Here is a 56,176-nt window from a genome sequence, read left to right on the forward strand (position 1 = left end):
GGTCGCCGCCGGCAGGTCTGCCGCTGGCGCCCCCGGATTTCGTCCTCTGTTCGTGCGAAGCTGTGCTCATCGATCACCCCTTCGCGGCGGTGCTGGCCGCTCCGACCGGCTTGGCGCGCGGCAGCACCAGCGTCAGCAGGCGCAACAACTTGATCGCCTGCACCTCGTGCGGATGCACGTCTTCGTCCGCCGCCGCGACACGCTCCGACAGCTCGATGAGATGGGACGACAGCGGCAGATCCGAGACCGGACGCAGTGTGTCGATGACGACATTGGCGAAGTCAGGCTCCTCGAGCCGTGCGGCGAGCTCGTCGAACATGGACGACAAGCGATCATCACTGATGAGCGGCGCCAGACCGCGCTCCCTGATGAAGCGGATCACCTCGTCGCGCTCGACCGGTGACACGCGGCGATCGGCGACGGCAACGAGCGCGCCTGATATCACCAGCGCCACTGCAGCCTGCTCGTTGAAGCGCGACGGCTCGGTGATCTCGGCTTCGATGGAATTGGTGTCGTTGGCGTCAGACATCGTCGCTCCCAGTGCTTGCGAAATGGCCGCGCGGAGCTTGCGATGGGGACGATGAGGTCGGAGAGAGCTCAAGAAGGCCCGACAATCGGCCGATCCATCGCATTCGCGCGGGGACAGGTCATCCGACATCGCGAGGTTTTGCTGAGAGGGTCAGCGTCCTCGCCAGAGGGGCCCGGATTCTTGTTCGCTCGAGAGATAAAGACGAGGTGGAGGGAATCAAGCCGGCCGACGTGCGGCGAGCCGCCGCAGCGAGGTTCCATGTTGCCATATTCCTCGCCGTCCTCGCCCGCGTAGGCGGGCGATTCAGTATTCTGTGACAGCAGTGATCAGCCGATAAGCCGCGGCGTACTGGATCCCCCGCCTGCGCGGGGAATGACAGCCGAGTGTTCGCGCGTCACCCCACATGCTCCACGAGATGCGCGCGCGATGGTGACGGATCGAACCGGTCGCCGAAATATTGCGTTTCGTGCGCCACCAATCCGTCACGGAGTTCCATGATGCTGACGACGTAGGATGGCACGCCGTCATAGGTCAGGACGAACTCGCTCACCCAGAAATCGCCGCCGCCGACGATCCGCCGCACCGTAAAGCGCTTCTTGTTCGGCTGCATGAAACGGCTCTGCTGAATGTTCCGGCGTCCGCGGATGCGTTCGCCGGACTGCGGATAGTCGAGCACGGCATCGTCGCGATAGATGTCATGCTCGGCCTCGAAATCGTTTGCGTCCGAAGCGTCCCAATGACGCTGCAGCGCCGCGCGTGTGGCCAGGTCATCCATCGCGATCTCCCGCCTTGTCGCTTCCCGCTTTAAATCAGCGTGCAGGCGGGCGGCGGCAAGACCCTCTAGCAAAGTCTAACAACGCCTAACGCGCCAAAGCCACGATCTGGGTGCAGATTGATATTGCCTCGATCCGGAATCCGCCGGGTCGACGCGCGGCGCCGGAGACAGAAATGGCACGATTGCTGTCCGTCAATGTCGGCCTGCCGCGCGACGTCGCCTGGCAAGGCAGGACGGTCCATACCGGCATCTGGAAGGCTCCCATCGAAGGCCGGCGCACGGTGCGGCAGCTCAACATCGATGGCGATGGCCAGGGAGATACCGCGGGTCACGGCGGCGAACAGCGCGCGGTGTACGTCTATCAGGACGCATCCTATCGCTACTGGCAAAGTCACCTGGGGCGCTCGAACCTCGTCCCTGGTCAATTCGGCGAGAACTTCACGGTCGAAGGCCTCGCCGATACCGACGTCTGCATCGGAGATCGCTACAGGATCGGCTCTGCCCTGTTCGAAGTGACCCAGCCGCGCGTCACGTGCTACCGGCTCGGCATTCGCATGCAGGAGCCCGACATGGCCGCACTGCTGGTCAAGCACGGCCGGCCCGGTTTCTATTTTCGCGTGATCGAGGAAGGTGACGTCGGGGCCGGCGACGAGATCATTCAGGTCGCGCGCGGGCCTGAAAGCATGAGCGTGGCAGAGATCAATGCGCTGCTTTACCTGCCCCCTCACCCGCGCGACCGGCTCGAACGCGCGCTGAGGATTCCGGCGCTGAGCCGCGGCTGGCGTCATTCCTTCGAGGCCCTGCTTGGCCAGAATGCGCCAGCCGGCAATGCCGGGCTCGGCCCGGCGGCGGGCCCGCCTCCGGCATGGCGCGGATTCCGGCCGTTCCGCGTCGAGCGCAAGATCGTCGAAACCAACGACGTGACGTCGTTGGTCCTCGAACCTGCGGATGGACACGCCGGGGCCGCCGCCCTGCCCGGTCAGTTCGTCATCATCAGGTTCGGGCCTCCCGACACGGCGGCAATGACCCGCAGCTATTCGCTATCGAGCCAGGCTGATGCGGCGTCCTACCGACTCAGCATCAAACGGGAGCCGCACGGCATCGCCAGCACCTACGTCGCCGACCAGCTCCGGCCCGGCGACGTCGTGCAACTCGGTGCGCCCCGCGGCAGCTTTACGCTACGACAAGACACGCAACCCGTCGTCCTGCTGAGTGCCGGCATTGGCGTGACGCCGGTGCTAGCGATGCTTCACGCGCTCGCAGCAGAACCATCGCAACGAGATGTCTGGTGGCTGCATGGTGCCCGCAACGGCCGCGAGCATGCCTTCGCGGTCGAGGTGCGCGAACTCCTGACCAGACTTCCCCACCATCATAGGCATATCTGCTACAGCAGGCCCGATCCCGGCGATCGGCTGGAAATCGATTTCGACAGAGTCGGACATCTGGATGCTGCCCTGCTCCGGCAACTTGATTTGCCAGGAGACGCCGACTTCTATCTGTGCGGACCGCGCCCCTTCATGAGCGACCTCACCTCGGGGCTCCGCGCGTCGGGCGTGGCGCCCGATCGTATCCACACCGAGTTGTTTGGCGCCGGGCCGTCGCTGACGCCGGGCATCGTGACGTCGACGAAGAAGACGCCCCCGCATGTGCCGGAGGGAGCGGCGGGTCCCGGGCCCATGGTGACCTTTGCCCGTAGCGGCCTCAATGTCCGCTGGGCGCCGTCCTATGCCAGCCTGCTCGAGCTGGCCGAGGCCTGCGACATCCCCGTGCGCTGGTCATGCCGGACGGGAGTGTGCCACAACTGCGAGAGCGGCCTCAGTGCCGGTGACGTCAGCTATCAGCCCGATCCGCTCGACGCGCCGGCGGACGGAAACGTGCTGATCTGCTGCGCCCGGCCACACAGCGACATCGTGATCGATCTCTAAGACACAGGAGAGCCTCATGCGACCCGACATGATGCCAGGAGCGACCTTCCCCGACTACGAGCTCAGCGACCACACCGGCAAGCACCGCAAGCTCTCGGAACTGCAGGGCACCGATCCCATGATCGTCGTGCTTGGCCGCGGCGGCTTCTGTCCGAAGGACCGTCGCCAGACCGAAGGTCTGCTGCAGCTCCATCGCGAGATGGAGGTCGGCTATTGCCGGCTCGTCACCATCACCACCGATACCATCATCCAGACCAACGAATACCGAACCGGCGCCGGAGCCCACTGGCCTTTCCTGTCCGATCCCAGGCGGATCGTGCAGAAGGACCTCGACATCGCCGAATACACCGATCCCGTCCACAATCCGATGATTCCCCATGTCATCGTGCTGGCGCCCGGCTTGCGTATTCACAAGATTTATAACGGCTACTGGTTCTTCGGTCGCCCGACCGTCGAAGAGCTTCGCGGGGATCTCAGAGCCGTCAGCATGAGCTGCCGACCGGATTGGGACATCACCGCGCCCGGGTTCAGGGCGCAGTGGGACCAGGGCCGCAAGGAGCACTTTTATCCCTACGGCAAGACTTACGCCGAAACGCTCGGCGAATAGGGGGAAAACGCAGGCGATTGCCGATCCGGCCCGATGAAATCATTGAGAACCGGCGGTTTATGACTCGCCGGATTCCGGCTATCTCCGTGTCAGGAACGGAGACCCGCCATGTACATCCCCCCGGCGTTCAGGGACGACGACATCGAGAGCATCCGCGCAACCATTCGCGCCGCGCGCCTTGCAAGCCTCGTCACGGCGACCACGATGGTCCGGTCGCGACCCCGTTGCCGCTCCTCCTGGACGAGGCCGAAGGTGAGCGCGGCGTGCTGTACGGGCATGTCGCAAAGGCCAATCCGCAATGGAAGCTGCCGCCGATCGGCGATGCGCTCGCGATCTTCTCAGGTCCCGACGCCTATGTGACGCCGTCCTGGTACGCGACCAAGCAGGAGACCGGGAAGGTCGTACCGACCTGGAACTACGTGGCCGTGCATGCCTACGGCCCGGTGGAATTCTTCCAGGAGCCGGAGCGCCTGCTCGAGGTCGTGACACGGCTGACGCGCAAGCAAGAAGGCGCGCGTGCAAAGCCGTGGGCGGTCAGTGACGCGCCTGCCGATTTCATCGCCGCGCAGCTGCGCGGGATCGTCGGCGTGCGCATCCCCGTGGCGCGGTTCGAAGGCAAGCGCAAGATGAGCCAGAACCGGCCGGAGGCCGATCGCATCGGCGTCGCGCAAGGTCTTGCGGCGAGCGACAACCATGTTGATCGCGAAGTCGCGCCTCTGATCCCGCTTCCGACCTAAGCGGCGCCTTACGTCACGAGCCCGAGCATCCATTGATCGCGCCGCAGCCGAAGCTGCGAAAATGGTTCCGCTCGGCCTTGCAATTTCCAGCGGCTCCAATGCGGAACCGGCTCCCCATCCGGCGGATTATCGCCCGCAGGTAGTACCATCGCCGGTGGCACGGATGACAATTGCTTCGGATGTTTTGAAATTGCTGCGCCTCGATTCCTCCGACGACAAGCAGCATCTCGTCATTCGCTCCGCCGGCGCGCGTGGCAAGGCGGCCGACTATTCCTTCGGCATCGAGGAGGAGTATTTCCTCGCCGATCGTCGCACCCTCGAGGTCGCGATCCGGACTCCGAACGAGCTGTTCGAATCGGCGAACTGGTCGACCGGCGGCCAGGCCATGCGCGAGATGCTGCAATCCCAGCTCGAGGTCGCCACCAATGTTCACGTCGACGTCAATGACGCCCGGGAAGAGCTGAGATTCCTGCGCCGCGAGGTCGCCAACGTTGCCGCACAATATGGCTTTGCCATCATGGCCTGCGGCACGCACCCCACGGCAGTGTGGCGCATGTCGCAGCCGAGCCCGAAGCCGCGCTATGCGGACATGATCGAGGATCTGCGCAGCATCGGCCATCGCAACCTGATGTGCGGCATGCATGTCCATGTTCAACTGCCGGATCCCGAGAAGCGGATGGCGGTGATGCAGGCCATGCTGCCACATCTGCCGCTGTTCATCGCGCTCGCGGCGTCCTCGCCGTTCTGGAATTCGCATAAGACGGGACTGAAGGGCTACCGGCTCGCGGCCTATTCCGAGCTGCCGCGCACCGGCCTGCCCGAGTTGTTCGAGAGCAAGCGCGACTACGACGACTATGTCGGCGCATTGCAGCGCTCGGGCGTGATCCCCGACGAGAGCCACATCTGGTGGGCGATGCGGCCATCGATGAAGCATCCGACACTGGAGCTTCGCGCGCCCGACACCTGCACCTTCGTCGACGACGCCGTCGCCATCGCTTCGCTGTATCGCTGCCTGACGCGGCATCTCTATCTGCGGCCGCATCTGTCGAAGCAGGTCACCGCGGTCGAACGCGCCATTGCGGTCGAGAACAAATGGCGCGCCCAGCGCTACGGCACGGATTGCATCTTTGCATCAAGGGACGGTCCGGTGACGATCTCGGAGATGCTGTCGCGAATCATCGACGACACCACTGAGGATGCGGACGCCCTGGGATGCTCCGCCGAAATCGCGCACTGCCGCACCATTGTTGACCGTGGCAGCTCGGCTGAATTCCAGCTTCGCGCCTATCGCGACGCCGGCGACGACATCGCAGCCGTGTCACGATGGATCGCGACTTCGACGATATCAGGGACAAATGCACCGATCGGGCGTCGTGCTCAAGCGCCCTCATAGCGCCCTTCGCCTCAAGCCCGCGCCACGAGGCGTGGACGGAAGACCGACTGGATGGTCGGCGCCTGTGCAGCAGCCAGCTTTCGCGCAGACCTGCGCCGCGGAATGAAGAAGCTGCTCACGACGATCGGCTCGAAATCGCCCAGCGCGGTCCGCTCCTTCACCAGCAGGCTCATGACCGAGCGCATCTTGATGACTTCCTGCGCCACGAAGCTGCAGTTCTCATCGCGGTTGATCTGCTCGTGCATGATCGCCTCAGCCTCGCGCATGCTGACGCGAAGCGCTCTGATGGTCTTGCGGATGTCGTTGATGCGGTTGTCCATGGCTGCCTCCCTCTCGGTCAAAGCATAAGAACAAAACATGAACAAGATGTCAATCACCGCCGCGACCAGTTGCGGTGTCACGCGCGATCCGCCGACGGCGCCACTGCACGTGCACTGAGATGCTTGCCGACAAATTAGACAAGTCACCCGCTATCCGGAAATCGCAGGGCTCGTGAGGAGCGCCCTGCGTTCGACCTCAGCTGCCGATCTAACCTCCCGTGCAGCCACCGGATTTCTTGCTGAACGGGCTCGCCGCACGGTGGCGCCGGGCGCGCTTGCTGCTGCGCAAATCAACTGGCCCAAAATTCGCAATGACGTTGCAAGGCTTGGCAATGGCGCAGAGCGGAGAACGTCATGAACGTGCATGCTGCGGGCGATCTCAAGACATCAGGCCTCACCCATCCGAACGGCGCGCCGCTCCGCCTCAACACGCAAGACTTCGTTGCGATCGATCGCGACAAGAATGCCAAGTTCGAAGCGACCTATCGGCCGCAAGCGCTCTACAACAGAGCCAACGAGGGCTTTCACGCCAACAACGAGACCTTCCTGCTCCACGAGGTCGCGACCAATTTGCCGATCTATCGTCCCGACACCGGCCCCACCGACTTCCATCTGCATCTGCCGCCCGGCGGCTTTCAGCTCGTGCTGGTGACCTCCGGTGCGTTCACCTTCGACTATGACGGGCGCTGGTACAATGTCGGCCCCGGCGCGGTGATGCTGCAAAGCGCCATCGTGCATCGCCAGCTGTTCTATACCTGGTCGGGCCTTTCGACCGAAGAGAATCTGAAGACGCCGCAGACGGTGGTGCCCGATCCGATCTCGATGGGCTATTCCGGCAAATTCCTCGAGGCCTTCATCACCGATCCAACGACCTTCCCGAACCCGACCATCGTCGGACCGGACCAGATCAACGAAGACGAAACGCCGCGCGTGGCCTGGAGCCACCCGCTGCATGACCGTCCCGCCGATGCCGGCTTCTGGCTGCAGGATCCCCTCGCGCTGGATGCGCTCTACAAGCCGCTCACCGACGGTTCGGTCAAATCGGCCCTGCAGGTTTACGTGCGCGACATCGGCATCGAGATTCCGAGCGGCCATCTGGTCACCGGCCACGTCATCGCAACCGACCCGCGTGGGCACGCGCTGTTGCCGAAGAGCACGTCGGCCGCCGCGGACGCGACGTGCTTTGCCAAGGGCGAGGTCGCGATCTATCGCGTCATTCGCGGCACCGCCGAATTCAAGAGGAAGTCCGGCGAGAGCTTTGAACTCTCTGCTGGCGATGTTGTGACGGCGGGCAAGGACTCGATCAGCCTCGTCGGCCTTGGCGAAAACACCCAGGTGCTGCGGCTCGGCCTGCTCAAGGGCATCAACGATCTTCGCAGCTGGACACCGACGCAGCGCGACGAGATCGACGGTCTCGCCGGCCAGATCATCACGCACAAGGACATTCGACCGCTGCGCACCGAAGGCAAGCCGGTCGGATATTTATACGGCTGAGCGCATGCCGTATTTGGCAAGTCCGGTGGGTGGTCGGGTTCTTCACCTCTCCCGCAAGGAGAGGTGAACCAGACGCCCCTACTCCGCCGCCTGGCGCACGTGGCGCGCGATCGGCGTACGCATGGTCACGAGCTCCTCTGCCGCGGTCGGATGCAGCGCGATGGTCGCGTCGAAATCGGCTTTCGTCGCCTTCATCTTCACCGCGATCGCGACGGCTTGCGTCACCTCGGCGGCGCCATCGCCGACGATGTGACAGCCGAGCACGCGATCGGTCGAACCGTCGACCACGAGCTTCATCAGCACGCGGGTGTCGCGGCCCGACATCGTCGCCTTGATCGGGCGGAACGTCGTCTTGTAGATGTCGACGTGGCTGAACTGCGCGCGCGCCTCGGTTTCGGTCAGGCCGACCGTGCCGACCTCCGGCTGCGAGAACACCGCCGTCGGGATGTTGGAATGATCGACCTGCACCTCGCGCTTGCCGAACACGGTGTCGGCGAAGGCATGGCCTTCGCGGATCGCGACCGGCGTCAGGTTGAAGCGATGGGTGACGTCGCCGATCGCATAGATGCTGTCGACCGAGCTCTTGGAGAAATGATCGACCGCGATGCCGCCGTTCCTCGGATTGATGGCGACGCCGGCGTTCTCGAGGCCAAGATTGGCGACGTTGGGATGGCGGCCGATCGCGAACATGACCTGGTCGGAAGCGATGCTCGAGCCGTTCGACAGATGCGTGGTGAATTCCTCGCCGTGCCGATCGACCTTCGTCACCGTGCAGCCGGTGAGAATGGTGATGCCCTGCTTTTCCATTTCGCTGCGGACATGGGCACGCACGTCTTCGTCGAAGCCACGCAGAATGTTGTCGCCGCGATAGATCACGGTGACGTCGGAGCCGAAGCCGGCAAAGATGCCGGCGAATTCCAGCGCGATGTAGCCGCCGCCCTGGATCACGATCCGCTTCGGCAGCTTCTTCAGATGAAACGCCTCGTTGGACGAGATCACATGCTCGATGCCGGGGATCGCGACGCCATGATTGGGCGCACCGCCGGTGGCGATCAGAATGTATTTCGCAGTGATCTTCTTGTCGTCCGCGAGCAGGCGGACGGTGTGCTTGTCCTCGATGACAGCACGGCTTTTGACCACTTGCGCGCCCGACTTCTCGACATTGGCCGTGTAGGCCGCCTCCAGCCGCGCGATCTCCTTGTCCTTGTTGGCGATCAAGGTCGGCCAGTCGAAGCTCGCGGGCGGAACGGTCCAGCCGAAACCGGCGGCATCCTCGAGTTCGTGACGAAAGTGCGAGCCGATCACGAACAGCTTCTTCGGCACGCAGCCGCGGATCACGCAGGTGCCGCCCATACGGTACTCTTCCGCGATCATCACGCGAGCGCCGTACCCGGCCGCGATGCGGGCGGCACGCACGCCGCCCGAACCGCCACCGATGACAAAGAGGTCGACGTCGAATTCAGCCATTGTCCACTCCGACCCCTTTCAGAGCATGATCCGGAAAAGTGTGAAGCGGTTTTCCGAAAGGATCATGCTCAAACAACAACCTAAAGCGCGATGCCGCGCTTTAGGGATTCCCGATCAGATAGGTACGGTCAGATATCCTTGCCACGCTTCTTCATCTCGGCCCGGAAGGCGCTGGCGACGACTTCCGAGAAGTGCTGCGCCCACTCGTTCATGACCTGCATGCTGAGGTTGATGGCCTTGGGTTCGGCGGTGAGCAGCTTCTGGCCGAGCGGCGACCTGTAGAAGGTGACGAGATCCTTGAGCTCCTGCTCGGTGAACATGCCGGCATAGACCCCCACCATGCCGTCGCCGATCTCCTGCTCGCGGCCGGCCAGCTGCTTGGCGATAACGGGGGCGAGCTCGTTGAGGTCCTTCTGGTAGTTGAGGTTCTGCCCGATCAGCGTGGCCTTGACCTTCTCGACCATGCCGGGCACCGCGCCGGCGTACATCGCGCTGGCATTCTTCAGCGTCAAAATCTCCTTTGCTGCGGCAATGGCCGCCGGAGTCAATGGGGCCGGCTGCTGCTGTTGCGCGGTCGCGGGTACGGCCCCCAGCGCCAGCGCGAAGGCGAGGCACGCGGCGGGCACGATCTTCAAAACGCTCTTCATTCCTAGTCTCCTTTTGGCGGCTTATCGCCGTTCAATCACGCGGATTCCGTCGCCACCCGCCAAAACAGCCGAGCTGGCCAAGCCGATGAACAACCCATGCTCGACCACGCCGGGGATCGCGCTCAGCGCCTTGGCGAGGCTCGCCGGATCGGCAATACGCCCGAGCTGGGCATCGACGATCCAGTGGCCGCCATCGGTGACGAAAACGTGGCCATCTTTGGCCTTGCGGACCGCCATTTGCCCGGAAACGCCGCATTGCGCAAATGCCTTCTCGATGGCGCGGCGGGTCGCCCCGAGGCCAAACGGGATCACCTCGACCGGCAGCGGAAAGCGACCGAGCGTCGGCACCCACTTGGTATCATCGGCAATGACGATCATGCGATCCGAAGCGGCCGCCACGATCTTCTCGCGCAGCAATGCCCCACCGCCGCCCTTGATCAGATTAAGCTGCGGATCGATCTCGTCGGCGCCGTCGACGGTGAGGTCGAGGTGGTCGATCTCGTCGAGCGTGGTCAACGGCACGCCACAGCGCTCCGCATCCGCGCGGGTCGCTTCCGAGGTCGGCACACCGATCACATTGAGCCCGGCGGCAACGCGCTCTCCCAGCAGCTCGATGAAATGCTTGGCCGTCGAGCCGGTCCCGAGCCCGAGCTGCATCCCGTCACGCACCTCGTCCAGGGCGCGCGCCGCGGCCTGCCGCTTCAACTGGTCCATGTTCACGTCTGCGCCCGCCTCTCGAAATCAGGTGTGCCGCCGGTAGCCGCTTGCGGCGGCCTATGTAGCCTCGTTTTCTCCCCGAGAACAGGGCCCGGAACAGGCCTATAGGCTGATCTTACGGCCCTGCCCCTTGCGTCGGCCCGGGCGGACCGATAGCGCTTTTTGCATGACCTCCAAAGACAAGATCGGCCCCTACACCCTCGTGTTCGATCTCGACGGCACGCTTGTGGATACGGCGCCAGACCTGATCACCGCCCTGAACTACGTGCTCGACCGTGAAGGCCTGCCGCCGGTGCCGATGGCCTCGGCCCGGAATATGATCGGCGCCGGCGCCCGCAAGCTGATCGAGCGGGGCCTGGAGGCGGAGGGGCGGACGGTCACGCCTGGCGACATGGACCGCATGACGGCCGATTTCATCGCCTATTACGCCGACCATATTGCGATCGAATCCCGCCCCTTCGAGGGGCTGCTTGACGCGCTCGACCTGTTCGCCGCACAGGGCCATCGGCTTGCGGTCTGCACCAACAAGCTGGAATGGCTGTCGAAGCGGCTTTTGGACCAGCTCGATCTGAGCCGCCGCTTCGCGGCGATCTGCGGGGCGGATACGTTCGGCGTCCAGAAGCCGGATCCGACCATTTTTCGCCAGACGGTGGCGCGGGCGGGCGGTGAGATCAGAGCCAGTATCATGGTGGGGGATGCCGGAACCGACGTCGGCGTGGCCCGGCGCGCCGGAGTGCCCGTCATCGGGGTCAGCTTCGGCTATACGGACGTGCCCATCGCCGAGCTGAAGCCGGACCGGCTGATCCATCACATGCGCGATCTGCCGGCTGCCGCCCGCAGCCTGATGACCGCCTAGCCGTCCGGCAAGCTCCTGAGATAGCTCGATTATCCCGGCGGAACCCCGCGTTAACCATCTATTAACTATGCATTGTCCGCCGGTTGCTTGCCCGGAACGACGCCCCTAAGGTCCGCGCGGGGTTATGTGGCGGTTCGTCGCAGTAGAAGTGGATGGGTCATGCGTCGTGTCATCGCGATTGCGTTAGCGGGAGCGAGCCTCGGTGGCTGCTCCTCGATGTCTTGGGACATGTTCAAATCGGCGCCGCCGACCCTTCAGGTCCGGCTGGAATCAAATCCCCCCGGGGCCGATGCGACGACCTCGCTGGGCGGAGGCTGCAAGACCCCCTGCTCCGTGTCGATTCCTGCCCCTGAGGCGCCGTTCACGGTCACCTACGCGCTGCCCAAATATCAGCCGACCACCGTGCCGGTGAACGTGATCAAGACTCCCGGCGATCTCACCACCTCTGCGACTGTGGCCACCGACCCGAATCCGGTATTCGCGGAACTTCAGCCTGCAGTGCCGCTGAAGCCCGTGAAGAAGAAGCCGCACCGGCCGAAGACGCCGAAACCGGTCGCAGCCGCGCCCGCCGATGCTGCAGCGCCCGCAGCCGGCACGGCGTTCCCCGATCCGAACGCGGGCAAGCGCTGATCTTCCGTGCGCTGCACGATTGTCCTTGTGGCATACCATGCTTAGATTGGCCGCTGAGCATCGCTTGAAGCAGCGGTGCGCCCGTCGCCGTCAGTGACAAGGCATTTGGCAAGGCATTTGGTATGAACGGATCCACTGCGAGTCCCCTCGCCGCGCTGTCGAGCCCGATGACCGATCCGTTCGGTCGCACCATTTCCTACTTACGCGTCTCCGTCACCGATCGCTGCGATTTGCGCTGCTTCTATTGCATGTCGGAAGACATGACGTTCCTGCCCAAGGCGGACCTCCTAACGCTCGAGGAACTCGACCGGCTCTGTTCCGCCTTCATCGCCAAGGGCGTGAAAAAGCTGCGGCTCACCGGCGGCGAACCGCTGGTCCGGCGCAACGTGATGTCGCTGGTGCGCTCGCTGTCGCGGCACCTTGCGAGCGGCGCGCTGGGCGAGCTCACGCTGACCACCAACGGCACGCAACTGGCAAAATATGCGCAGGAGCTTGCCGGTTGCGGCGTCCGCCGCATCAACGTCTCGCTCGATACGCTCGATCCCCGGAAATTTCGCGAGATCACGCGCTGGGGCGAGATCGACAAGGTGCTGGAAGGCATCGAGGCCGCGCGCGCTGCGGGCCTTGCCGTGAAGATCAACGCAGTGGCGCTGAAGAACCTCAACGAGGACGAGCTGCCCGACCTGATGCGCTGGGCCCATGGCAAGGGTATGGGCCTGACCCTGATCGAGGTGATGCCGATGGGCGAGATCGGCGCGGGCCGCATCGACCAATATCTGCCGCTCTCGCTGGTGCGCGCGCGGCTTGCCCAGCAATTCACGCTGACGGATCTGGCCGAGAGCACCGGCGGGCCGGCGCGCTATGTCAGCGTCGCCGAGACCGGCGGCAAGCTCGGCTTCATCACGCCGATGACCCACAATTTCTGTGAATCCTGCAACCGGGTGCGCATCACCTGCACCGGCACGCTGCACACCTGCCTCGGCCACGAGGATGCCTCGGACTTGCGCAAGCCGTTGCGCGCCTCCAGCGACGACATCCTGCTAGCGGATGCGATCGACCGCGCCATCGGGCTGAAGCCCAAGGGCCACGATTTCATTATCGACCGCCGCCACGACCGCCCCAGCGTCTCCAGGCATATGAGCGTCACCGGCGGCTGAGAATTCGCCGCCGGCGCGGTTGCCTTAAGCTTTTGCGATCTTAAGCTTTTGAGCGGGCGTCAATTTGCCCATTTTCCGATTGACGGCACCGAACGCCGCTGATTTGGTGCGACCGCCTTTGCTTGCCCGGCAGCCATAAGCCGGCCCGCCCCTTTGGCGGTCGCGGTCAAGACAGCAAGGCACGAGGGACTGACGCCGCAATCGCTTTCGGTCTGCGATCCGTGCGGTCGCGTGCTTTTGCACGCCGGCCGGGCGTTGCGTGCTGAAGCCTCCCGTGAAGTGTTAGGCCGCGACGGAGAGAAGGTAAAATGCGTCCATTGCTGGCGATGAGTAACGCCATCGACGCCCTCAATGAGAAGATTGGGTACGTCTGTAACCTGCTCGTGCTCTTCGCATGCCTGGTCAGCGCGGCCAATGCCATGATCCGCTACGCGTTCAGCTACTCGTCCAACGGCTGGCTGGAGCTGCAATGGTACATGTTCGCGATCCTGGTGATGTTCGGCGCGTCCTACACCTTCAAGCGCAACGAGCATGTGCGGGTCGAGATCCTCTATCTGATGCTGTCCGAGCGCGGCCAGCTCTGGCTCGACCTGATCGGCACGCTGTTCTTCCTGATCCCTTCCTGCCTCCTGCTCGCCTATCTGTCGTGGCCGTTCTTCATGCAGGCCTATGACGTCGGCGAGATGTCGGGCAATGCCGGCGGCCTGGTCCGCTGGCCCATCAAGTTCGTGATCCCCGCCGGCTTCGTGATGCTGGCGCTGCAGGGTGTTTCCGAAGTCATCAAGCGTATCGCGGCTCTCCAGGGCTATGTGACGATCGACGCCAAGTACGAGAGGCCGACCCAATGATTACGCTGGAGATGATGCCGCCGTTGATGTTCGGCGGCCTGGTTCTGGCGATGCTGCTCGGCTTCCCCGTCGCGTTCACGCTTGCCGCGGTCGGCCTCTCCTTCGGCTTCCTCGCCATCCATCTCGGATTCTTCGACCTCAACTTCCTGCAGGCGATCCCGGGCCGCGTGTTCGGCAGCGTGCTCTCCAACGAGCTGCTGCTCGCGATCCCGTTCTTCACCTTCATGGGCGCCATATTGGAGAGATGCGGCCTCGCCGAGGACATGCTGGACTCGATGGGCCAGCTGTTCGGCCCTATCAGAGGCGGCCTCGGCTATTCCGTCATCATCGTCGGCTTCATCCTCGGCGCCATCACCGGCACGGTGGCGGCGCAGGTCATCGCCATGGCGCTGATCTCGATGCCGGTGATGATCCGCTACGGCTACAACATGCGCTACATCACCGGCGTGCTGGCGGCCTCCGGCACCATCACGCAGCTGGTGCCGCCCTCGCTGGTGCTGATCGTGCTCGCCGACCAGCTCGGCAAGTCGGTCGGCGACATGTATCTCGGCGCCTGGGGCCCCTCGGTGTTCCAGATCCTGCTGTTTGCCGGCTACACCTTCATCCTCGGCCTGATCAAGCCCGAGCACGTTCCGCCGGTGCCGAAGGAAGCACGCACGCTGACCGGCTGGGCGCTGTGGAAGAAGTGCCTGATGGGCATCATCCCCTCGGCCGTGCTGATCTTCGTCGTGCTCGGCACCATGATGATGGGCCTTGCGACGCCGACCGAAGCCGGCGCCATGGGCGCGGTCGGTGCCATCGTGCTCGCCGCGATCCACCACAAGGATTTCACCTCGACCGACCGCAAGGTGCTGATCATAGGCGTGGTTGCTGCCGGCATCGGCACCATCATCGCGATGTTGTTCACCGAGAACGTGATCTTCAAGATCGCGTTCGCCATCACCTATCTCGCGGTCGCCTGGATCTGCGTCCAGGCCGCGCGCATCCCCGACCTGCGCGACCTGATCAAGCAGGGCTACGAGACCACCATGCGCATCACCTGCATGGTCACCTTCATCCTGATCGGCTCGACCTGCTTCTCGGTGGTGTTTCTCGGCGTCTCCGGCGGCGTCTGGCTCGAGCACATGCTGACCTCGCTGCCCGGCGGCGTCTGGGGCTTCCTGATCTTCATCAACCTCTTCATCTTCTTCCTGGCGTTTTTCCTCGACTTCTTCGAGATCGCCTTCATCATCCTGCCGATGATCGCGCCGATCGCGCAGAAGATCCTGGGGCCCGTCGTCGGCGACGGACCTGCGCTGATCTGGTTCGGCGTCATGCTCTGCGTCAACATGCAGACCTCGTTCCTGCATCCGCCGTTCGGCTTCGCGCTGTTCTACCTGCGCGGCGTCGCGCCGAAGGAAGTGAAGAGCTCCGACATCTATTGGGGCGCGATGCCCTGGATCGGCCTGCAGATGATCATGGTGCTGATCGTGATCGCGTTCCCGATCACGGTGACGGGCCTGCTCGACAAGCCCGTCAGTGTCGATCTCGACAAGGTCAAGATCGAGGTGCCGCAGATCGACCTGCCACCGTTGGATCTGGGACCACCGCAGAAGTAGCCTTCTTCCTTCTCCCTTTGTGGGAGAAAGTGGCATAGGCGGCCTTCGGCCGCCGTTCTTAACAAACGCCGAAGCGAAGCTTCGGCTGTGGCGCCGGATGAGGGGTTCTCTCCACGAGGGCAGATATCGTAGGGTGGGCAAAGCGAAGCGTGCCCACGCACTGCAAACTTGGGTTAGAGATGGTGGGCACGGCGCAAGTGCGCCTTTGCCCACCCTACGATTCCGGATTCGCGGATAGACCCCCTCACCCGTCTCGCCGCTATCGCGGCGAGCCACCCTCTGCCGCAGGGCTAACAGACCGACCCGCGTGACACGCGTGGCAAACACGGGCATACCGGACGTTCCTCCAACTTGGGAATGCCGCGTATGCCCCGATCGCGCCCTGCTCTCTCCTTTGTCAGTCCGCTGCTCGCCTCGCTCTGGCTCGCCTGCGCCGCAACCATCGCGCATGCCGAACCGATGGCCGACATCCACGGGCTGGCGCAGAAGGAGCGGCAGCCGCTGCTCGATACGCTGCGCGATCTCGTCAACATCGAAACCGGCAGCGGGGATGTCGAAGGCCTCAATGTGATCGCAGGCCGCGTCGCCGACCAGCTCAGGCAGATCGGCGGCGAGGTGGAGATCCTGCAACCCACCGACATCTATCGGCTCGATGACACGCCCGAGAAGATCGGGCCTGCCGTGCACGCCACCTTCAAGGGCAGCGGCACCAGGAAGATCATGCTGATCGCCCACATGGACACGGTGTATCTGCGGGGCATGCTGAAGGACCAGCCGTTCCGCATCGACGGCGACAAGGCCTATGGCCTCGGCATTGCCGATGACAAGCAGGGCGTCGCGCTCATTCTCCATACCGTCGCGATGCTGCAGAAGCTGAACTTCAAGGATTACGGCACGCTCACCGTGCTCACCAACAGCGACGAGGAGATTTCCTCGCCCGGCTGGCGCAGCACCATCACCAGGTTCGCTTCCGATCAGGACGTGGTGTTCTCGTTCGAAGGCGGCGGCACCGACGGCTCGGTGCGGCTCGCCACCAGCGGCATCGGCTCGGCCTATCTGACGGTGACAGGCAAGTCGTCGCATGCCGGTTCCCGCCCCGAGGGCGGCATCAACGCGCTCTACGAGCTCTCGCACCAGGTGCTGCAGATGAAGGATCTGTCCAAGCCCGAGCAGGGCCTGAAGCTGAACTGGACCGTCGCGAAAGCCGGCACCAACCGCAACGTGATCCCGGCCGAAGCCACCGCGCAGGCCGATGCGCGCGCGCTGAAGGTTTCCGATTTCGACGAGCTGGAGAAGACTCTGCAGGAGAAGATCAGGAATCGCCTGCTGCCGGACTCCAAGGTCGAGCTGAAATTCGAAGTGCGGCGCCCGCCGCTCGAGGCCAACGACGCCTCGCGCCGCGTGGCGGCCTACGCCAGGACGATCTATCAAGAGCTCGGACTATCCATGAACGTTGCCGAGAAGGCGACCGGCGGCGGCACCGATGCCGCCTTTGCCGCGCTCAAGACCAAGGGCGCCGTGGTCGAAGGCATGGGGTTGTCAGGCTTCGGCGCGCATTCCAATGACGCCGAATATGTGAAGCTCGACACCATCGTGCCGCGCCTGTACCTCACCACGCGCATGATCATGGATCTGTCGGCCGGCAAGGTGAAATAGCGCTCAGCGTTCTTCCTTCTCCCCTTGTGGGAGAAGTGGTTCTCTCCACGAGCGCAGATAGCGTAGGGTGGGCAAAGCGACTTGTCCGCCGTAGCTCGAAGAGCGAAGGCGGAAGCCTGCCCACGTACTGCAAAATCCGGTTAGAGATGATGGGCACGGCGCAAGTGCGCCTTTGCCCACCGTCCGATTCCTGAAAGCAAGGGAAGAGGGCTAAGCCCCCTGCTCCGCCAGCCTGAAGCGCAGCGTGAACTCGGCGCCGCCGCCGGGGAGATTGTCCACCGCAACCGTTGCGGCATGATCGTCGGCGACGCCCCGCACGATCGAGAGGCCGAGGCCCGCACCGTCGCTGCGCTGGCGATCCCTGCGCCAGAAGCGCTGGAAGATCAGCTCGCGTTCGGCCTCGGTGACGCCGGGGCCGCAATCGCGCACCCGCACCGAACCGTCGTCGCCGACCTCGACGTCGACCGACGTCTCCTTCGCGGTGAACTTGATGGCGTTTTCGGCGAGGTTGAAGACCGCGCGCTGGAGCATCTCGGAATTGCCGTGGATCAGCACGGGCGCCTCGGCGCCCTTGAGCGCGATGTCCTTGTGCTGTGCAATCGCAAGGGGCGCGATCGCGCCGACCACCTCGGCGCAGACGGCGCGCAGATCGGCGGTCTCGCCGGGATCGAGCACCAAGGTGTCGAGCTCGGCGATCTCCAGCAGCTGGGCGACGATCCGGCTCATGCCCTCGATGTCGTCATGCAGCGCCTGCCGCACCGCATTGTTACCGAGCGTCTCGACCCGCGTGCGCAGGATCGCGAGCGGCGTGCGCAACTGATGGGCCGCGTCGGCGGTGAACTGGCGCTGCAGGCGAAAGCCGTCCTCGAGGCGATCGAGCGCCTGGTTCACCGCGGTGACGAGCGGCATGATCTCGCGCGGAATCTGCTCCGTCGGCAGACGGACGTCGGTGCGAGCAGGGCCGATATTGCTGGCTTCTTCCGAGGCCTTCCAGAGCGGCGCAATGGCGCGGCGGAAGATGAAGATGTCGATGGCGAGCAGGATCAGAAGAATGGGAATGGTGATCCAGCCGACCCGGCGGAAGAAGTTGGACACGATGTCGTCGGTGATGACGTCGCGATGGGACAAATCTTCCCCTACCCTGATGCGAACGGTGGTGCCGTCGATCGTCTGCGTGACTTCCGCACCCGAGACCGTGTCCGACCGCGCATCTCCGGTCTTCTTGTGGGACGAGAACAGCAGGCGGCCGTCGACATCGCGGATATCGTACTGGTAGCGGCCATAGGCTTCCGAATAGAGACCGCGCAGGCTATCGGGCAGATTGAACGTGATCTTGCCGTCGGGCTGGACTGAGATGCGCTCGGCGAGCGTCTCGGCCTGGGCCCGCATCGCCGCCCGATGCAGCTGGTCGATCTCGGAGTTCAACAGCCAGAACAGCACCAGCGGCAGGAAGATCGCCACCACCGCGACCGCGATGATGTGCAGGAACACGATGCGCGAGATCAGCGATTTGAACGACGGGGCCCGGAGTCTGGATCCGGTCTTGTATCCGGCCCTGTCTCCGGTCCTGTCTCCGGTCCTGTCTCCAGTCCTGGACCCGATCTGGAATCCGCCCCAGGCCACGCTATTTCTCCTCGGCCATCATGTAGCCGACGCCACGGATCGTGTGGATCACGACCTTGGCGCCGTGTTCAGTGAGCTGCTTGCGCAACCGGGAGACATAGACCTCGACCGCATTGGAGGCGACCTCGCCCTCGAGCCCGAAGATGTGATCCTCGACATTCTTCTTCGGCACCACCCGGCCCTGCCGGCGCAGCAAGATCTCCAGCACGGAGGTTTCGCGCGAGGAGATGATCCGCGGCTTGTCGTCGACGAAGATCTGGCGGCTCTCGGTGTCGTAGACGAGATTGGCAAGCCGCAACGACCGGCCGAGCAATTGCCCCGGACGGCGCAGGATCGCTTCCAGCCGCGCCACCAGCTCCTCCATCGCGAACGGCTTGGCCAGATAGTCGTCCGCGCCGCTGCGCAGGCCGTTGACGCGATCCTGCAAGCCGCCGCGCGCGGTCAGCACCAGCACCGGCAGCGGCTCCATCTGCCGACGCAGCTCGCGCAGCACCATTAGGCCGTCGCCGTCGGGCAGGCCGAGGTCCAGGATCATCGCGGCGTAGGCCACGTTGTGCACCGCTTCACGCGCCTCCTCCGTGCTGCCGACGATATCGCTCTCATAGCCGGCCGCTGCCAGCCCGCTGGCAACGAGCCGCGACAGCTCGACATTATCCTCGACGATCAGAAGGCGCATGCAGTAAACTCAAGCTTCCGGCATTCCCGAACCGCGCGCACGCGGCGATTGCCGATCTGTTCCACCATTCAGCGGATTGGGCCAGCGAAAAATGATGCGGTCGGGCGTTCTTCCGGGCGCATCTTTAGCGGCCTGGAACGGCGGGACGCCGCCCGAAAGACGCCGACGCAACAAAGGCTAACGACCTCTCACAACTCATAACAGGCGCGTCCCGCGCTTGGCGGGATGATCCGGGACGAAACGCCAAAGTACATCCCAAGGCACATCCCAAGGCACATCCCAAGGCACATCCCAAGGCACATCCCAGGCAAAGGAGGGGTTCCATGAGGACGTTCATCAGACCGCAGGCCGCCGCTACGGCGGCGATGTCCAGCAACGGAGCCATCGACCACGATAGGCGCAACCTCCTCAACACGGCCACTACCGGCATCATGGCGGCCGGCGTCGCAACCCTGCTTCCGGCCCGCCCGGCACCAGCCGCAACGAAGGACGCGATCCGCCCCTTCAAGATCAATATCACCGACAAGGCGCTCACCGATCTCCGACACCGTCTCGCCATCACCCGCTGGCCCGACAAGGAGACCGTCGACGACGACTCGCAAGGCGTGCCTCAGGCCACGCAACAGGCGCTCATCCGCTATTGGCAGACCGACTACGACTGGCGAAAGGTCGAGGCGCGGCTCAACGTGTTGCCGCAATTTCTGACCGAGATCGACGGCCTCGACATTCATTTCCTGCACATCCGCTCGAAGCATCCGAACGCGCTGCCGATGATCGTGACGCATGGCTGGCCCGGGTCGGTGATCGAGCAGCTCAAGATCATCGATCCCCTGACCAATCCGACGGCGCATGGCGGCGGCGCCGACGACGCCTTTGATCTCGTCATCCCCTCGATGCCCGGCTATGGATTTTCGGGCAAGCCGACCACAACGGGCTGGGATCCGCAGCGCATCGCGCGGGCCTGGGTCGTGCTGATGAAGCGGCTCGGCTACAGCAGGTTCGTCGCGCAGGGCGGCGACTGGGGCTCGCCTGTTACGAATGAGATGGCCAAGCTCGGCGCGCCGGAACTGATCGGCATTCACGTCAACCTGCCCGGCGTCGTGCCGCCGGAGATTTTCAAGGCCGTGGCCTCGGGCGACCCTGCACCGGCCGACCTTACCGACGAGGAGAAGCACGTCTTCGCCCAGCTCAAGATTCAGTTCACGATGCGACGCGCCTATGCGCAGATCATGGGCACGCGGCCGCAGACGCTGTCGGGCCTTGCCGACTCCCCTGCCGGCCTTGCCGCCTGGCTGCTCGATCACGGCGACGGCTACGCCCAGCCGGCCGCGGCGATCGCCTCGGCCGTCGCAGGGCGTACCGTCAACGGGCATTCGGCGGGAGCGCTAACGCGCGACGACGTGCTCGACAACATCTCGCTGTACTGGCTGACCAACACCGCGATCTCCTCGGCGCGCCTCTATTGGGAGAACAAGACCAATCTCTATCTGCCGGCCAATGTCACCATCGCGGCCGCCGTGACGGCGTTCCCCGGCGAGAGCTTTGTGGCGCCGAAGAGCTGGGCCGAGCGGGCCTATCACAAGCTGATCTACTTCCATCAGGCCGAGGCCGGCGGGCACTTTGCGGCATGGGAGCAGCCCGCGATTTTCAGCCGCGAGATTCGCGACGCCTTCCGGCCGCTGCGCAGTTCAACCTGACCGCTACGACGGTGCGGCCGCTCAGGCGAGATAGCCGGACACGCCGTCCCACAGCAGCTTCAGCGCCGTGACGACCAGCAGCCCGTAGCAAGCGCGGAAGACCTGCTGCTGGTCCAGCCGCCCGTGCAGGCGCCAGCCAAGCCAGACCCCGGCGGGAATGGCGAGAAGACAGATCGCCATCACGATCCATTCGTTGCCGCTGGGACGCGTCAGCAGCAGCCATGGCACCGCCTTGGTGGCATTGCCGACGGTGAAGAACAGGCTGGTCGTTCCGGCATAGACCTCCTTGGTGAGGCCGAGCGGCAACAGATACATCGCCAGCGGTGGTCCGCCGGAATGCGCGACCATGGTCGTGATACCCGAGGCGAGACCGGCAGCCACCGCCTTCGGCGTCGAGCGCGGGCGAATGGTCACCTTCGCGTCGCCAAAGAACCATAGGCCGACGAAAATCAACGTCACGACCGCCATCACGATCGCGACGGCACGGTGGTCCAGAACGCGAAACAAGAGATAGCCAAGACCGATGCCGATCACGAGCCCGGGCAATAGCAGCACCAGATCCGGCTTCGACCAGGTCGACGGCTTCCAGTAGCGCAGCGCGAACAGGTCCATTGCGATGAAGAGCGGCGCGAGCAGGCCGCCGGCGGTCACCGGGTCCATCACAAAGGACAGCAGCGGAATGCCGACGATGGAAAAGCCGCCGCCGAATGCGCCCTTCATGAAGCAGATCAGGAATACGCCTGAGAAGGCGATGAGGATGGTGGTGAGCGTCAGATCCATGCAACTCTCCGGGGCCACCTGACAATCCACTGCTCTATGAAGCCTTCCGGCGCGGTATGTCCTCATTCCGGAAAAACAGGCGCGGCAGCGCCGAAGGCACGCCGAACGACAATCCGATGAAGGCGAGAAACAGGTCGAAATAACTGGGGTGCATGGTCGTGGCTCCGTACTCCCGGTAAAGCCCGGTGCAATCCGATGATTGCCCTTAATATGATCCGACCCATATCTCAGGACAATAATTACATTGCCCTCGGTGCAATACAATCAGGCGCACGAACCTATTGTAACTCCCGTTGAAACCTGGGGAGGAGGCCCGATCTCACGGCAATGTCATCGTGCCCCCTGGGCGCGCCGCCGAGCTTCCCGTCCCCCAGGACCGCGCTCCGTCCACGCGTCATTGCGAGCGCAGCGAAGCAATCCAGAACCTTTGCGAAGAGCCAGCCTGGATTGCTTCGGGGAGCCTGTCATCGGGCCGCGCTTCGCGCGGACCCGGGCGTTGATCGAATTCGCAGCCGCGGTGGTCAAGGACGGGTGCGGTTAAGCAGCAATTCTCGGCGTAGTCGCCCGCCTTGCAAGCGCCGCGGCTCTACCTGCTTGATACTGCCAGTCGTCATTCCCTTATGTGTTGAGCCATGGCGGCAACCGCGGAATCCAGCGCGGCACACTCGTCTGAAAGTTCTCATACTCCGTGCCGAATGTTTGCTTCAGCGTCGGTTCTTCGATCATCACCACCCAGACATGAAAGAAAAGCCAGAGCAGCGCGCCGTACCAGAGGAGACGCCAATCCCCAAACAAAAGGGCCTGCCCAAAAACGACAGCGACGACCGCGATGTAGATCGGATTACGCACATAGCGATAAAGGCCGGTCACGACGAGCTTCTGTGGCGGCGCGATCGGAGCGGGCGTCCCCAGCCCCTCCAGTGCAAAACGGGCAAATGAATCCAGAATTCCGGGCACTCCGGCGATAATCAATGTAACGCCAACGAAGCGGATTGGATCGACGCCGAGAAAAGCAGGCCCAAACTCCCAGCGGGTCATCGACCACGGGATCAGCCCTGCGAGCACACACGGCGCAACCAGGAAGAAGAGTGCAGAGCCCAAGACCGCACTCACCCTTTGCATGGCGATCCCCTGATGCTTTCGCTGGCGGCACACTTTCTTGAAAGAGCATCCTTTGGTCCGCGACGGCCTTGCGCAAGCGTCTCGACCAGGCCCACAGTCCAGCACATCGGGCATCCCCGTAACGCGACGAAGGCGGCAACGCCCGCGCCCAAGGCTAGCCAGGGGTGCGCGGTCTGATCGACGATGGCCCAAGCGAGCAGCGCCGCCGCAGCTGCGCCGCGCATCAGGTGTGCGCCCAGGAAAGCGCTGCCGAACATGCCGATTCCACGAAGATAATTCATGTGCTCTCTCGTCCGCTGTCCTTTGTGTCGAGCAGATACTCACGCACCAATGTGCGGGCGCGGCGCAGGCGGCTCTTGGCCGCTTCGCGCGTCACGCCGAGGCGCCGGGCGATTTCGCCAATCGTCAGATCTTCGAGATCGCGCAGCAGCAGCACTTCGCGATGCGACGGCGAAAGCGACTCGATCGCGTCGACCAAGTCTATGCGCAACTCGTCCGATGGGACCTTTGCGAGCTCGCGCGACTCCTCCTGGCTGGCGAGTTCCTCGACTCCGCGCATCAGCATCAGCGCCGGCAGCATGCAAAGGCGCGCAATCACGGTCAGCAGCCAGCCCGCGAGTGCGGCTGGAGTGCGGATCGTGCCCACGCGCCGGTACACGACGATGAGTGCCTCTTGCACCACGTCTTCGATCAGCGAGGCGCGGTAGCAAAGGCGCCGGGCGTAGCGTCGAATGTCCGGCTGCAGCACCACCAACAGCTGTGTGAGCGCACGCCGGTCGCCCGACTGTGCCGCGAGCAAGAGATCGTCTGATACGCGCGCCAAGGCGGTCACCCCTCCAGTGGCTCGCGCCCGGCGACGGCGCAAGCAGGACAATAGCCGAACACGCCAGTGACCAGCGTCACCATACCCGCACCGCTGAGCAGTAGCCCGAGGGGCGAAGCGTGCAGCGCAACCATGCCGCAGATGAGCATCAAGCCACCGCCGATCAGCCTGGCTGCGCGCTCCCACCCGCCAACGTTCTTCCTGTACCACATGGTTCTGTGCTCCGGTTGTGACGCGCCGCTATGGCGTCCTCATCCAGACAAGAGGGTGCAAACGCGGCGCCGGGGTCACGGCCCAGAAAATAATTTTTGAGGGGTGCGAGCTTCGGCAGGTAGGCGCGGGCGTCGGGCGCAGCCCCCGGGCCATCTTCAAATGGTCTGGCTGTCGAACCTCTATGAGCCGACTTGAGCCACACGCGGATTTCGGATTATTCGATTATCGCTTTATGCCACTGTTTTGCCCGACGGGTCAAGCCCAACGCCATCCGCGCGTCATTGCGCCCTCACCGGCTTCTACTGTGCATGGGGTTGTTTTGCAGATTTTGAATAAGCCTGCCGCCTCGCCCACGAAAAAGCCCGGCCTCGCGAACGAGGCCGGGCTATTCAGTCCGGCAGACTGGTCGAGGATCAGCCGCGGGTGCGCGAGCGGATCATGAAGCTGTCGTAGGTGTACTCGGCGACCTGCCACCACAGATATTCGTCGGAGCGGTAGGCCTGCATCGCGTCGATCGACTTCTTGAAGTCGGCGTTCTTGGCCGACAGCTCGGCCCACAGCTCGTTGGTCGCCTTGAGGCAGGCTTCCAGCACTTCGTTGGTGAAGGGACGCAGCTGCGTGCCGCCGGCGACCAGTCGCTTCAGCGCCGCCGGGTTCTGCATGTCGTAGCGCGCGGCCATCCAGCTGTTGGCGTTGGCCGCCGCGTTGGTGAGGATCGCCTGGTAGTTCTTCGGCAGCGAATTCCACTTGTCGAGGTTGGTGAAGGCGTGGACCATCGGACCACCCTCCCAGAAGCCCGGATAGTAATAGTATTTGGCGACCTTGGCGAAGCCGAGCTTCTCGTCATCATAGGGGCCGACCCATTCGGCGGCGTCGATGGTGCCCTTCTCCAGCGCCGGATAGATGTCGCCGCCGGCGAGCTGCTGCGGCACCACGCCGACCTTCTGGAGCACCTGGCCGGCGATGCCGCCGATGCGGAACTTCAGGCCGGAGAGGTCCGCAACGGTCTTGATCTCCTTGCGGAACCAGCCGCCCATCTGGGTGCCGGTGTTGCCGCAGGCGAAGCCGATCACGTTCGACTTCTTGAAGAACTCGTTGCCGAGCTCGGCGCCGCCGCCCTGGTACCACCAGGAGTTCTGCTGGCGCGCGTTGAGGCCGAACGGCACCGAGGCGTAGATCGCCCAGGTCGGGTCCTTGCCGACATAGTAGTAGGAGACGGTGTGGCACATCTCGACGGTGCCGTTCGAGGTCGCATCGAGCGCCTGCAGGCCGGGGACGACTTCGCCGGCGGCGAACACCTGGATCTGGAACTTGTTGTCGGTCATCTCGGCGACGTACTTCGCCAGCTGCTCGCCACCGCCATAGATGGTGTCGAGCGACTTCGGGAAGCTCGACGTCATGCGCCACTTGATCTCGGGCGAGGACTGCGCAATCGCCGGCGAGGCCACCGCGGCTGACGCCGCCGCGCCTGCTGCCGACACTTTCAGAAAATCACGACGCTTCATTTTCAGGTCTCTCCTTGCTGGGGCGTGTCCCCGAACTTCCTCTTTGCTGCCACTCGTTCCGGCGACACGGATTGAGCCGCGTCGAACCGAAGGGGCTTTGCTGCCGTGGCGTTTAACACGGAAGCCCTTGCCACGGAACGCGACATTGGCATGACGGGGGGCGACGAAAGTCGCATGTCCCCAGACATCAGGCTCAGGCTGCGGAAATCGCGCCCTTGAGCTGGTCCCGGACCTGTCCCGCAATGGCGCGATAGATCGCCGCATGCGCGCCACCAGGTTCGCTGTCCACGACGGGATTGCCGGCATCGGACGTGGCGCGAATCGCCATGTGCAGCGGGATCTCGCCGAGGAACGGTACCCCGAGCTTCTCGGCCTCGTGGCGCGCGCCGCCATGGCCGAAGATGTCGGATTTCGTGCCGCAATGCGGGCACTGGAAATAGCTCATGTTCTCGACGATGCCGAGCACGGGCACGTTGACCTTCTTGAACATGGCCAGCCCACGCCGCGCGTCGATCAGCGACAGGTCCTGCGGGGTCGAGACGATCACGGCGCCCTTCAGCGGCACGTTCTGCGCCAGCGTGAGCTGCGCATCGCCCGTGCCCGGCGGCATGTCGACGACGAGCACGTCGAGCGTGCCCCATGCGACATCGCGCAGCATCTGCGTCACCGCCGACATCACCATCGGCCCGCGCCAGATCATCGCGGTCTCTTCCTCGACCAGGAAGCCGATCGACATGATGGCGAGGCCGAAGCGCCGCAGCGGAATCATCTTGCGCTCGCCATTCAGCTCCGGCTTCTCGTGCAGGCCGGTCAGCCGCGGCACCGAGGGGCCGTAGATGTCGGCGTCGAGCAGCCCGACCTTGAGGCCAAGGTCGCGCAAGCCGAGCGCCAGATTGAGGGCGGTGGTCGACTTGCCGACGCCGCCCTTGCCCGAGGCGACCGCGATTACGGCGGCGACGCCCGGAATTTCCGACTGCCGCGCCATCGGCGATTGGGCGCCGCCCTGTGGCGGCGGCTTGTGGGCGTGCAGCGGTTGCACGCCTGGTGTGCCACGGCCCGGCTGCGGGGGTGGCGGCGGCGTGCTGCCAGGCTTGCGCTCGGCTGTGAGGGCGACCATGACGGTGGTGACGTCGGGAATCGCGCGCACGGCGGCCTCGGCCTCGGCCCGAACGGATTCCCAGGCCCGCGCCTCGGCGGCATCGACGTTGATCGAGAAGAACACCTTGCCATCGGACGCGCTGATCGCGCTCAGCACATTGGCATTGGTGAGCGCGACCCCGCGGGGCGACTTGATCTTGGCGAGGCTGTCGAGGACCTGTTGCTGCGTCACGCTCAAAGCGCATCTCCTGGAAGTTCAAGATGCCCCATTAGAGCGGAAACGGCCAAAAGGCTACTGCTACCGCCTGCCGATATCGTCAGCCATCTCCTTGGGCGCGGTCCCCTGCTCCAGGGCCGCCTCGTAATTGAGCTCGATCATGACCCCGTTGGGGTCATGGACGAAGATCTGCCAGAGCTCGCCGCCGGGCACCTGGCGGGAGTCGAATTTCATGCCTTTGGAAGCCAGCCGCTGCTTCATGCCGTCGAAGCCCCGGCTGACGAAGGCGACGTGGTGGACCACGCCGGAATCCGGCTTTTGCGGCTCGGAGGTCGGGGAAATATCGACGAGGTGCACGACCGGCTTGCCCTCGCTGTACATCCAGGCCCCCGGGAAGGCGAAATTCGGTCGGGGTCCTTTTTCGAGGCCCAGCACATCCTCGTAGAAGCGTACCGTGTCGGCCAGATGCCGGGTCCGAATATTGAAATGATCGAGGACGCCAACGCTCACGCTGCCCATGCCTTTGCTCCCTTTTTTTATGCAGGTCCTTGAGGCCCGTCATCCTAGCACAGGAGGCCGCCAAACGAAGCCGTTGCCCTCCGCCCCTAACGGTTTATGGTGCGCCCGTTCCCCCTCAGGCGGAACCTTAGGGATCCTCGGCTGGCGCCCCTCGCCCGGCTGCAACCGTAAAACTCGAGCTACGGACACACATATGGCTAAAGTCGCTTTCCTCGGTCTCGGCGTGATGGGTTTCCCCATGGCCGGACACCTCGTGAAAAAAGGAGGCCATGAGGTCACCGTCTACAACCGCACCGCGGCCAAGGCGAAGGAGTGGGCGGACAAGTTCGGCGGCAAGACGGCGCCGACCCCGAAGGCTGCCGCCGAGGGCCAGGATTTCGTGATGTGCTGCGTCGGCAATGACAACGATCTGCGCGCCGTCACGATCGGCCCCGACGGCGCATTCGCCGGCATGAAGAAGGGCGCGACCTTCGTCGATCACACCACCGCCTCAGCAGAAGTCGCGCGCGAGCTCGACGCGGCGGCGACCAAGGCCGGCTTCAAGTTCATCGACGCGCCCGTCTCCGGCGGTCAGGCCGGCGCCGAGAACGGCGTGCTGACGGTGATGTGCGGCGGCGCGCAGGATGCCTATGCCGGCGCCGAGCCGATCATCACGGGCGCGTATGCACGGATGTGCAAGCTGCTCGGGCCCGCCGGAAGCGGCCAGCTGACCAAGATGGTCAACCAGATCTGCATCGCCGGCCTCGTGCAGGGCCTCTCGGAAGGTATCCACTTCGCCAAGAAGAGCGGCCTCGACGTCGCGGCCGTGATCGAGACCATCTCCAAGGGCGCGGCGCAGTCCTGGCAGATGGAGAACCGCTACAAGACCATGAACGAGGGCAAGTACGATTTCGGCTTCGCGGTCGAATGGATGCGCAAGGATCTCTCGATCGCGCTCGCCGAAGCCCGCCGCAACGGCGCCAGCCTGCCGGTCACCGCGCTGGTCGACCAGTTCTATGCCGAGGTCGAGAAGATGGGCGGCAAGCGCTGGGATACGTCGAGCCTGCTCGCGCGCCTCAATCGCTGACCTGATACTGCCTTGCTGACCGCGATCGCAGCAATCTTCGTCGTGACCTATGCGGCGATCGCGCTCGAGCATCCCCTCGGGATCAGCAAGACCGCGACCGCGCTTCTCGGCGCGGGTCTGCTCTGGACCATCTACGCGGTCACGATCAGGGATCACGCGCTGGTCAGTCATCAGCTCGACGAGTCCGTCGCGGCCACCGCGCAGATCGTGTTCTTCCTGATCGGAGCGATGACGATCGTCGAGGTGGTCGACGCCCATGACGGCTTCGAGGTCATCACCTCCCGCATCAACACGACGAGCCAGGTCACGTTGGTATGGGTGGTCGGCTTCGTGTCCTTTGTCCTCAGCGCGATCCTGGACAATCTGACGACCACCATCGTCATGATCTCGCTCATCCAGCGCCTGATCGCCCGGCGCGACGACCGCTTGCTATTCGCCTCCCTCATCGTCATCGCGGCGAATGCCGGCGGCGCATGGACCGTGATCGGCGACGTCACCACCACCATGCTGTGGATCGGCGGCCAGATCACGCCGTTGAAGATCATGCGCGCGCTGTTCCTGCCCTCGCTGGTTAACCTGCTCGTGCCGCTCACCTTCATCAGCCTGTCGCTCAGGGGCAAGACCATCGCGGCACCGCAATCGGAGGATGGAGTGCTCGCCGTTGACCGGTTCGAACGTAACCTGATGTTCTATCTCGGGCTCGGCGTGCTGATTGCGGTGCCGGCCTTCAAGACGCTCACGCATCTGCCTCCCTTCATGGGCGTGCTGATCGGCCTCGGTATCGTCTGGCTGGTCGGCGAGGTCCTTCACCGCAACAAGGATGAGCACGTGCGCCAGCCCCTCTCGCTCGGGCATGCGCTGACCCGGATCGACATGGGCTCGATTGTGTTCTTCACGGGCATTCTGCTCGCGGTCGCCTGCCTCGAACACGCCGGCCTCCTGACGATGCTGGCCAGATGGCTGGAGGCGACGATCGGCCGCCAGGACGTCATCGTCGTGGTGCTTGGCCTGTTCAGCGCGATCATCGACAACGTGCCGCTGGTCGCGGCGACCATGGGCATGTACGACCTCGGCCACTACCCGACGGACAGCTTCCTTTGGGAGTTCATCGCCTATTGCGCCGGCACCGGTGGCTCGATCCTGATCATCGGCTCGGCGGCGGGCGTGGCCGCGATGGGGCTGGAGCGGATCGAGTTCCTCTGGTACGCCCGACGCATCGCGGGCGCGGCGCTTGCGGGCTATCTGGCTGGCGCCGTGGTCTATGTCGCGCAGCATGCGTGGCTGCACTGAGCGGCGGCCCGACCCAAATTAATGCCCCGTTAACGTAATTCTTTAGCTCCTTAAGTCACCTCTTAAGGATTTCTTGCCAGAGATAGACAATGCAGAAGGCGCGCGTCCGACGCGGGCAGGAATCGTTGTTGCTTGATGAGTAACCCCGCTGAAAAGCCTGAGGTAGTGCAGCTTCCGGCCGCGCCGGTCGGCGCTCCATCAGCGAGCAGCCGAAGGGCTGCGTCGCAGCGGGTCCGCGAGGCACGCGACAAGTTAACGTCGACCAGCGGAACCCGGCCGGCCTTCGACGCCGAGCTGCTGCGCCAATATGCCCAGACGCGGCTATCGGCATCCTATGTCGTGATGCTGCTGGTGGTCGCGACCGGTGTGCTGTTCGGACTGTGGATGCAGCCGATCCCCGCCGCCGCCTGGACCGCCGGCATGATCTGCCTTCACGCGGCGATGATCCGCAGCTGCCGCCGCTTCCTGGCAGAGCCGGCCTCGCCGGCGGCAACGCGCGCCTGGCGGACACGTTTCGTCGTGCTCGACCTGCTCTATGGCCTGTGCTGGATGGCGATCCTGATCCATCCCGTGCTCGACATGGTCACGGAAACGCTGATGATGTTCCTGATGCTGCTGGTGATCGCAGTGTCGAGCATGCTTGCCGCCAATCTGCCGATCGCAGCCCTCGCCGCCACCGCGCCTGTTGCGGTCGCAATGGCGCTGAGCTTTGCGATGACCGGCTCGCTGGACAATTACATCCTGGCCGCGCTCGCGCTCGCGGCCGAAGGCTATTTCGCGTTGCTGGCGCATCGTCTTCACTCATCGACCTTCGCGACGCTGGAGGCGCGGGCCGAGAAGGACGCGTTGATCGGCGAGCTCGAACAGGCCAAGGCGATCTCGGACGAAGCGCGGCACCGCGCCGAATCCGCCAACGTGGCGAAATCGCGCTTCCTGGCGCAGATGAGCCATGAGCTGCGCACGCCGCTCAACGCCATCCTCGGCTTCTCCGAGGTGATGAAAAGCGAGATCTTTGGTGCGCATGCGGTGCCGGTCTACAAGGAATATTCCGCCGACATCCACAATTCGGGCGTGCATCTGCTCAACCTCATCAACGAGATCCTCGATCTGTCGCGGATCGAGGCCGGCCGCTACGAATTGAACGAGGAAGCGGTGTCGCTGGTCGGCATCGTCGCCGACTGCCATCATCTCATGAAACTGCGCGCCTCGAGCCGAGGCATCACCATCCACGAAGTGTTCGAGCAGGCGATGCCGCGGCTCTGGGCCGACGAGCGCGCGATCCGCCAGGTCGTGCTCAATCTGCTTTCGAACTCGATCAAGTTCACCCCGCAGGGCGGCGAGATCTGGCTGAAGGCCGGCTGGACCGCCTCGGGAGGCCAGTACCTCTCGGTCAGGGATTCCGGCTCCGGCATCCCCGAGGACGAGATCCCGGTCGTGCTCGCCTCGTTCGGCCAGGGCTCCAACTCGATCAAATCGGCCGAACAGGGCGCGGGCCTCGGCCTGCCCATCGCCAAAAACCTGATCGATCTGCATGGCGGCACCTTCACGCTGAAGTCGAAACTGCGCATCGGCACCGAGGTGATTGTCACCTTCCCGCCGGAGCGCGTGATGAGCGCGCTGGCGCCGCTGTCGGAGGATTCGCCGCCACTGCAGCCGGACAACTCCACCGTTGCCGACGAGAGGCGCCGGCCGCGCCACAGACCGATTATGAGCGCAGGCACGGGCTCGTAAAACACATGCTTGCCGACATGCCCGATATTCCTTCACTATGTCCGTATGAGCAAAGAAACTCCGTGCGTCGCCGTCTGCATGATCGATCCCAAAACCAAGCTGTGCTTCGGCTGCGGCCGGACCTTGCCGGAGATCGCGCGCTGGCACGCCATGGAGAGCGTCGAACGGCTCGCCGTCATGGCGCTGTTGCCGGCGCGCATGGCGGACGCCGGCCTTTTGCCGATCGCGGGATTGCCGAAACGCGCCTGACCGGCGTCCGGGCCATCGGAGGCGTGCGATGATCCGCCTCCTGCTCGTTCTCATCCTGCTGGCAGGAACCGCGGGCGCTGTCGTCGCGTATGGCGATCCCGACCAGATCGCGCGCGCAAGCCACACGGTCTCACACATTTTCCGCGCGCAGACCGCGATGCCCGCCCCCGCCGTGCAGATCCAGCGCGGTCAGGGTGGAGAATTTGCGCTGCGCGCCAAGATCAACGGCGTCGCCGCGCCGATGGTGATCGACACCGGCGCCACCTCCGTGGTGCTGACCTGGGAGACCGCAAAGGCGATCGGCCTGCCACTCGAGATGCTCGAATACGACGTCGACCTCGAAACGGCCGGCGGCCACACCAAGGCAGCCCGGCTGACGCTCGATCGTCTCGCCGTCGGCCATCTCGTCGAGAAATCGGTGCCGGCCCTCGTCGTGCAGCGCGGGCAGATGAAGACCAATTTGCTCGGCATGAGCTTCCTCGATCGCCTCGAGAGCTGGGGCGTGCGCTCCGACACGCTGATGCTCACGGGCTATCCGGAACTGCAAAGTAGCCATCGCCGCGCCCGCACGGCAGTGGATTGAGGACCTAGGCTGCCGCCTCCGCCGGCGCGCGTGCCCCAACACGCGCGATCGCATCGCGCAGCACATCAACCCCAGCTCCCGGCCTGACGCCTTGTTCGGCAAGATGGCGACGGAAGGCCCGCGCGCCGGGCACTGCGTGGAAGGCGCCGACGAAATGCCGCGTGATGGCGTGCAGGCGCGTACCGCGCGCGAGCTGCGTCTCGATATAAGGCATCATCGCCTCGAACGCGTCCTGCATCGTCGCACGCGGCGCAACTTCGCCGAAGATGTCGCTATCGACGGCGAGCAGCCGCCACGGCTCCTGATAGGCGGCCCGGCCGAGCATGACGCCATCGACATGCGCAAGATGCGCTTTCGCCTCCTCGATACCGAGAACGCCGCCATTGATGATGACAGGCACATCCGGCATCGCGCGCTTGAGCCGATAGACACGATCATAATCGAGCGGCGGGATGTCGCGGTTTTCCTTCGGCGACAGACCGTTCAGCCACGCTTTTCGCGCATGCACGATCAGCGCGTCGCTGCCTGCAGCCACGACGGCGCGCGCCAGCGTATCCAGCGCGACTTCCGGATCCTGGTCATCGATGCCGATGCGGCACTTTACCGTAACGGGAACGGAGACCGCGCCCTTCATCGCGTCGACACATCTCGCGACGAGATCCGGCTCCGCCATCAGGCAGGCACCGAAGCGACCATCCTTTACGCGGTCGGACGGACAGCCGACATTGAGATTGATCTCGTCATAGCCGAACTGTTCGCCGATCCGCGCAGCTTTCGCGAGCTCACCAGGATCCGATCCGCCAAGCTGAAGCGCTACCGGGTGCTCCACCGCGTCAAAGCCGAGCAGCCGCTCCCGATCGCCATGAATGATGGCGCCGGTGGTCAGCATCTCCGTGTACAGCAACGCCCGCCGAGTCAGATGGCGGTGGAACACCCGGCAATGCCGGTCGGTCCAATCCATCATTGGAGCCACGGAAAAGAGATAGCTTTGCGATTTCAAAAACTTACACCCCACTCCAATCGGCTGGGCCATTAAAAGCGGGCATTCGCCGCTGGCCATTTGAAGCGCGCATATCCTTTGCCTGAACGCACTTCCGGTTCAACTGGAATAAAGAGGCCGCGATCTGTTCCATCAGCGGCCGGATCGTCAGATCGCGGCGATGTCCAGCTTCGAGCCGTCGACCAAACGCGAGAGCCGGAACGGTGTGGGATCGACGCAAGGCGTGTCGTTAACCACAAGCTCTGCGGCCAGATAGCCGAGCCCCGGGCCCAAACCGAAGCCGTGACCCGAGCAGCCCGCTGCGAGGACGAGGCCCTGCACCCCGTCCACCTGCGACACCACAGGAACTGCATCCGGCGTGCAATCGACGAAGCCGCCCCACGCGCTATTGATCTTGATTTCGCCGAGTTGGGGGAAGGTTTTCCGGACACTCTCCACCACTTGGCTCACCAGCCATTTCAAGGGCGCAGGATCCAGCACGCGATTCCGCTCGAAGATCCTGTTGTCGTTGGTCAGCAGCGCCGCCATTGAATCCGGCCCCGAAACGAACGATTGGCCGACGCCGAGCCTGACGTTCTTCAGGCGACGCATGAACTGCGGCATGAATTCCCGGCTATACCGGATAGCCTGAGGCGTGATTTCGAGGTTCGCCTTGCCGCTGATCGCAAGCGTATAGCTGCCGTCCAGGCGGCGCGTGATCGTGCAGTAGGGAGTGGAGACCGCCTCGCCTATGTTGATTGTCGGGGTAGAGCGCAGCGCGGTCTGACGGATGCTCGCTTGAGGGAAACTGATCCCGAGCGGCCGAAGCAGGCGCGAGGACCAGGCGCCGGCCGCGCACAGCACCGCGCTGGTTCTGATATAGCCCTTCTCCGTCTGCACGCCCACGATCCTGCCATTGGCCAAGTCGAGCGCCCGCGCGGCGCATCCCTGGTGGATTGTGGCGCCCAGAGTTCTGGCCCCCTCGGCGATACCAGGTGCGGCAAGCGCAGGTTCGGCCTTGCCGTCCCGAGCCGAATAGGTGCCGCCGACCCATTTGTCGCGCGCTTCGGGGACGCGCTCGGCCACCTCCGCCCGGCTCAGCACGCGGGTGTCGACGTCGTACTCCCTGGCGACCTCGCGCCACCTTTCCCAGCCGGCGAGCACGGCCTCGTCGTGGGTCGCATAGACGAGACCGCAGCGTCGAAATCCGAGATCCCGATTGATATCGCGCGTGAGCTCGTCCCACAGCCGCATGGAGATCACCGAGAGCGGCAATTCGCGGCGATCGCGGTTCTGCTGGCGGCACCAACCCCAGTTTCGGCTCGATTGTTCACAGGCGACGTGGCCCTTCTCGAGGAGCGCCACGGAGAGGCCGCGCTTCGCCAGGTAATAGGCGGCCGTAGAGCCGAGGATGCCGCCGCCGACAATGACGACGTCGGCCTCGGCTGGGAGACGCTCATCGCTGTGAATGCGCGCGACTTGGGGCGACATGTTTCAACGAACCTCGGCTGCCGGGAATGCGGAAGCAAAATCCCGATCTGCCTTCATCGCATCAGGCGCGCGATAGAATGTGCTGAAATCATCTCGGACTTCGCAAGATGTACGGATTTTTGACCGCTTGATCGAACGATGCTGCTCAAGCCCCGGCCGAGTCCCAATTCGGCGAAGGGCGGCGCGACATGCTCGTCCGTTGGATCGCGCATGTAGCCCTCGGAAATTCCCCCGATCTCAATCGATTGCCCCGGTAGATCGCTCGCCTTCATCGATAAAATCCGAGGACGGCCTTGGTCTCCAGATACTCCTCCATGCCCTCAACGCCGTATTCCCGGCCGTTGCCGGAGCGCTTGTAGCCGCCGAAAGGTGCGTTGGGGTCCCAGTCGGGATAGTTGAGATGGACTTGGCCCGAACGGATCTGCCCGGCGACGGTCCGCACCCTCTCCATGTCAGTGCCCTGCACATGGGCGCCGAGGCCGTAGACGGTGTCGTTGGCGATCGCGATCGCTTCGTCCACCGAGTCGTAGGGAATGATCGCCAGCACCGGGCCGAAGATCTCCTCCTGCGCGATCCTCATGTCGCGATGGACGTCCGAGAAGATGGTCGGTCGCGCATACAAGCCGGTCTGAAGGTCCTCAGGCCGCCCCGGCCCGCCTATGACGAGCCTGGCGCCTTCCTTCAGACCGATATCGATCATGGTCTGCACGCGCTCGAACTGCGGCCGGTTAGCAATCGGACCATGAGTCGTGCTTTCCACAAGGGGATCGCCCACAACCAGTTCTGAAGCAGCCGCGGCCGCCAAGGTCTCGACCCCTTCCATGTGTGAGCGAGGCACGAGCATGCGGGTCGGTGCGCTGCAGGATTGACCGAGATTGCGGAAGGCGGCGCCGACGCCGAGCGGAACAACGCGGCTGAGATCGGCGTCCGGCAAGATGATATTCGGCGACTTGCCGCCGAGCTCCTGGGCAACGCGCTTGACGGTGGGCGCTGCCGCTTGCGCGACGAGAACGCCAGCGCGCGTCGAGCCGGTAATCGAGATCATGTCCACCTGCGGATGCGACGCCAGACGAGCGCCCACGATCGGACCTGTTCCATTGACGAGGTTGAAGACGCCGGGCGGACAACCGGCATCGTCCATCACCTCGGCGAACAGCAAGGCGCTCAGGGGCGACAATTCGCTCGGCTTCAACACCACCGTGCAACCGGCCGCGAGCGCGGGGCCGACCTTGGCTGTGATCTGGTAGAGAGGCCAATTCCAGGGGGTGATGAGACCGCAGACCCCAATCGCCTCTCGCATGATCGCGGTGCTGCCGCGTGGGGTCACGAACGGATAGTTCGCGAGATTGTCGCGTGCGACACGGATATGTTCGGCGGCCAGCGGCACCTGGGCTCGGCGCGCATAGGTGATGGCAGCTCCCATCTCGCACGTCAGCGCCTGCGCGAACAGTTCCAGCCGCTCAAGGAGCAAGGCGTGAATCCGGTCGAGCAGCGCCGCCCTGTCAGTAGGCGGTGTCATGGACCAGCCGGCGAAGGCTCGCCTGGCGGCTGCGATGGCGCAGTCCACGTCATCGTCATCGCCGAGCGCGACGTCAGCGATCGGCTGCTCCGTCGCCGGATTGACGACGGTTGCTGCTGCCGCGACTGATCCGATCGGATTCCGCCATTCTCCGTCGATGTAGAATTTTCCGAGGAAGCCGGCTTCCGTCAGATGTCGAAGGGGCGAGGTCATTGGAAGCGATCCTTTCGACGGCCTACCAGCCGCGCATCCGGGGCCATCGCGCTTCGATCGCGTCGCTGCCGGCGGAGACGACGTTGTACAATTCGTGTTGCGAGGCCGTTGCGCAGGCATGGTTGGGAAGGATGCGGACCTTCGCGCCGATCGAAAGGTCAGGTAAAGACTGCGCTGACCCGGGCCTGATGGCGAGGATGCCGTGCTCCTGGCTCGCTTGCGAAACGATCAGGTCGGGATAAATCTTGCCGGCCACATCGCAGACCAGACCGTAGCCCTGGTCGACCCGCTGTGCCGCGGTGCGCGGTCGCGTGACAGCGCCATCCAGCCTGCATCGACCAAAATCCAGCCCTTCTCGGGCTTCGTGCCGATCACGGTGGCGAGCACCGAGATGGCGATGTCGTCGGTGGTGCAGACGCCGACGCCGTGCATGACCAGATCGAAGAACATGTAGACGCCGCAGCGCATTTCCGTGACGCCGGTCAGGTCTTCGGCGAAATGGGCGGTGGGCGTGGAGCCGACGCTCACGACAGGGCATTCATGCCCCGCCGCGCGCAATGTCGTTGCGGCGGCGACGGCCACGGCCCTTTCGTTCTCCGCAGCCGCGACAAGGGCCGCGGGCCTGCTGAGGCCGTAGGATTCGCCGGCATGGGTGAGAATGCCGGCGATCTTGACGCCAGCCTCGGCGAGCGCCGCCGCGACGGCGATGAGCTTGGAATCGGTCGCCGTCAGCCCGCCGCGGTGACCGTCGCAGTCGATCTCGATGAAGGCGGATGGTGTCACACCGGCTGCGCGACCGGTCGCGCCAAGCATGGCCGCCTGCTCCGGCGAATCGAGCAGCACCTTGAGGTCGACGCCTGCTTTCCGCAGGCGCATTGCTCTGTCGGCGGTGTGAGGAGAAAGTCCCACGGCATAGGTGATATCCCGGAATCCATGCTGCGCGAAATACTCCGCCTCCGCCAAGGTTGAGACGGTGATTGGTCCCGCCCCCGATGGATAGACGCGTTGGGCGACGTCAATGGATTTCGCCGTCTTCATATGGGGACGCAGCACGACGCCTTGCCCTGCCATACGAGAGGACAGGCGCACGAGATTGCGGTCCAGGCGGTCCTTGTCGAGCAGGAGAGCCGGTGTTGCCAACGCACCGACCGTTGCGACCGTCTCGCCCGGACCGGCATCTGGGATATCAGTTCTGTCCTCGACGCGCAGCATCCCGATGTCCCCTATCCGAATGACTGGTTGGCGAGCCCGAACATGCGGGCCGGTCCAGTCCATGGAGCCGGTGTCCCCAGCACCATGGTGGTGGCATCACTGACCCGTTGCAGCCCGATGCTATCGAGCCATTCCCCGAGTTGCGAGGAGGCCGGAGTATCGATCCGGACGAAGACAGGGCCGAGCCGCGCAATCGCGGATTCGATCAGCGCGCGTGCATCGGTCGGGCTTTCGGCCACCACGGGGCCGATGACGTGCCCGCGGCCGAAAAGACGAGAGATGGCGTAGCCGCAAAGTATGCCGTCACGCAGCAGGACATAACAGTCACCACTATCGAACAGCCGATTCAGCAACTGCCGCCGCTCCAACCCCGTAGCAATGCGGTCGAGCCGCGCGATCGCTCCGAACTCCGATGCGGCCATCGGCCTGAGGAGGCCAGGTCGCGGCGTCTCGTGGCTTGGGCGTGGAATTCCCTGATGCTGATGGATGATCCCGGTCGGCACAAAGCCGCGGCGGCGATAAAGCGTGACGCCTTCGGCGGTCGAGTTCAGCGAGATGATCCGCGGCCGCGCGGACGTCAGCAACGCATCCATCAGCCGCGCCCCATAGCCGCGGCCCTGAGCGGCCTTCGCGACGATGATCATGCCGGCGGACGCATGCGTCTCCCCGTACGGCCACCACGCCGCGGTGCCGATCACCGTCCCACCGCGCTGCAGAACAAAGCCATAGCCCAACTGCAGCGCAACGTCCCAATCCTCGATCCGGTAGGGCCAGGACATCTCCTGCGAGAGCTTCAGCGCGCCTTCCAGATGCGATCTGGAGAAAGGAAGCAGGGCCACGTCCGCATTGTCGCGACCTTCGGCCTGGTAAGCTGCGGTTGTCATATTGAGTCGACGTCTCTTGCGGGGTTTGCCGGCCTCATCGCCAATGCCTGATAGCGCGAGGCCACCTCATGATCCCCGCGCAGTTCGCAGCGTAACTTGGGTCCGACGGCATTACGCCGCCGGGCTGGCGCAAAGTTCGGCATAGAATTTCATTGATGATGCGGCAACAGGATCAATCTGCTGGCATCGGCGGTGAGGCGTCCCACCAATAGGGCGTCGCCTTCTCGTCAACTCTCGGCGCGTGCATGGCGTTTGCGTCTCGTATGATCAGCGTGGCTCGGCTCGACGTATCAAATGTGGTCGTCTCGAACGTCGAGGGCATCTCGCAGACCGTCGCCGATGAAGTTGAAGCTCGTCACCGCAATCGTAATTGCGGCACCGGGAATGATCGCGAGCCATGGAGCGCTCGCCAGATATTGCTGGGCGCCGTTGAGCATGTTGCCCCAGCTCGGCAGCGGCGGCTGGATGCCGTAGCCGAGGAAGCTGATATAGGCTTCCAGCAGAATCGCGCGGGCGACCGCCAGGCTTGCGGCCACGATGATGGGACCCATGGCGTTGGGCAAGATCTCGCGGAACATGATATGCTTCCCGCTGAGCCCCACCATGCGTGCAGCCTGGACAAACTCGCGCTCGCGCAGCGAACGGACTTCGGCCTCGACGATCCTGGCAGTTTCCATCCAGCTCGTGACGGCAATGATGACGGTGATCATGACGGGACTCGGCCGCAGCGTCGCGGCCAGCGCCAGGACGAGGAAGATCGAGGGATAGGACAGGAAGCCGTCCACGGTACGCATCAGCGCCACCCCGACCCAGCCACCGCGATAGCCGGCCGTCACGCCCACCAAGGTGCCGATCAGCGTTGACAGCAACATCGCGGAGAAACCAACCAGCAGCGAGATGCGCCCGGCCATCAAGAGCCGTGCGGCCAGGTCACGTCCCAAGGGGTCGGTGCCCAAATAGTGCTGACCGCTGAGAGGTGGAGCAAAGCGCGCGCGCAGGTCGATCTGGAGGGTATCGTAAGGCAAGGTATAGGGACCGAGGACGCACGCCAGCACGAGCAGGCTGATCATCGCGATCCCAACGAGCGCCAGATGATGACGCGTGAAGCGGGACACCGCACGGCTGTGCCACCAGCGAGTCGGAGTAGCGGGCGCGGCGATGACGGTCATATCTGCTGCCTCCTGTTATCAGGCGTCACGCCGCGGCCTCAGCCCAGGCGAATGCGCGGGTCGACGGTGGCGATGATGATGTCTGCGATCAGGTTGCCCAACACGACCAGGATGGCCGAGAATATCAACAGCCCCATCACGACGGGATAGTCGCTGTAACCGAGACTATCGAGAAACAGCCGACCCATTCCCGGCCACGTAAAGACCGTCTCGGTGACCAATGCGCCGGTCAGGATGCTGGGCAGCTGCATCCCTGCCAGCGTGATCATCGGCAGCAATGCATTGCCGACGACATGCTTCAGCAGGATGCGGCGTTCGCTGACGCCCTTGGCGCGCGCCGTCTTGACGAAATCCTGGCTCAGTGCATCCAGTGTCGCCGTGCGCATGTAGCGGCTCCAGATCGCGACGTGAACGAGCGACAGCACCAGGCTCGGCAGAATCAGGTGGTGCAGATAGTCCAGCACCGAGCCGTCGCCGATCGTGTACATGTTGCCTGCAGGAACCCACCCGAGCTTCAGGGTGAAGATGTAGATGCCAATGAGGCCGAACCAGAAAGTCGGAACCGACAGGGCGACCATGGCGCCGACGGTCGCGCAGTAGTCAAACAGGGAATAGCGGTGAGTGGCGCCGCGGATTCCGACCCAGGCGCCGAGCGCGATCGCAAATGCGGTGGACGTGCCCATGAGCAGCAGCGTCGCCAGCAGGTGCCGACCAATCACCGCCAGCACCGAAGAGCCGTCGCGGAATGAGTGTCCCCAATCGCCCTGGAGCAGCCGCCAGGCCCAATCGAGATACTGAATCCATAGCGGTCGGTTTAGCCCGAGCTGCGCCGCGAGCCGCTCCACATCCTTCTGCGTCATGCCCGGATCGAGCCCGAACTGCGCGAGAGGACCGCCTGGCATGAGGTTGAGAACGGTGAAGCCGATGATCGAGACGATCACCAGCAGCACGATGCTCTGCGAGAGACGATTGAGCAGGAACCCGGACATTCGAGTCACCATGTTGGCGTTGCAGCATCACTCCAGCGCCGATCTCGGCCACAGGGCCTCGGCCGGCAGCACATCAGCTTGCCCAATACCAAGCCAGCGCGTTCCACGATTCCGTGCGCGTATTGCCGTTCGGCACGAAGCCGTTGATCCCTTTCTTGAGGCCTTCGACCGCATTGCTCTGGTACAACGGAAGGAAGGGCAGGTCGCGACGGACCAGTTCCTGGACGCGAGCGTAGATCGCGCGCCGGGCTTCAGGATCGAAGGTGCGCGCGCCCTTGTCGAGCAGCGCATCGACCTCCGGATTCGCATACTGCGCATTATTCGAGCCGCGGCCGCCCTTCGCGGCGATCGACCGCGAGTGCAAGCGATTGGTTACGTCGGGGTCTGCGCCGATCAAGTAGGTGCTGCCGACGATGACGGAATCGAATTTTGATTGCCCCCAGAACTCGCCCCACATCACGGCGGCGGGCAGGTTCGATATCTTCATCTCGACCCCCAGCTGAGCAAACGTCTGCTGCAGGTACTGCTGCACCTGTTCGCGCAAGGGATCGCCGGACGTGGTCGAATTGGTAAAGGACAGACGAACGCCGTTCTTGGTGCGAATGCCGTCGCCTCCCGGCGCCCAGCCGGCTTGATCGAGGATCTTGCGCGCGCGATTGAGATCGAACTGGTGCAGCGGCAGATTGGCGTTGAAGAAGAAGGACTGCCGCGGCATGAAGGTCTCTGTCGGGGCCGGCACTCCATAGTAGAGCCCCTGGATGATGGCCTCCTTGTCGATCGCCGCGTAAAGCGCCTCGCGGACCGCAAGCTCCTTGAACTGCGGCCGCTCGAGGTTCAGGTAGAAGGACTCGAATGAGGTCCTCGGGACAAGGGTCACGACGCGGTTCGGCAGCGTTTTGGCTTCCCCGTAGTGATCAGGTGTGATGTAGGGCTGCCCCACCAGATCGATGTCGCCGCTCTTGAATTGGGTGTAGAGGACGGTGAGATCGGGAATGTATTTGAAGACCAGCCTCTCGATGTGAGGGCCTTCACCGAAATAGTCGGGGTTAGCCACAAGCTCGAGATGATCGCCGGCGACGCGCTGTCCCCACTTGAACGGACCGGTGCCGACCGGGGCCTGGTTAAAGGCGGCGTTGTTCGGATTGGCCTCCGCCCCGAGAATGTGCTTGGGGACGATGAAGGTCTCGGTCAGGAACGACAAATACGGCGCAAAGGCCTCTTCCATTCGCCACGAGATCTCCGTCGGTGAGATCACGGTGATGTCGCGCACGAGAGCATGTCCGGCGGTACGCCAGGCCCGGAAGTCGGGATTCGTGATCAGCTCGAGCGTGAACTTCACGTCCTCGGCACCGAAAGGCCTGCCATCGTGCCAGCGAACGTCGTCACGCAGACGAATGCGCCACTGGAGACCGTCCTGCGAGATGCCCCCATTCTTCTGGTCCGGCACTTCCACCGCAAGGTTGGGCTGAATGGCGCCTTGAGGATCGATGCGGAAGAGCGCGTCGAAAACCGAGAAATGCACGCCGTCATCGACTTCGATGTGGGCCATCAGCGGATTGAATACGGTCGGCTCTTGTCCGAGCCCGACGATCACGCGGCCGCTCGGCTTTGCCGCAGAGCTACGAGCGAAGGCGGGCTCGCCAAGGAGGTTCGGCGTGATGAAGGCAGCAGCTCCGCCGAACGCCACCATTCGCAGGGCATCGCGCCGCGAGTAGTTCGATGTATCCGCAGACCGCTTGATCATAACGACTCTCCTTGCTTGGGGTTCTCGACGTAGCCTTCATGTTGGGGCATGCTTCCGGGCTGCTCGCCCGGGATCGCCGCCACCAGCTCTCGCGTGTAACCGGATTTCGGGGCGAGAAAGATCTGGGACGGCGGACCGCGTTCCACGATTTGTCCTCGATGCATGACGGCGATTTCGTCGCAGATCTGGCTGGCGACGCGCAGATCATGCGTGATGAAGATCATCGAGACGCCCGTCTCGCGCTGAATCTGGTCCAGCAGTTTCAGGATCTGGGCCTGGATCGATACGTCGAGCGCAGAGACCGCTTCGTCGGCAATCAGCAGCTTTGGCTTGAACATCAGCGCCCGGGCGATGCCGATGCGTTGGCGCTGCCCGCCGGAGAACTCGTGTGGATAGCGGTCGAAGGCTCCTGAATCGAGGCCGACATGGGTCAGAAGCTCCCGCGCCCGCTCGTCGGCTTCACTGTAGCGCATCCCATGCGCGACGGGACCAACTGTCAGAATTTGCCCGACCGTCGATCGCGGATTGAGCGAAGCAAAAGGATCCTGGAAGATCATCTGGATTTTTGGCCGCAACGGCCGAAACTTGGCTTCAGAAAGCCCAGCCAGGTCGCGGCCCTCGAACCGAATCGAGCCGCTGTCGCTCTCCATAAGCTTGATCAGCAGCCGGCCGAGCGACGATTTCCCCGAGCCGCTTTCGCCGACGACGCCCAGCGTGCGCCCCGACGAGAGATCGAAAGTGACGCCATTGACCGCGGGCACGATGCGCTGCGTACGGAAAAGTGCGCTGCCGCTACGATAGGTCTTTACGAGGCTTTCAACCTTCAGGATGGGTTCCCTGTCGGCAGCGTCCAAGGCAACACGGTCCTTACCGGTCAGGTGCGGCACGGCCGCGATCAGGCGCCGCGTATAGAGGTGGCTGGGCGACTTCAGGACTTGCGCGGCACCGCCCTGCTCCACGCAATGGCCTTTCTCCATCACCACGACGTAATCGGCGATCTCGGCCACGACGCCGAAATCGTGGGTGATGAACATGACGCTCATCCCCTTGCGGCGCTGTATGTCGCGGATCAATTGCAGGATCTGCGCCTGGGTCGTGACATCAAGTGCGGTGGTCGGCTCGTCCGCAATCAGGATCGCAGGCTCGAGGGCCAGAGCCATGGCGATCATGACCCGCTGCCGCTGTCCGCCCGAAAGCCGGAAGGGATATTGGTGATACATGAGTTGCGGGTCGGGCAAACCCACTTCAATCAACAGGTCGATGGCCCGGCTGCGACGGGACGCCGGCGTGCCGACATCGTGCGCGGCCATCACCTCCTCGATCTGCGCACCCACGGTCATCAGCGGGTTGAGCGCCGAGAGAGGGTCTTGAAAGATCATCGACACGACGCGGCCGCGCAGGCTGCGAAGCTTGTCGGCCGAGAGGCCTACGATATTCATCCCATCCAGGCGGATCTCACCCGAGGAGACCCGGATCGCCTTCGGGAGAAGACCCATGATCGCGTTGGCGGTGACCGACTTGCCCGATCCGGATTCTCCGATGATACAGAGAATCTGTCCGCGTTTCAGATCGAAAGAGATGTTCTCGACGGCGTAGGCCCGCTCCATTCCTTCCGGCAGACTCACGGTCAGCTCGCGCACCGACAGCGCGACATCGACGGGGCTTGCCGCCTGGATGCCAGAGGCCATGCGAGCATCCTCCTCTTTCAAGCCAGTGCCGTCATCTTGCTGCGGCCGGCGCCTTCGGCTCCTTGCGCCTCCACGCTCCTGGGACAAGTCAATAATTCGCCGCTCAACTTGCCATTCCTTCGTTGGAGGCTGCGACATGATTCAGGCCTCTTCGCGCAAGAAGCAAGAGCAGATGCCCAGAACGCAGCGCCACCCAATTTGGCCAACTCGATCGAAGCGAAGCTCAGATGGCATCCGCGTCACGACTTGATCACTTCCGAAGGCCTGCTCCTGGACAAGGCTCATGCAAGTTGCCTCTATGGACCTCGACCCATCGATCGGTTGGTTCTGCCGATCTTGACGATTTCGATCACCCCGGAGTCGCCGAAAGCCGGCGTCGAAGCAGCAGGAACTTCTGAAAACGAAGTCTGATTTGGCATTTCAGTCTGCGCGGCCAAGCCCGCTGTGGCGCCCTGCCAAGAGAGCGCGCGATGGATTGCAGGGTCACCCGCATCGGCCTCGTCCTGCAAACTGCGGCGCATGCAAAGAATTGTCGCAATAATTGCCTGTGTCAAAGGCAGCAAACCGCAGGATATTCGGTCCCATGACCAAAGTCCGCCGGGCCTGCCGCAACTCCTCGGTTACGCTACGGCAACCACTGGAGATCACCGTCCGATGAGCGCACCGCTCCTGCATATCGAATCCAGTCCGTCCTTGCCTCGTGAGGCAGACGTCGTGGTCATCGGCGGCGGCGTGGTGGGCGTATTCACGAGCTACTATCTCGCCCGTCGCGGCCTCAAGGTCGCTCTGCTTGAAAAGGGCCGCGTCGCCGCCGAACAATCAAGCCGCAACTGGGGATGGTGCCGCCAGCAGAACCGCGACGCTCGCGAGCTGCCGCTTGCAACCAAGAGCCTCGCGCTCTGGGAGCGAGTTGCCGAGGAGACGGGTGAGGATATCGGTTTTCGCTGTTGCGGTCTGCTGTACTTGTCGAACGACGAAAATGAGCTGGCCGGCTGGGCCAAGTGGCGCGACTTCGCCAGGACCGTCGGCGTTACGACGCACATGTTGAGCGCCGAGGAGGCGAACGCGAGAGGCAAGATGACCGGTCGCAAGTGGAAAGGAGGCGTATTCTCGCCAACCGATGGGACGGCGGACACCTCAAAGGCCGTGCCCATCGCGGCGCGTGCGATCATGGCGGCGGGCGGCACCGTGCACCAGCATTGCGCGGCGCGCGGCATAGAGCTCACTGCCGGCCGGGTCAGCGGAGTGGTGACCGAAGCCGGCACGATCCGGACGAAAACGGTGGTCATGGCAGGAGGCGCGTGGGCGTCTTCGTTTTGCAACCAGCTTGGTATTCGCTTTCCGCAGGCATCCGTGCGCTCTTCCATTCTCGCCCTGGCTCCCGGCGCGGCCGGGCTGCCTGATGCCCTGTACGCCGGGCTGGTATCGGCCACGCGACGCGGCAATGGCGGATACACGCTGGCAATCAGCGGGCGTGCGCGGGTCGATCCGACGCCGCAGCAGTTCAGGTTCGGCCGCGAATTCCTGCCCATGTTCGCGCGCCGGTGGCGAAGTCTCAGCCCCGGGGCTTTCGAGGGCCTGAGGCAGGGCCATGAATCCCTGGCGAAATGGCGTCTCGATGCGGTGACCCCGATGGAGCTGAACCGGACGCTCGATCCGCGCCCTGACATGAGGCAGATTCGGCTGACGCACCGAAGAGCCTGCAGGCTCGTGCCGGAACTCCGGCACGTCGCGATCTCGAACGTCTGGGCCGGCTACATCGACAGCACGCCGGACGGCATTCCCGCAATCGGTGAAGTTGAATCGATTCCAGGTTTCATTCTTGCGGCGGGGTTCAGCGGCCACGGTTTTGGAATTGGCCCAGGCGCGGGGCATATGATCGCCGACATCATCACGGGCAGTCCTCCCATTGTCGATCCGCGCCCCTACAGGCCGGAGCGGCTGAAAATGAGCGCCTGGGGCAAGGTCAGCGAGTTCTAAAGGCAGTTTCCACCGTCCGGTGGGAAAACACGCTGGTTGATGTTATGACAATATGTATGACGCAGAAGTCTCAGATCCTTGACGCCGTTGTCGCCCCCATTTCATGGCATTGCGATGAAGCTTGATAAGATCGACATCAGGATTTTATGCGAACTGCAGAAGAACGGGCGGATTTCCAACGTCGAGCTCGCAGAGCTGATCAACCTTTCTCCGAGCCCGTGCCTGATGCGCGTGAAGAGGCTCCAGACGGAAGGTTTCATCACCGGCTATTCCGCCCAGATTGACGTTTCCAAGCTCGGCCAAACTCTGACTGTCTTCGCCGAAATCACCCTCAAGAATCATCGTCAGATCGATTTCGCGCGCTTTCTCACGACGATCGAGAAGATCGATTCCGTGGTCGAGTGCCATCTCGTTTCGGGCGGATACGACTATCTCGTCAAATTCATCACGGCCGGGATCAGCGAGTACCAGGCGGTCATGGAACGCCTGGTCGAGATGGATATCGGCATCGACAAATATTTCAGTTTCGTCGTGCTGAAATCGCCGATCGTGAAGTCCCATTTGCCGCTCGAAAGCATCTTCAATAGCTGACAAGCAGGCGCAGCGATCAACCTTTCATCGCTGCGCGGACGTCCTTGTCTTCGAGCGTCTGGTCGAGCGTGACCCTTGTCCGTTCGATGATGCCGTCGATATCCGCATCCGTGCAGCAGAGCGGCGGCGCATAGCCCAGCACGCCCTGCGCGAAGGCGCGGATGACGAGGCCGTTGTCCCATGCGCGATCGAAGATACGGCGCGCCGCGTCGGCTTCCGCCGGCAGCGGCGTCTTGCGGTGCTTGTCCGTGACGAGCTCGATTGCGCCCAGCATACCACGACCCCTGACATCGCCGACGAGCGGATGATCGGCAAGCCCGCGAAGTCCTTCCATCAGACGATGCCCGGCCTTACGGCCGTTCTCCAGCAGGCCGTTTTCGTAAAGATCCAGGCACGCGAGCCCGACGGCTGCGCTGACGGGGTGTGCGGAATAGGTGTAGCCGTGGCCGACGGCCGCCTTGCCGGCGCCGTCTGCAATGGTGTTGTAGACGCGGTCGGACACCAGAACGGCCCCCATCGGCACATAGCCCGACGTCAGGCCCTTGGCCGTGGTCATGAGATCCGGCACGACATCGTCCTCTTCACAAGCGAACAGCGGACCGACACGGCCGAAGCCGGTGATGACCTCATCGGCAACGAACAGAACATCGTGCTCCCTGCAAACGGCATGCATCGCCTTCAGCCAAGACGGCGGCGGAACGAGGACGCCTCCTGACCCCTGTATCGGCTCGACATAGAAGGCGGCAACGCGTTCGGCACCGAGTTCGGCGATCTTGGCTCGCAACGCCGCGACCGAGGCCGCAATGATGGCCTGTGGATGGGGACCGACAGGATTGCGATAGGCGTAGTGCGACGGAATCTTGTGCTGCCAGTTGTATGGCACTCCAAATCCCGCATGAAAGGCCGGCAGAGCAGTCAGGCCGGATCCGGCGGTCGACGATCCATGGTAGCCATGCTCGAGCGAAATGAACTGGTCCTTCTGCGGCCTACTCTTGGCGTGATAATAGTACCGGATGAACCGGATCGTGCTGTCGACGGCATCTGAGCCGCCCAAGGTGAAATAGACATGGTTCAGATCGCCAGGCGCCAATTCAGCCAGCCTGGCCGCCAGCCGGATCGCCGGGTCGGAGCCCAACCCGAAATAGCCCGTTGCATAAGGCAGCTCGCGGAGCTGCCTCAAGGCTGCCTCGACGATGCTGTCCTGTCCGTAGCCGGCATTGACACACCACAGGCCCGCAAAACCGTCCAGCAATTGACGTCCCGAGACGTCGGTCAGCGTCGCGCCCTTCCCCGACTTCAGCACACGAACGCCTGTCGCCTCGTGGCCGCGATAGGATGAGACCGGGTGAATCAGATGCGCGCGATCGAGCTCAATCAGCGAGTTGCTCAACATGTCGTCCTCCAGATCAGCCGCAATGCTCGTGCGGCCCGCTCCGATGTCTTCGGAGCTCAACGTAAGACGCCCAGGACAGCACTTGCTCCCAGGCTGGACATCGACGAAGGGCATTTTGACTGTCATTGACGATCTGCGCCGCATCTTATGCCGGCATCGGCCTGCGCCAGGCATTGGTGCTCAAGTCGTTCGCACAACTCTCTGCCATGCCTCCGATCCGATACGACACAATCTGCTTCCGGCCGCCGCGACAGCGGTGCTTTATCCGGTCGGCTGCCCGCTATGATTCCTGTCGTACCGGAACGCGGTGCGTGAGACCGAAAAGGATCGAGCCATGGCAACGTTTAGACCCAAATACATCACCTTCGACTGTTACGGCACGCTGACCAATTTCGACATGGCCGGCGCGGCAAGGAGAGTCTATGGCTCCGAGCTCTCGTCGACGGCTATGGCAAAGCTGATCAAGGATTTTTCGGCGTACCGCCTCGACGAGGTTCTCGGCGCCTGGAAGCCGTACTTCGAGGTGGTGCACAATGCGCTGGAGCGCGCGTGCAAGCGCAACGGCATCGCATTTCGTCCGGAGCATGCCCAGCGCATCAATGAGGAGATCCACACATGGGGTCCACATCCCGATGTCCCGGCGGGCCTGGCCAAAGTTGCCCGGGAGATTCCGCTGGTCATCCTGTCGAACTCCATGAAGAACCTCATCATGTCGAATGTGGAAAAGCTTGGCGCTCCGTTCCACATGGTCATCACTGCGGAGGAGACCGGCGCTTACAAGCCGCAGATGAAGGGCTTCGAATATATGCTCGACAAGCTGGGTTGCGGCCCGGAGGATATCACCCACGTTTCCTCCTCCTTCCGCTACGACCTGATGACCGCCTACGACCTCGGCATCAAGGGCAAGGTCTGGGTGAACCGCGGTCACGAGCCTGCAAACCCCTTCTATGAATACACCGAGGTCGCCGGCATCGACGGGCTCGCCGCAGCAGTCGGCCTGGAGCCCTTGCGCAAGAGCGCATGAGCGCAGTTCCTTCGGGTTCTCTCGCTGCGCTTCCATCCTTCAAAAGCTTCAATCGAAATCAGTGCGCCGTGAAACAAGAAAAGGGGGCGGTTCGACCGTCCCCTTTTCTTGTTCAGATACTGATCCGATAGGCCGCTCAGTACAGGCCGCCGACATGAAGCGCCTTGATCTCGAGATATTCTTCCATCCCAAGCTGGGATCCCTCGCGTCCGAGGCCCGACTGCTTGACGCCGCCGAACGGCGCCACCTCAGTCGAGATCAGGCCGGTGTTCAGGCCGACCATGCCGAACTCGAGCGCCTCGGCAACACGCCATGAGCGTTTGAGGTTTTCAGTATAGAAATAGGCGGCAAGGCCGAATGGCGTGCCATTTGCGATCGCAATCGCCTCGTCCTCGGTCTCGAAGCGGAAAAGCGGTGCGACCGGCCCGAAGGTCTCCTCTGAAGCCAGCAGCATCTCGGTGGTTGCGCCGCCGAGTACGACAGGGCGGGCATATTGCCGACCCTCCGGCACCGCCCCACTCTCCGCGATGATCTTTGCGCCCTTGTTCAGGGCGTCCGTGACGTGCCGCTTGATCTTCTCGATCGCCGCGCCATTGATCATCGGCCCAATCGCAACGTCGTCTGCCGTGCCGGGACCGACCTTCATTTTTGCGACCTGGCTGGCAAGCTTCCGGGCGAAGGCGTCGTAAATGCCGGATTGAACCAGAATGCGATTGCAGCAGACGCACGTTTGCCCGCCATTGCGGAATTTTGACGCAATCGCTCCCTCGACCGCCCGGTCGATATCGGCATCGTCAAAAACGATGAACGGCGCGTTGCCACCGAGCTCAAGGCTCAGTCTCTTGATGTTGTCGGCGGCGCCTTTCATCAGCAAAGCGCCGACGCGGGTCGATCCGGTGAACGAGATCTTGCGGACGGTTTCGTTGGCCATCAGCTCCGCGCCAATGTCTGCCGGCATGCCCGTCACGATGTTGATCACGCCCGCCGGAATTCCGGCCCGCTCAGCCAGAACAGCAATGGCGAGAGCTGAAAAAGGCGTAAATTCGGAAGGTTTGATGACGACTGTGCAGCCCGCGGCAAGCGCTGGTGCCACCTTGCGCGTGATCATCGCGTTGGGGAAATTCCAGGGCGTGATGATCCCGCAGACGCCGACGGGCTCTTTCAGCACCAGAATGCGACGATCGGCTGTGGGCGCCGGGATAGTCGATCCGTTGATGCGGCGGGCCTCTTCGGCAAACCATTTGACGAAGGATGCGCCATAACGGATTTCTCCGAGCGATTCCGCCAATGGCTTGCCCTGTTCCAGCGTGAGCAGAAGCGCCAAATCCTGCTCATGGCGTCGCATGAGCTCATACCAATGCTCCAGCAGCGCGGCACGCTCTGCATGAGCCTTTGCCTTCCAGTGCTTGAACGCAGCGGCCGCAGCCTCGATTGCCGCCCTGGTCTCGTCTCGGCCCATGTCGGGGATGGTGCCAAGGACTTTCTGGCTGGCAGGATCGATGACATCAACGGTGGCTTTCGTGCTCGCATCTCGCCAGTTGCCGCTAATCAGCGCTTGCTGGCGAAACAGATCCTTGTCCTTCAACGCAATCATGGGCTTGCTCCTTGGCTTCAGGCCCGGCCTCACCATCACCGTCTGATTTGCGGGTGGCGAGACGAAGCCGTCTCATGCGAGCAGTACAGGACGGAACGCCGCATTTTTCATCGAGAATGAAGTGTCTTGCCGCGTTGAATCTGGTTAGGCGCGGTCCCGGAGGTCGAATATTCTGAAGGCTGCTAGTGCTGCCCTCAACGTTGTCTCAATCATAATGGCAGACGTAGATCTTTCGCACGGTCTCGATCGTCCGCCAGACCCCGACGAAGCCGGGCTTCATCACAAAGCTGTCGCCGGCGCGGTACCTCCTGGTCTCACCCCCCTTTTCCTCGATTTCGATGACGCCCGAGAGAATGTGGCAGAACTCGAAGGTGGTGCCCTTGATGGAATGGGTCTCGCCCGGCGTTGCTTCCCAGACGCCGGTCAGCACCTTCTCGCCTTTCGAGGCGTCCTGAGCCCAGGTCTTGAACGATGGATTGCCGGAAATGAGCCGTTCCGGGGCGGGCAATGCGTTCTTCGGTGCGAAGTCCGGATTGGTGTCGATGGTGATCAGAAGTGACATGGCGCGTTTCCTGTTAGTAGCCAAGTGCTCGATCGACAAGGCCGATCGGATTTTGTCCAGCACGGTGCAGCCGGATGTTCTCTATGACGGCTTGTGCTGCCGAATGCGGTTGCGTCACGGACGCGATATGCGGCGTGATGATCACCTTCGGATGAGACCAGAGTGGATGGCTTTCCGGCAGCGGCTCGGGATCGGTGACGTCAAGCATCGCTGCTGCCAAATGCCCGCTGTCGAGCGCCTCGATCAATGCACCCTGGTCCAGCTGCGGGCCGCGGCCGACGTGTAGCAGCCTCGCTCCCGCTGGCAAAAGCGAGAAGAGCCTTGCGTTCAGGATACCGCTTGTTTGCTCCGTCAGGGGAAGAAGACAGACGAGGATATCGGTTCCTCGCAGGAAATCGCCAAGCTGGTCGTCCCCATGAAAGCAGGCGACTCCCTCGACCACCTTCTTGCTGCGGCTCCACGTGGCAAGGGAAAATCGAAACGGTTTCAAGCGGTCGATCGCGGCTTGCGCCAGCATGCCAAGGCCGAGGAAGCCAATACGCCGATCGGTCGCCTGGGACGTGGCTAGCGCTTGCCAAACGCCCCTGCTCTGCTGCTCCCGGTAGGCCACCATCTCGCGATGCAGCGTCAGCACGCCAAGGACGACGTACTCCTGCATCATGCGAACGATGCCATCCTCGACCATGCGCACGAGCTTTACATGACCAGGTATGGTCTCCGGCTTGAACTGGTCGACCCCAGCCCCTATGGAAAAGAGCAACTCCAGATTACAAAAGCGCGAGAGATCGTCGGGCGCGCTCCAGGTCAGCAGGTAGCGCACCTTTTCCGGGTCGAAATTTTCGCTGCAATGGTAAAATTCCAGATCGGGGAGCTCGCACGCAAAAGCCTTCCGGAAGATTGCCCCCCTGGCAGCATCAGAATTGAAAAGAAATGCCATCGATGCACGCCCCTGCCCCGCCCGGCATGTCGACGACGCCGGGAAAAGCGATTAGCCTTGCAAGACTCTCTTGGGGATTCACGGCGATCCGCTCTGCCTGCACAGTTCTTGCCGAACACCGAGAGGGTAGCTGCAAGCCGGAGCTTTCCCTGCCGAATTACGTTGCAAGACAGGCCGAAGATTTCGAAAAGAAGGCCCAAACAGGCGAAACCTGCTGGCTTTCCGTGCGATAGTGCGGCGAAATGCGCCCGCTGTCCATTTTGGCGGGAGAGAAAAGGCGCGATGTGCGAGAGATTGGCATCCCGCGAAGGAATGGACGAGTCGAGATGGGACGAACGGTACGCGTGAAGTCCTTTGAACTGGCTGCGAAAGACGTCAACGACGTTGATGTGAAGCTGCTCCACGCGCTCTCGGCTGGGGTCGGCTGGCCGCATCGGCCCAAGGATTGGGATTTCTTGCGCCGCGCAGGCCACGGGATCGTAGCCGTTGATGGCATAGGACGCGTCTTCGGCAGCGCGATGTGGTTTCCATATGGCCGTGAATTCGCGACCATTGGCCTCGTGATCACATCGCCTCGAACCCAGGCTCAGGGTACTGGCCGTTGGCTTATGGAGCAGGTGTTCGAGCGGTGCGGCAACCGGAATTTGAGCCTCAACTCGACCGATGCCGCGTATCACCTATATCTTTCGCTGGGCTTCACGAAGGAGGCCACGGTGTATCAGTGGCAAGGCGAGGTCGTGTCACCACTTCCGCCAGTGCCGGCGCTGGATGGTGAATTGAGCCCGCTGTCCACCGACGATATCGAAGCGATCGCGGCACTGGACGAGCGCGCATTCGGAGCCAACCGTCACAAGCTGCTTGCACTGCTTTCCGAAGGCGCGTCAATCTTCGTCCTGCGCCGCGGCGGTGAGACCGTCGGTTATTCCATGAAGCGCGAATTCGGGCGCGGTCATGTGATCGGCCCGATCGTCGCCAGCAATGATTGTGACGCGATCCATCTTACGGCCGTCCATCTCAAGGATCTCGCCGGAAGGTTCGCCCGCGTGGATACGCGGGAGCAAACGGGCCTGTTTGCGGACTTCCTTCAACAGAGCCGCCTCGGGATGCAGGACACCGTTACGACCATGTCCAAGGGACGGCGATTCCTGAACCGAAAGGAAAACGAGCCGTGGGTCTACGGATTGGCCGGTCACGCCTTGAGCTGAAGCTGTGAAGCGCTTCGTCAATTGAAGGTTGGCGCGCAGCGTTCTTCGTTTCCTAGAGTACGCCGGTGATCCGCAGCGCCTGTTCGAGTGCTCGCAACTCGTTTGGCGTGGCCGAGGGCTGCGGCGGTCGTACTGCGTCACACGAAAGACGTCCAAGCAATTTCAGGCACGCCTTGAGCCGCGCCGTCGCCCGTCCTCCCGGCGCATTGCGATAGATCGCGACAGCAAGGGGATAGAGCTTCTCATGCGCGGCGCGCGCCCGCGGCCAGTCGCCTGCCTCGGCCGCATCCCAGAGGCTGACGACAAGTTCCGGCACCACGCAGGCGAGGCTGACCTGGCTGCCGGCCGAGCCGACGAGATAGCTCGTCAGCAGATGTTCGTCGCCGGAGCCGAGCACGACGAAGTCCGGACGCAGCCGGCGGATCAGCCGCGAGTTCTGCTCGTACGTCGCAACCTCCCAGCTGCCCTCCTTGATCGCAACGAAGCGAGGATCTACGACGAGCCGTTCCAGCAGCGACGGGACGTAGGCCATCGCGCCCGCGCCGACGGGCGCGGCATAGAGCATCAGTGGTGCGGCCGTCGCATCGCGGATCCGGCGGTGATGCTCGATCACGCAGTCATTGGCATGGCCGAGCGCCCAGCTGTTGGGAGGAAACACCAGCAGCCCATCCGCGCCGGCCCTCTCCAGCGCAGCCGCCTCGCGCGCGGCCTCGAGGCTCGATTCATGATTGACCCCCGAAACAATCAGGCAGTCCTCCGGCGCGTGTCGGCGCGCCAGCTCCACGACTCGCAGTTTCTCGACCAGCGACAGAACGAAATTCTCGCCGGCATGACCGTTGACCAGGAGCCCATTTATGCCGGGCGTGCAGGCGACTGCGGCGAGATGGGCTGAGAGTTGCGCCTCATCCACGGCGAAATCGGCCGTCATCGGGACGATCGTGGCGGCGTGGATGCCGCGCAGGCGCGCGCCAAATGTTTGCGTCATGTCGCCGGATACGGCCGCCATCTAGTGAATGATCTGGTCGAGGAATGTCCGCGCCCGCTCCGACTTCGGATGCTTGAAGAATTCCTCAGGCGCGGCCTGCTCGACCACCTTGCCCTCGTTCATGAACACGATGCGGTCGGCAACCTCACGGGCAAAGCCCATTTCATGGGTCACGCACAGCATGGTCATGCCCTCTTCGGCGAGCTTCTTCATCGTCTCCAGCACCTCCTTGACCATCTCAGGATCGAGCGCCGAGGTCGGCTCGTCGAACAGCATGATCTTGGGACGCATGCAGAGTGCCCGCGCGATGGCGACGCGCTGCTGCTGGCCGCCCGAGAGCTGCCCAGGATATTTCTCGGCCTGGTCCGGAATCCGGACCTTCGTCAGGAAATGCATGGCGAGGTCCTCGGCCTCCGCCTCGCTCATGCCGTTCGCGGTCATTGGCGCCAGAGTGCAATTCTCCAGCACCGTCATGTGCGGGAACAGATTGAAGCTCTGGAATACCATGCCGGTGTCGCGTCTGACCGCATCGATGTTCTTGCGCTGATAGTCGAGTTCGACGCCGTTGACGTAGATCAGCCCCTCGTCGTGCTTCTCGATGTGGTTGATGCAGCGGATGAGCGTCGACTTGCCCGAGCCGGAGGGACCACAGACAACGATCTTCTCGCCCTTGGCGACCTTGAGATCGATCTCGTTCAACGCCGTGAAGTCACCATAGTGCTTGTAGACCGCCTCCATGCGCACCGCAGGTACCTCGCGGAGCTGCGGCTGCACTGTTGCACGTTCCGTCATCATCGGTGTCTGGCTCATGCCCGGGCCTCCGCGCTCGCCCGCGTGACCGGCGCCGCCGTCGCGACCTTCCTGGATTTCGCAACGCTCGACCGTCCGAAATGCTTCTCGAGCCGGCGCTGCACCGCATCCCAGACGGATGTGAGGATCAGGTAATAGGCGGTCGCGGCCGCATAGACTTCGAGGATCTGGAAATGCTCCTGCATCAGCATGTCACTGCGGCGCATCAGCTCCTCGACCGAGATCACCGAAGCAAGCGAGGTCGCCTTCAACAGCGAGTTGATGGAGTTGCCGAGCGGCGGGATCATCAGCCGGAATGCCTGCGGCAGGGTGACGCGACGGAACGTCACCCATGGCGACAGGCTGAGTGCCCAGGCCGCTTCGCGTTGCCCCGCCGAGACGGCCATGAAGCCGCTGCGCACGATCTCGGCGAGATAGGCCGCCTCGTTGAGGATCAGGCCGACGAGTGCGCAGGTGATCACGGAGAACTTGATCCCGAGCTGCGGCAGCCCGCTGTAGATCACCACCAGCTGGATCAAGAGCGGCGTGCCGCGGAAGAACCAGATGTAGAGGCGCGCGGCACCCGCGAGCACCGGATTGGACGACATGCGCAATAGCGCGATGCCCATGCCGAGGATCAATCCGCCGACGACCGCCGCTACCGTCAAGCCGATGGTGAC

General features: G+C 63.4%; 52 protein-coding genes and 2 pseudogenes (1 of these 54 cut by a window edge). 21 read left to right on the top strand and 33 right to left on the bottom strand.

Annotated elements, in window-relative coordinates; genetic code table 11:
- Window positions 1–73: 73 nt before the first annotated feature.
- Together AOQ71_RS38510 and AOQ71_RS38515 are read right to left on the bottom strand one after the other, a co-directional pair.
- Window positions 74–529: a TerB family tellurite resistance protein gene (locus tag AOQ71_RS38510; protein ID WP_057758439.1), complete on the bottom strand. Its 456-nt coding sequence runs from the start codon at window positions 527–529 to the stop codon at window positions 74–76.
- 394 nt (window positions 530–923) lie between these two features.
- A complete protein-coding gene (locus tag AOQ71_RS38515; RefSeq protein WP_057758441.1) occupies window positions 924–1,304 on the bottom strand; it encodes a nuclear transport factor 2 family protein in 381 nt (126 codons plus the stop codon).
- Window positions 1,305–1,477: 173 nt separating this feature from the next.
- On the opposite strand from AOQ71_RS38515, the gene AOQ71_RS38520 reads away from it, so the two are divergent.
- The 4 genes and pseudogenes from AOQ71_RS38520 to AOQ71_RS38535 all read left to right on the top strand — a co-directional run bounded on the left by AOQ71_RS38520 (window position 1,478) and on the right by AOQ71_RS38535 (window position 5,966).
- A complete protein-coding gene (locus AOQ71_RS38520; protein WP_057758443.1) occupies window positions 1,478–3,229 on the top strand; it encodes an MOSC and FAD-binding oxidoreductase domain-containing protein in 1,752 nt (583 codons plus the stop codon).
- Window positions 3,230–3,245: 16 nt separating this feature from the next.
- A complete protein-coding gene (locus AOQ71_RS38525; protein ID WP_083514790.1) occupies window positions 3,246–3,836 on the top strand; it encodes a redoxin domain-containing protein in 591 nt (196 codons plus the stop codon).
- A 108-nt stretch (window positions 3,837–3,944) separates the two neighbouring features.
- Window positions 3,945–4,573, top strand: a pseudogene (locus AOQ71_RS38530) (FMN-binding negative transcriptional regulator).
- A 163-nt stretch (window positions 4,574–4,736) separates the two neighbouring features.
- Window positions 4,737–5,966 (top strand): carboxylate-amine ligase, encoded by a 1,230-nt coding sequence (locus AOQ71_RS38535; protein WP_057758449.1) that lies wholly within the window; start codon window positions 4,737–4,739, stop codon window positions 5,964–5,966.
- An 11-nt stretch (window positions 5,967–5,977) separates the two neighbouring features.
- Here the strand turns inward: AOQ71_RS38535 and AOQ71_RS46135 are convergent, their stop codons facing one another.
- Window positions 5,978–6,286, bottom strand: coding sequence for a hypothetical protein (locus tag AOQ71_RS46135; RefSeq protein WP_245317371.1), 309 nt, complete (start codon window positions 6,284–6,286; stop codon window positions 5,978–5,980).
- Between the two features lie 354 nt (window positions 6,287–6,640).
- On the opposite strand from AOQ71_RS46135, the gene AOQ71_RS38545 reads away from it, so the two are divergent.
- Window positions 6,641–7,780 (top strand): hypothetical protein, encoded by a 1,140-nt coding sequence (locus tag AOQ71_RS38545; RefSeq protein ID WP_057758451.1) that lies wholly within the window; start codon window positions 6,641–6,643, stop codon window positions 7,778–7,780.
- Between the two features lie 78 nt (window positions 7,781–7,858).
- On the opposite strand, the gene gor is transcribed toward AOQ71_RS38545, so the two are convergent.
- The 3 genes from gor to rpiA all read right to left on the bottom strand — a co-directional run bounded on the left by gor (window position 7,859) and on the right by rpiA (window position 10,614).
- On the bottom strand, window positions 7,859–9,247 hold the full coding sequence (gene gor / locus AOQ71_RS38550) for a glutathione-disulfide reductase (RefSeq protein WP_057758453.1): 1,389 nt from the start codon (window positions 9,245–9,247) through the stop codon (window positions 7,859–7,861).
- Window positions 9,248–9,375: 128 nt separating this feature from the next.
- Entirely contained in the window at window positions 9,376–9,894 is a 519-nt protein-coding gene (locus AOQ71_RS38555) for a DUF2059 domain-containing protein (RefSeq protein ID WP_057758455.1), read from the bottom strand.
- Between the two features lie 21 nt (window positions 9,895–9,915).
- Window positions 9,916–10,614: a ribose-5-phosphate isomerase RpiA gene (rpiA, locus tag AOQ71_RS38560; protein WP_057758457.1), complete on the bottom strand. Its 699-nt coding sequence runs from the start codon at window positions 10,612–10,614 to the stop codon at window positions 9,916–9,918.
- A gap of 163 nt (window positions 10,615–10,777) precedes the next feature.
- On the opposite strand from rpiA, the gene AOQ71_RS38565 reads away from it, so the two are divergent.
- The 6 genes from AOQ71_RS38565 (at window position 10,778) to AOQ71_RS38590 (ending at window position 17,356) form a co-directional block, all read left to right on the top strand.
- Window positions 10,778–11,467 (top strand): HAD-IA family hydrolase, encoded by a 690-nt coding sequence (locus AOQ71_RS38565; RefSeq protein WP_057758459.1) that lies wholly within the window; start codon window positions 10,778–10,780, stop codon window positions 11,465–11,467.
- Window positions 11,468–11,626: 159 nt separating this feature from the next.
- Window positions 11,627–12,097 (top strand): hypothetical protein, encoded by a 471-nt coding sequence (locus AOQ71_RS38570; RefSeq protein WP_057758461.1) that lies wholly within the window; start codon window positions 11,627–11,629, stop codon window positions 12,095–12,097.
- A 122-nt stretch (window positions 12,098–12,219) separates the two neighbouring features.
- Complete coding sequence (gene moaA, locus AOQ71_RS38575; RefSeq protein WP_057758463.1) at window positions 12,220–13,254, top strand: GTP 3',8-cyclase MoaA; 1,035 nt, start codon at window positions 12,220–12,222, stop codon at window positions 13,252–13,254.
- Between the two features lie 308 nt (window positions 13,255–13,562).
- The gene (locus tag AOQ71_RS38580) at window positions 13,563–14,102 is read left to right on the top strand and encodes a TRAP transporter small permease subunit (RefSeq protein WP_057758465.1); all 540 of its coding nucleotides are present in this window, start codon (window positions 13,563–13,565) and stop codon (window positions 14,100–14,102) included.
- Window positions 14,099–15,700, top strand: a complete 1,602-nt coding sequence (locus AOQ71_RS38585) for a TRAP transporter large permease (protein WP_057758468.1) — start codon at window positions 14,099–14,101, stop codon at window positions 15,698–15,700. The genes AOQ71_RS38580 and AOQ71_RS38585 overlap by 4 nt, the downstream gene beginning before the upstream one ends.
- 366 nt (window positions 15,701–16,066) lie before the next feature.
- Window positions 16,067–17,356 (top strand): M20/M25/M40 family metallo-hydrolase, encoded by a 1,290-nt coding sequence (locus AOQ71_RS38590; RefSeq protein ID WP_057758470.1) that lies wholly within the window; start codon window positions 16,067–16,069, stop codon window positions 17,354–17,356.
- 210 nt (window positions 17,357–17,566) lie between these two features.
- On the opposite strand, the gene AOQ71_RS38595 is transcribed toward AOQ71_RS38590, so the two are convergent.
- Together AOQ71_RS38595 and AOQ71_RS38600 are read right to left on the bottom strand one after the other, a co-directional pair.
- Window positions 17,567–18,862, bottom strand: a complete 1,296-nt coding sequence (locus AOQ71_RS38595; protein ID WP_057759066.1) for a sensor histidine kinase — start codon at window positions 18,860–18,862, stop codon at window positions 17,567–17,569.
- A gap of 118 nt (window positions 18,863–18,980) precedes the next feature.
- Entirely contained in the window at window positions 18,981–19,655 is a 675-nt protein-coding gene (locus AOQ71_RS38600) for a response regulator transcription factor (RefSeq protein WP_057758472.1), read from the bottom strand.
- A gap of 365 nt (window positions 19,656–20,020) precedes the next feature.
- On the opposite strand from AOQ71_RS38600, the gene AOQ71_RS38605 reads away from it, so the two are divergent.
- Window positions 20,021–21,352: an epoxide hydrolase family protein gene (locus AOQ71_RS38605; protein WP_162268468.1), complete on the top strand. Its 1,332-nt coding sequence runs from the start codon at window positions 20,021–20,023 to the stop codon at window positions 21,350–21,352.
- Between the two features lie 21 nt (window positions 21,353–21,373).
- On the opposite strand, the gene AOQ71_RS38610 is transcribed toward AOQ71_RS38605, so the two are convergent.
- The 7 genes from AOQ71_RS38610 to AOQ71_RS38645 form a co-directional block, all read right to left on the bottom strand.
- Window positions 21,374–22,132, bottom strand: a complete 759-nt coding sequence (locus tag AOQ71_RS38610) for a sulfite exporter TauE/SafE family protein (protein ID WP_057758476.1) — start codon at window positions 22,130–22,132, stop codon at window positions 21,374–21,376.
- A gap of 618 nt (window positions 22,133–22,750) precedes the next feature.
- Entirely contained in the window at window positions 22,751–23,254 is a 504-nt protein-coding gene (locus AOQ71_RS38615) for a methyltransferase family protein (protein ID WP_057758478.1), read from the bottom strand.
- Between the two features lie 277 nt (window positions 23,255–23,531).
- Window positions 23,532–24,077 carry an RNA polymerase sigma factor gene (locus tag AOQ71_RS38625; protein WP_057759068.1) on the bottom strand — a complete coding sequence of 182 codons (546 nt, stop codon included), beginning with the start codon at window positions 24,075–24,077 and terminating at the stop codon, window positions 23,532–23,534.
- 5 nt (window positions 24,078–24,082) lie between these two features.
- Complete coding sequence (locus AOQ71_RS38630; protein WP_057758481.1) at window positions 24,083–24,289, bottom strand: YgaP family membrane protein; 207 nt, start codon at window positions 24,287–24,289, stop codon at window positions 24,083–24,085.
- 414 nt (window positions 24,290–24,703) lie between these two features.
- A complete protein-coding gene (locus AOQ71_RS38635) occupies window positions 24,704–25,795 on the bottom strand; it encodes a TRAP transporter substrate-binding protein (protein WP_057758482.1) in 1,092 nt (363 codons plus the stop codon).
- Between the two features lie 193 nt (window positions 25,796–25,988).
- The gene (locus AOQ71_RS38640) at window positions 25,989–27,131 is read right to left on the bottom strand and encodes an Mrp/NBP35 family ATP-binding protein (protein WP_057758484.1); all 1,143 of its coding nucleotides are present in this window, start codon (window positions 27,129–27,131) and stop codon (window positions 25,989–25,991) included.
- 60 nt (window positions 27,132–27,191) lie between these two features.
- The gene (locus AOQ71_RS38645) at window positions 27,192–27,629 is read right to left on the bottom strand and encodes a VOC family protein (RefSeq protein WP_057758485.1); all 438 of its coding nucleotides are present in this window, start codon (window positions 27,627–27,629) and stop codon (window positions 27,192–27,194) included.
- A 133-nt stretch (window positions 27,630–27,762) separates the two neighbouring features.
- On the opposite strand from AOQ71_RS38645, the gene AOQ71_RS38650 reads away from it, so the two are divergent.
- From AOQ71_RS38650 to AOQ71_RS38670, 5 genes are all read left to right on the top strand, one after another.
- The gene (locus tag AOQ71_RS38650; RefSeq protein WP_283809636.1) at window positions 27,763–28,695 is read left to right on the top strand and encodes an NAD(P)-dependent oxidoreductase; all 933 of its coding nucleotides are present in this window, start codon (window positions 27,763–27,765) and stop codon (window positions 28,693–28,695) included.
- Window positions 28,696–28,707: 12 nt separating this feature from the next.
- Window positions 28,708–29,985: a sodium:proton antiporter NhaD gene (gene nhaD, locus AOQ71_RS38655; protein WP_057758489.1), complete on the top strand. Its 1,278-nt coding sequence runs from the start codon at window positions 28,708–28,710 to the stop codon at window positions 29,983–29,985.
- Between the two features lie 135 nt (window positions 29,986–30,120).
- The gene (locus AOQ71_RS38660) at window positions 30,121–31,716 is read left to right on the top strand and encodes a sensor histidine kinase (RefSeq protein WP_057758491.1); all 1,596 of its coding nucleotides are present in this window, start codon (window positions 30,121–30,123) and stop codon (window positions 31,714–31,716) included.
- 45 nt (window positions 31,717–31,761) lie between these two features.
- Window positions 31,762–31,965 carry a DUF1289 domain-containing protein gene (locus tag AOQ71_RS38665; RefSeq protein WP_057758492.1) on the top strand — a complete coding sequence of 68 codons (204 nt, stop codon included), beginning with the start codon at window positions 31,762–31,764 and terminating at the stop codon, window positions 31,963–31,965.
- 28 nt (window positions 31,966–31,993) lie between these two features.
- Window positions 31,994–32,548 (top strand): TIGR02281 family clan AA aspartic protease, encoded by a 555-nt coding sequence (locus tag AOQ71_RS38670; protein ID WP_057758494.1) that lies wholly within the window; start codon window positions 31,994–31,996, stop codon window positions 32,546–32,548.
- A 4-nt stretch (window positions 32,549–32,552) separates the two neighbouring features.
- Here the strand turns inward: AOQ71_RS38670 and dusA are convergent, their stop codons facing one another.
- From dusA to AOQ71_RS46750, 11 genes and pseudogenes are all read right to left on the bottom strand, one after another.
- Window positions 32,553–33,581 carry a tRNA dihydrouridine(20/20a) synthase DusA gene (dusA, locus tag AOQ71_RS38675; protein WP_083514792.1) on the bottom strand — a complete coding sequence of 343 codons (1,029 nt, stop codon included), beginning with the start codon at window positions 33,579–33,581 and terminating at the stop codon, window positions 32,553–32,555.
- Window positions 33,582–33,695: 114 nt separating this feature from the next.
- Complete coding sequence (locus tag AOQ71_RS38680) at window positions 33,696–35,018, bottom strand: NAD(P)/FAD-dependent oxidoreductase (protein WP_057758496.1); 1,323 nt, start codon at window positions 35,016–35,018, stop codon at window positions 33,696–33,698.
- Between the two features lie 53 nt (window positions 35,019–35,071).
- Complete coding sequence (locus tag AOQ71_RS38685) at window positions 35,072–35,290, bottom strand: hypothetical protein (RefSeq protein ID WP_057758498.1); 219 nt, start codon at window positions 35,288–35,290, stop codon at window positions 35,072–35,074.
- Entirely contained in the window at window positions 35,287–36,750 is a 1,464-nt protein-coding gene (locus tag AOQ71_RS38690; protein WP_057758500.1) for an aldehyde dehydrogenase family protein, read from the bottom strand. Before AOQ71_RS38690 ends, AOQ71_RS38685 begins: the two co-directional genes overlap by 4 nt.
- Window positions 36,751–36,772: 22 nt before the next feature.
- Window positions 36,773–37,962, bottom strand: a pseudogene (locus tag AOQ71_RS38695) (alanine racemase).
- An 11-nt stretch (window positions 37,963–37,973) separates the two neighbouring features.
- Entirely contained in the window at window positions 37,974–38,846 is an 873-nt protein-coding gene (locus tag AOQ71_RS38700; protein ID WP_057758502.1) for a GNAT family N-acetyltransferase, read from the bottom strand.
- Window positions 38,847–39,136: 290 nt separating this feature from the next.
- Window positions 39,137–40,015 (bottom strand): ABC transporter permease, encoded by an 879-nt coding sequence (locus tag AOQ71_RS38705; RefSeq protein ID WP_057758505.1) that lies wholly within the window; start codon window positions 40,013–40,015, stop codon window positions 39,137–39,139.
- 38 nt (window positions 40,016–40,053) lie between these two features.
- Window positions 40,054–41,004 (bottom strand): ABC transporter permease, encoded by a 951-nt coding sequence (locus tag AOQ71_RS38710; protein ID WP_057758507.1) that lies wholly within the window; start codon window positions 41,002–41,004, stop codon window positions 40,054–40,056.
- Window positions 41,005–41,077: 73 nt separating this feature from the next.
- Window positions 41,078–42,748, bottom strand: coding sequence for a peptide ABC transporter substrate-binding protein (locus AOQ71_RS38715; RefSeq protein ID WP_057758509.1), 1,671 nt, complete (start codon window positions 42,746–42,748; stop codon window positions 41,078–41,080).
- Window positions 42,745–44,436 carry an ABC transporter ATP-binding protein gene (locus tag AOQ71_RS38720; protein WP_057758510.1) on the bottom strand — a complete coding sequence of 564 codons (1,692 nt, stop codon included), beginning with the start codon at window positions 44,434–44,436 and terminating at the stop codon, window positions 42,745–42,747. The genes AOQ71_RS38715 and AOQ71_RS38720 overlap by 4 nt, the downstream gene beginning before the upstream one ends.
- Window positions 44,437–44,732: 296 nt before the next feature.
- Window positions 44,733–44,957, bottom strand: a complete 225-nt coding sequence (locus AOQ71_RS46750) for a hypothetical protein (RefSeq protein ID WP_205668303.1) — start codon at window positions 44,955–44,957, stop codon at window positions 44,733–44,735.
- A 133-nt stretch (window positions 44,958–45,090) separates the two neighbouring features.
- On the opposite strand from AOQ71_RS46750, the gene AOQ71_RS38730 reads away from it, so the two are divergent.
- A complete protein-coding gene (locus AOQ71_RS38730) occupies window positions 45,091–46,416 on the top strand; it encodes an NAD(P)/FAD-dependent oxidoreductase (protein ID WP_057758514.1) in 1,326 nt (441 codons plus the stop codon).
- A gap of 114 nt (window positions 46,417–46,530) precedes the next feature.
- Window positions 46,531–47,007, top strand: a complete 477-nt coding sequence (locus AOQ71_RS38735) for an Lrp/AsnC family transcriptional regulator (protein ID WP_057758516.1) — start codon at window positions 46,531–46,533, stop codon at window positions 47,005–47,007.
- Window positions 47,008–47,023: 16 nt separating this feature from the next.
- Here AOQ71_RS38735 and AOQ71_RS38740 read toward each other — a convergent pair whose 3' ends face one another.
- Window positions 47,024–48,400 carry an aspartate aminotransferase family protein gene (locus AOQ71_RS38740; protein WP_057758518.1) on the bottom strand — a complete coding sequence of 459 codons (1,377 nt, stop codon included), beginning with the start codon at window positions 48,398–48,400 and terminating at the stop codon, window positions 47,024–47,026.
- Between the two features lie 334 nt (window positions 48,401–48,734).
- Between AOQ71_RS38740 and AOQ71_RS38745 the strand changes: the two genes are divergently transcribed.
- Window positions 48,735–49,424, top strand: a complete 690-nt coding sequence (locus tag AOQ71_RS38745; protein ID WP_057758520.1) for a haloacid dehalogenase type II — start codon at window positions 48,735–48,737, stop codon at window positions 49,422–49,424.
- 136 nt (window positions 49,425–49,560) lie between these two features.
- On the opposite strand, the gene AOQ71_RS38750 is transcribed toward AOQ71_RS38745, so the two are convergent.
- The 3 genes from AOQ71_RS38750 to AOQ71_RS38760 form a co-directional block, all read right to left on the bottom strand.
- The gene (locus AOQ71_RS38750; protein WP_057759073.1) at window positions 49,561–51,018 is read right to left on the bottom strand and encodes an NAD-dependent succinate-semialdehyde dehydrogenase; all 1,458 of its coding nucleotides are present in this window, start codon (window positions 51,016–51,018) and stop codon (window positions 49,561–49,563) included.
- A 205-nt stretch (window positions 51,019–51,223) separates the two neighbouring features.
- On the bottom strand, window positions 51,224–51,580 hold the full coding sequence (locus AOQ71_RS38755; RefSeq protein WP_057758522.1) for a cupin domain-containing protein: 357 nt from the start codon (window positions 51,578–51,580) through the stop codon (window positions 51,224–51,226).
- Window positions 51,581–51,593: 13 nt separating this feature from the next.
- Window positions 51,594–52,517, bottom strand: coding sequence for a 2-hydroxyacid dehydrogenase (locus AOQ71_RS38760; RefSeq protein ID WP_057758524.1), 924 nt, complete (start codon window positions 52,515–52,517; stop codon window positions 51,594–51,596).
- A 326-nt stretch (window positions 52,518–52,843) separates the two neighbouring features.
- Here AOQ71_RS38760 and AOQ71_RS38765 point away from each other — a divergent pair, with 326 nt between their 5' ends.
- A complete protein-coding gene (locus AOQ71_RS38765) occupies window positions 52,844–53,722 on the top strand; it encodes a GNAT family N-acetyltransferase (protein ID WP_057758526.1) in 879 nt (292 codons plus the stop codon).
- 52 nt (window positions 53,723–53,774) lie between these two features.
- Here AOQ71_RS38765 and AOQ71_RS38770 read toward each other — a convergent pair whose 3' ends face one another.
- The 3 genes in view from AOQ71_RS38770 to AOQ71_RS38780 are tightly spaced (each overlapping or abutting the next) and all read right to left on the bottom strand, a layout consistent with a single transcriptional unit that may run on beyond the window.
- Entirely contained in the window at window positions 53,775–54,728 is a 954-nt protein-coding gene (locus AOQ71_RS38770; RefSeq protein ID WP_083514793.1) for a dihydrodipicolinate synthase family protein, read from the bottom strand.
- Entirely contained in the window at window positions 54,729–55,517 is a 789-nt protein-coding gene (locus tag AOQ71_RS38775; protein WP_057758528.1) for an amino acid ABC transporter ATP-binding protein, read from the bottom strand. It lies immediately after the preceding gene.
- Window positions 55,514–56,176, bottom strand: the 3' portion of a protein-coding gene (locus AOQ71_RS38780) for an amino acid ABC transporter permease (RefSeq protein WP_057759077.1). 69 nt of this gene lie beyond the right edge of the window; the window shows 663 of its 732 coding nt (coding positions 70–732); its start codon lies beyond the right edge, outside the window; the stop codon is at window positions 55,514–55,516. The genes AOQ71_RS38775 and AOQ71_RS38780 overlap by 4 nt, the downstream gene beginning before the upstream one ends.

It is taken from the genome of Bradyrhizobium manausense, from assembly GCF_001440035.1.
GTDB lineage: Bacteria > Pseudomonadota > Alphaproteobacteria > Rhizobiales > Xanthobacteraceae > Bradyrhizobium > Bradyrhizobium manausense.

Excerpts from the sequence above, each read along its gene's own strand:
- AOQ71_RS38645 (WP_057758485.1), bottom strand. The coding sequence starts at position 27,629 with ATGGGCAGCGTGAGCGTTGGCGTCCTCGATCATTTCAATATTCGGACC.
- AOQ71_RS38670 (WP_057758494.1), top strand. The coding sequence starts at position 31,994 with ATGATCCGCCTCCTGCTCGTTCTCATCCTGCTGGCAGGAACCGCGGGC.
- AOQ71_RS38520 (WP_057758443.1), top strand. The coding sequence starts at position 1,478 with ATGGCACGATTGCTGTCCGTCAATGTCGGCCTGCCGCGCGACGTCGCC.
- AOQ71_RS38525 (WP_083514790.1), top strand. The coding sequence starts at position 3,246 with ATGCGACCCGACATGATGCCAGGAGCGACCTTCCCCGACTACGAGCTC.
- AOQ71_RS38745 (WP_057758520.1), top strand. The coding sequence starts at position 48,735 with ATGGCAACGTTTAGACCCAAATACATCACCTTCGACTGTTACGGCACG.
- AOQ71_RS38565 (WP_057758459.1), top strand. The coding sequence starts at position 10,778 with ATGACCTCCAAAGACAAGATCGGCCCCTACACCCTCGTGTTCGATCTC.
- AOQ71_RS38515 (WP_057758441.1), bottom strand. The coding sequence starts at position 1,304 with ATGGATGACCTGGCCACACGCGCGGCGCTGCAGCGTCATTGGGACGCT.
- AOQ71_RS38665 (WP_057758492.1), top strand. The coding sequence starts at position 31,762 with ATGAGCAAAGAAACTCCGTGCGTCGCCGTCTGCATGATCGATCCCAAA.
- AOQ71_RS38710 (WP_057758507.1), bottom strand. The coding sequence starts at position 41,004 with ATGTCCGGGTTCCTGCTCAATCGTCTCTCGCAGAGCATCGTGCTGCTG.
- AOQ71_RS38590 (WP_057758470.1), top strand. The coding sequence starts at position 16,067 with ATGCCCCGATCGCGCCCTGCTCTCTCCTTTGTCAGTCCGCTGCTCGCC.
- AOQ71_RS38615 (WP_057758478.1), bottom strand. The coding sequence starts at position 23,254 with ATGCAAAGGGTGAGTGCGGTCTTGGGCTCTGCACTCTTCTTCCTGGTT.
- gor (WP_057758453.1), bottom strand. The coding sequence starts at position 9,247 with ATGGCTGAATTCGACGTCGACCTCTTTGTCATCGGTGGCGGTTCGGGC.
- AOQ71_RS38730 (WP_057758514.1), top strand. The coding sequence starts at position 45,091 with ATGAGCGCACCGCTCCTGCATATCGAATCCAGTCCGTCCTTGCCTCGT.
- AOQ71_RS38720 (WP_057758510.1), bottom strand. The coding sequence starts at position 44,436 with ATGGCCTCTGGCATCCAGGCGGCAAGCCCCGTCGATGTCGCGCTGTCG.
- AOQ71_RS38570 (WP_057758461.1), top strand. The coding sequence starts at position 11,627 with ATGCGTCGTGTCATCGCGATTGCGTTAGCGGGAGCGAGCCTCGGTGGC.
- AOQ71_RS46750 (WP_205668303.1), bottom strand. The coding sequence starts at position 44,957 with ATGCGCCGCAGTTTGCAGGACGAGGCCGATGCGGGTGACCCTGCAATC.
- AOQ71_RS38545 (WP_057758451.1), top strand. The coding sequence starts at position 6,641 with ATGAACGTGCATGCTGCGGGCGATCTCAAGACATCAGGCCTCACCCAT.
- AOQ71_RS38775 (WP_057758528.1), bottom strand. The coding sequence starts at position 55,517 with ATGAGCCAGACACCGATGATGACGGAACGTGCAACAGTGCAGCCGCAG.
- AOQ71_RS38705 (WP_057758505.1), bottom strand. The coding sequence starts at position 40,015 with ATGACCGTCATCGCCGCGCCCGCTACTCCGACTCGCTGGTGGCACAGC.
- AOQ71_RS38700 (WP_057758502.1), bottom strand. The coding sequence starts at position 38,846 with ATGACAACCGCAGCTTACCAGGCCGAAGGTCGCGACAATGCGGACGTG.
- AOQ71_RS38680 (WP_057758496.1), bottom strand. The coding sequence starts at position 35,018 with ATGTCGCCCCAAGTCGCGCGCATTCACAGCGATGAGCGTCTCCCAGCC.
- AOQ71_RS38765 (WP_057758526.1), top strand. The coding sequence starts at position 52,844 with ATGGGACGAACGGTACGCGTGAAGTCCTTTGAACTGGCTGCGAAAGAC.
- AOQ71_RS38690 (WP_057758500.1), bottom strand. The coding sequence starts at position 36,750 with ATGACCTCGCCCCTTCGACATCTGACGGAAGCCGGCTTCCTCGGAAAA.
- AOQ71_RS38755 (WP_057758522.1), bottom strand. The coding sequence starts at position 51,580 with ATGTCACTTCTGATCACCATCGACACCAATCCGGACTTCGCACCGAAG.
- AOQ71_RS38770 (WP_083514793.1), bottom strand. The coding sequence starts at position 54,728 with ATGGCGGCCGTATCCGGCGACATGACGCAAACATTTGGCGCGCGCCTG.
- AOQ71_RS38635 (WP_057758482.1), bottom strand. The coding sequence starts at position 25,795 with ATGAAGCGTCGTGATTTTCTGAAAGTGTCGGCAGCAGGCGCGGCGGCG.
- AOQ71_RS38685 (WP_057758498.1), bottom strand. The coding sequence starts at position 35,290 with ATGAAGGCGAGCGATCTACCGGGGCAATCGATTGAGATCGGGGGAATT.
- AOQ71_RS38660 (WP_057758491.1), top strand. The coding sequence starts at position 30,121 with ATGAGTAACCCCGCTGAAAAGCCTGAGGTAGTGCAGCTTCCGGCCGCG.
- AOQ71_RS38750 (WP_057759073.1), bottom strand. The coding sequence starts at position 51,018 with ATGATTGCGTTGAAGGACAAGGATCTGTTTCGCCAGCAAGCGCTGATT.
- AOQ71_RS38535 (WP_057758449.1), top strand. The coding sequence starts at position 4,737 with ATGACAATTGCTTCGGATGTTTTGAAATTGCTGCGCCTCGATTCCTCC.
- AOQ71_RS38555 (WP_057758455.1), bottom strand. The coding sequence starts at position 9,894 with ATGAAGAGCGTTTTGAAGATCGTGCCCGCCGCGTGCCTCGCCTTCGCG.
- moaA (WP_057758463.1), top strand. The coding sequence starts at position 12,220 with ATGAACGGATCCACTGCGAGTCCCCTCGCCGCGCTGTCGAGCCCGATG.
- AOQ71_RS38585 (WP_057758468.1), top strand. The coding sequence starts at position 14,099 with ATGATTACGCTGGAGATGATGCCGCCGTTGATGTTCGGCGGCCTGGTT.
- AOQ71_RS38760 (WP_057758524.1), bottom strand. The coding sequence starts at position 52,517 with ATGGCATTTCTTTTCAATTCTGATGCTGCCAGGGGGGCAATCTTCCGG.
- AOQ71_RS38580 (WP_057758465.1), top strand. The coding sequence starts at position 13,563 with ATGCGTCCATTGCTGGCGATGAGTAACGCCATCGACGCCCTCAATGAG.
- AOQ71_RS38510 (WP_057758439.1), bottom strand. The coding sequence starts at position 529 with ATGTCTGACGCCAACGACACCAATTCCATCGAAGCCGAGATCACCGAG.
- AOQ71_RS38740 (WP_057758518.1), bottom strand. The coding sequence starts at position 48,400 with ATGTTGAGCAACTCGCTGATTGAGCTCGATCGCGCGCATCTGATTCAC.
- dusA (WP_083514792.1), bottom strand. The coding sequence starts at position 33,581 with ATGGCCCAGCCGATTGGAGTGGGGTGTAAGTTTTTGAAATCGCAAAGC.
- AOQ71_RS38735 (WP_057758516.1), top strand. The coding sequence starts at position 46,531 with ATGAAGCTTGATAAGATCGACATCAGGATTTTATGCGAACTGCAGAAG.
- AOQ71_RS38630 (WP_057758481.1), bottom strand. The coding sequence starts at position 24,289 with ATGTGGTACAGGAAGAACGTTGGCGGGTGGGAGCGCGCAGCCAGGCTG.
- AOQ71_RS38600 (WP_057758472.1), bottom strand. The coding sequence starts at position 19,655 with ATGCGCCTTCTGATCGTCGAGGATAATGTCGAGCTGTCGCGGCTCGTT.
- AOQ71_RS38605 (WP_162268468.1), top strand. The coding sequence starts at position 20,021 with ATGTCCAGCAACGGAGCCATCGACCACGATAGGCGCAACCTCCTCAAC.
- AOQ71_RS38610 (WP_057758476.1), bottom strand. The coding sequence starts at position 22,132 with ATGGATCTGACGCTCACCACCATCCTCATCGCCTTCTCAGGCGTATTC.
- AOQ71_RS38715 (WP_057758509.1), bottom strand. The coding sequence starts at position 42,748 with ATGATCAAGCGGTCTGCGGATACATCGAACTACTCGCGGCGCGATGCC.
- AOQ71_RS46135 (WP_245317371.1), bottom strand. The coding sequence starts at position 6,286 with ATGGACAACCGCATCAACGACATCCGCAAGACCATCAGAGCGCTTCGC.